The organism is Rhodococcus sp. 5G237, assembly GCF_053764735.1.
On the sequence record NZ_JBSNCD010000003.1, the window covers coordinates 1 to 56,438 of the forward strand.

Sequence of the window (56,438 nt, forward strand, 5' to 3'; positions counted from 1 at the left end):
CCAGCAAGCTGGGCTTCATCGTTCGACTTGCATGTGTTAAGCACGCCGCCAGCGTTCGTCCTGAGCCAGGATCAAACTCTCCGTTGAAGACTCACAATCACCCCGAAGGGGCAATCAGTCAAAGACAAAAGAGTCAAATCACTAGCATAAAAACTCAAACTAGCTGTAAAACACTGACCATCCCAGACGGAAGAATGAGACGATCAGCAAATACCCACCCCATCCAAACTGATGGAGCGGAGTACCAAATAATATTGGCACTGACATTCATCGGCACACTGTTGAGTTCTCAAAGAACACGCACACACCATCGATCCCGAACCTTCCGGTTCGTTCACTCCGGGGTGACTGTTCATCAGGAGGTCTCTTCGACCTCCGGGGCCACCGACCTTACCAGAAGAATCGGGGGCTCGTAACCAAGTTCAGGCGCCTTCGTCCAACCTCGTTGTCCCGTTCCTCTCGGCCCGGGTCGGTGTCCGTGTCGCTCTGACCTGGATTAAGTTACGCGAGGATCAACTGCCTGCCAAATCGCCTGGTCAGAGGGGGTAACCCTCGAGGAAAGCCCAGGTGGATGTCCCCGAAAAGCGCCGACCGGACGGAAATCGCTTCCGGTGACGCCGGACACAGGGCCCGACCAGGGATTCTCCCTAGTGCGACAGGAGTCGGCCTTCCTCGACACCCACCCGCTCGATGGTTCCGCCGAGCTCCTGGAGGATCTCGACGAACCGCGGATAACCACGGTCGATGTGGTAGACGTCGTGCACTTCCGTGACCCCGTCCGCACACAAGCCGGCGAGCACCAGACCTGCGCCGGCACGGATGTCCGATGCCCACACGGGAGCACTCGACAACTGCTCCACTCCCCGCACGACCGCGTGATGACCGTCGGTGCGGGCGTCCGCACCGAGACGCACCATCTCCTCGACGAACCGGAACCGTGCTTCGAAGACGTTCTCGGTGATCATCGACGTCCCGTCGGCGATGGCCGCGAGACCGATGGCCATGGGCTGCAGGTCGGTGGGGAATCCCGGATACGGCAGCGTCGCGAAGTTGACGGCACGGGGCCGCTCCTTCTGCACGACATGGAATCCGTCGGCCAACGGCATGACTTCGGCGCCGGCACTGCGCAACTTGTCCAGCACCAAAGCGAGGTGCTTCGGATTGACGCCGCGGACGGCGATATCGCCCCGCGTCATCACTGCTGCGATCCCCCACGTCGCCGCAACGATCCGGTCGCCGATGCACCGGTGCTCGGTGGGACGGAGGGACGAGACTCCCGAGACCCGCAGCGTCGTACTGCCCGCACCGGTGATTCGCGCCCCCATGCGGACGAGCATGTTGCACAGGTCGACGATCTCGGGTTCGCGGGCCGCGTTGTCGATGGTCGTGTCCCCCTTGGCGAGGACGGCGGCCATGAGGATGTTCTCCGTCGCTCCCACCGAAGGAAACGCCAGACGGATGGTGGCACCGTGCAGATCGTCCGCTTCCGCGACGACGCATCCGTGCTCGATCGACGAGTGGGCGCCGAGCAGTCGCAGACCTGCCTGGTGCATGTCGAGCGGACGGGAGCCGATGGCGTCGCCGCCGGGCAGCGCCACGATCGCCTTGCGGCAGCGTGCAACCAGCGGGCCGAGTACGCAGACCGACGCCCGGAACTGCCGCACTGCCGCGAAGTCGGCGCGGTACTCGGGTTCGGCAGGCGTCGTGATGCGTACGGCGTCGCCTTCGAGTTCGACCTCGCAGCCGAGTCCACGCAGGACATCGGCCATCAGGGGCACGTCGAGGATGTCGGGGCAGTTGGTGATCGTGGTGGTGCCCTCGGCGAGCAGTGCCGCGGCCATCAACTTGAGGACGCTGTTCTTGGCACCCCCGACGACGACGTCGCCGGAAAGGCGGTTCCCACCTGTGACAAGAAAGCGTTCACTCACAACGACACAGCGTAACGGGCGTGTCCGCAGGAAGAGCAGAGCCGGTACCGTGACGCTCATGGCAGTCCACCTGACACGGATCTATACGCGCACCGGAGACGACGGAACGACGGGACTCAGCGACTTCTCGCGCGTCTCGAAGAACGACCCTCGTCTGGTCGCCTACGCCGATTGCGACGAGACCAACGCGGCGATCGGTGTGGCGCTCGCACTGGGAGCGCTCCCGGAACGGCTCGTCCCGGTGCTACGTCAGATCCAGAACGATCTCTTCGATGCCGGCGCCGATCTGTCGACGCCCGTGGTCGAGGACCCGAAGTACCCGCCGCTGCGGATCACACAGCAGTACATCGACCGGCTCGAGGGATGGTGCGACGAGTTCAACGAGGAGCTGGAACCGCTCAACTCGTTCATTCTTCCGGGCGGCACGCCGGGGGCTGCTCTGCTGCACACCGCGAGGACGGTCGCACGACGTGCGGAACGGTCGGCGTGGGCAGCGGTGGACGCGGCTCCGGACGATACGAACGTCCTGCCGGCGAAGTACCTGAACCGGCTCTCGGATCTGCTCTTCATCCTGTGCCGGATCGCGAACCCGGACGGCGACGTGCTGTGGAAGCCGGGGGCGGGCGCGTGAGGAAGTCCCTCTAGAGGGGGCGGCGGCGCTGCGACCGGCCGTCCGGCCTGGATTCGACCCAGGACATGAAGGCCATCAAAGCGCCGCTGTCGAGCGCGATCTCGTAGGAGTCGTCGCGATCGATCACATCGAGGATCACGATGTCCTCGGTCATGATGTCGAATTCACTGCCTTCCGGCTTGCGCCGCGAACGCACATCGATGCCCTGACGGGTCAGGCGTACGTCGGGTCCGGGCCGAAGGCTCGAAAGCTTGAAGAAAGCGAGTGTGTCGTCGCCGTACCGAACGATTCCGTGCCTCCAGCCGGAACCCTCGTTCTGAGGCATCACTCGCAGAATGGCGGCGGTACCCCCGCCGCGCAGGGTGAAGAGGCGGTACAACAAAGCCGCGACGGAGACCGCGAGCAGCACCACAAGGATATTGAGAATCAGAAATCCAGGTGACACTGCTCGTCGGCTCCGTCGCGGCTTCTCGTTGTTCGACGATCAGGCTCGTTCGACAGCCCGCAGGCGGCCGCGGGCCGCTGCGATCTCCGACTCGTCACGATCTGCATCGTTCAGAGTCGACTTGGCTGCCTCGACGTCGATGTCCTCCACGCGGTCGGCGGCTTCGGCGAGCACCGTCACCGTCGTCGCGGTCACCGAGAGGAATCCGCCATGGACGGCCATGACGATCCGCTCACCGTCCGCGGTCCTGACGGACACGACGCCACCCTCGACGAGCTGGCCGAGCACGGGCTCGTGACCGGGCATGATGCCGATCTCGCCCTCGGTGGTCTGGGCGGTGACGAGAGTCGCCGATCCGGACCACACACGCTCCTCGACGGCAACGATGTCCACGCTCATCTCAGCCACGGTGGCCTACTTTCCGGCGATCTTCTTGGCTGCAGCCTCGACGTCGTCGAGTCCACCGCAGCTGTTGAACGCCTGCTCGGGCAGGTGGTCGAACTCGCCCTTGCACACGCGGTCGAAGGCCTCGATGGTGTCGGCGAGCGGCACGACCGAACCCGGCTGACCCGTGAACTTCTCGGCGACGATGAAGTTCTGGCCGAGGAACTTCTGGAGACGACGGGCACGGGCGACCGTGACCTTGTCCTCTTCGGAGAGCTCGTCCATACCGAGGATGGCGATGATGTCCTGCAGTTCCTTGTACTTCTGCAGGATGCGCTTGACCTCGTTGGCCACCCGGAAGTGGTCGGCACCGACGATGCCCGGCTCGAGGATTCGCGAGGTCGACGTCAGCGGGTCCACAGCGGGGTAGATACCCATCTGCGAGATCGGACGCGAGAGCTCGGTGGTCGCATCGAGGTGAGCGAACGTCGTGGCCGGCGCGGGGTCGGTGTAGTCGTCGGCGGGCACGTAGATCGCCTGCAGCGAGGTGATCGAACGGCCACGCGTCGAGGTGATGCGCTCCTGGAGCTCACCCATCTCGTCTGCCAGCGTGGGCTGGTAACCCACGGCCGACGGCATACGGCCGAGGAGGGTCGAAACCTCCGAGCCGGCCTGCGTGAAGCGGAAGATGTTGTCGATGAACAGGAGCACGTCCTGTCCTTGGACGTCGCGGAAGTACTCCGCCATCGTCAGGGCCGACAGAGCGACGCGCATACGCGTGCCCGGCGGCTCGTCCATCTGGCCGAAGACGAGGGCGGTGTCCTGGAGGACGCCCATCTCTTCCATCTCGAGGTGGAGGTCGGTGCCCTCACGGGTGCGCTCACCGACGCCGGCGAACACCGACGTACCGGAGAACTCACGCGCGATACGGGTGATCATCTCCTGGATCAGAACGGTCTTGCCGACACCGGCACCACCGAACAGACCGATCTTGCCGCCCTTCACGTACGGGGTCAGCAGGTCGATGACCTTGATGCCGGTCTCGAGGATCTCGGTCTTGCCCTCGAGCTGGTCGAAGGCCGGGGGCTTGCGGTGGATGCCCCACTGCTCCCCGTCGCGGCCGGTGCCCGGCGCGTCGAGGCAGTCGCCCAGCGCGTTGAACACGTGGCCCTTGACGACGTCGCCGACGGGAACCGAGATCGGCTTGCCGGTGTCGCTGACGGGGGCGCCACGCACCAGGCCGTCGGTGGGCTGCATCGAGATCGTGCGGACCAGGTTGTCACCCAGGTGCTGCGCGACCTCGAGGGTCAGGGTCTTCGCCACGGACGGCAGAGTGACCTCTGCGTGCAGGGCGTTGAACAGCTCGGGCACGGCGCCACGCGGGAATTCCACGTCGACGACGGCGCCGATGACGCGGACGACGCGCCCGGCAAGGGCCGACGCCGCACCGGCGTTGTTGTCGGTTACTGCTGCGGTCATTGTGGTTCAGTCACTTCCTGCACTCGAGGCGAGCGCACCGGCACCGCCGACGATCTCGCTGATTTCCTGGGTGATCTGGGCCTGGCGGGCCTGGTTCGCCTGACGGCTGAGGGTGTTCACCAGTTCCGTCGCGTTGTCCGTCGCGGCCTTCATGGCGGTACGACGGGCTGCCGACTCGGAGGCCGCCGCGTCCAGCAGCGACGCGTAGATGCGCGTGCTGATGTACTTCGGCAGGAGAGCCTCGAGCAGAACTCCGGCCTCCGGCTCGAAGTTGTACACGGCCTGCGGTCCCTCGGTGTCCGTAGCGCGGCGTCCGTCGGTGAGCATGTCCTCGCCGAGGTCGATCTCGTCCTCGGTGATGCTCACCTCGAGCGGAGCCATCCTGCGAACCTGGGGGGTCTGGGTCAGCATCGACACGAAGCGGGTGTAGACGATGTGCAGTTCGTCGACGCCCTCGATGGTGCCCTCGCCGTTCGGGGCGGGCACCTCGGTGCCCGAACCCGCCATGAACAGCTCGACCAGGTGACGGCTCGCCTTCGCGGCGTCCGTGTAACGGGGGTCCTGCGAGAAGCCCGTCCAGGCAGCGGCCACTTCACGCTCACGGAACGTGTAGTAGCCGAGGCCCTTGCCGCCCATCACGTACAGCACAGGCTCCTTGCCCTCGCTGAGGAGCAGCTGACGCAGCTCCTCGGCTTCCTTGAGGACGTTGGAGTTGTAACCGCCGGCCATACCGCGGTCGCTGGTCACGACCAGCACTGCGGCACGCTTGGGGTTCTCGCGCTCGTTGAGCAGGGGGTGATCCAACGAGGCCGACGCACTCGCCAGCTCGGAGAGCACCTTGGTGATCTCCTCGGCGTACGGCTTGGACGCTGCCACTCGGGCCTGGGCCTTCGTGATACGCGACGTCGCGATCAGTTCCTGCGCCTTGGTGATCTTCTTGGTCGAGTTGACCGACTTGATCCGCGAGCGCAGTTCGCGCAAGTTCGCCATTCGTCGATCACACTCCCTTCACTGGACGCTGGGTCATGGACTCCCCGCTCACTTGCGAACGGTGGTGCGCTTGACGGAGACCTGCTCCTGCTGGACCTCGTCGGCACCGAGGGCCTCGGCCTCTGCCTCGTTCACGACACGGCTGCCGTCGGAGGCGATGAAGCCCTCCTTGAACTTGGCGGTCGCGGCGGTGAGAGCCTCGATCGACTCGTCGGACAGGGCCTTGCCACCGGCGATCTGCTCGTAGACGCCTGCGGCGTTGCGGTGCAGATCCTCGAGGAGCTCGGCCTCGAAGCGACGCACGTCCTCGACCGGAACCGAGTCGAAGACACCTTCGCCGGCGAGGTAGATCGACACGATCTGGTCCTCGACCGCGATGGGCGCGTACTGGTCCTGCTTGAGGAGCTCGACGAGACGCTGACCGCGCTCGAGCTGAGCCTTCGATGCGGCGTCGAGGTCGGAGGCGAAGGCGGCGAAGCCTTCGAGCTCACGGAACTGCGCAAGCTCGAGACGCAGCGAACCGGAGACCTTCTTCATGCCCTTGGTCTGGGCGGCGCCACCGACTCGGGAAACCGAGATACCGACGTTGATGGCGGGGCGGACACCCTTGTTGAACAGGTCGGACTCGAGGAAGACCTGGCCGTCGGTGATGGAGATGACGTTGGTCGGGATGTAGGCCGACACGTCGTTCGCCTTGGTCTCGATGATCGGCAGGGCCGTCAGCGAGCCGCCACCGAGCTCGTCGGAGAGCTTGGCGGAGCGCTCCAGCAGACGCGAGTGCAGGTAGAAGACGTCGCCGGGGTATGCCTCGCGGCCCGGCGGACGACGCAGCAGCAGCGAGATGGCGCGGTAGGCCTCGGCCTGCTTGGTCAGGTCGTCGAACACGATCAGGACGTGCTTGCCCTGGTACATCCAGTGCTGGCCGAGGGCCGAACCGGTGTAGGGGGCGAGCCACTTGAAGCCGGCGGAGTCGGAGGCCGGAGCCGCAACGATGGTGGTGTACTCCATCGCGCCGTTCTCCTCGAGTGCCTGCTTGACACCCGCGATGGTCGAGCCCTTCTGGCCGATCGCGACGTAGATGCAGCGGACCTGCTGCTTCGGGTCGCCGGTCTCCCAGTTCGCCTTCTGGTTCAGGATCGCGTCGATGCAGACCGCGGTCTTACCCGTCTTGCGGTCGCCGATCACGAGCTGACGCTGGCCGCGGCCGATCGGGGTCATCGCGTCGATGGCCTTGATGCCCGTCTGCAGCGGCTCCTCGACCGGCTGGCGCTCCAGCACGGTCGCGGCCTGCAGCTCGAGGGCGCGGGTCTCATCGGCTTCGATGTCGCCGAGGCCGTCGATCGGCTGACCGAGCGGGTTCACGACGCGGCCGAGGAAGTTGTCGCTCACCGGCACCGACAGAACGTCGCCGGTCCGCTTGACTTCCTGGCCTTCCTCGATGGTCTGGAAGTCGCCCAGGATAACGGCACCGATCTCGGTGGCCTCGAGGTTGAGGGCCACACCGAGGACGCCGCCGGGGAACTCCAGCAGCTCGTTCGCCATCGCCGACGGCAGACCGCTGATGTGCGCGATGCCGTCACTGGTGTCGACGACCACGCCGACCTCCTCGCGGGAGGCCTCCGGGGAGTAGCTCGCGGTGTAATTGTCAATCGCGCTACGGATCTCGTCGGAGGAGATCGTCAGCTCCGCCATGTTCTTCCTGCTCTCGGTATCTGGTCTTCGAAAAGATCTATGTGTGTGTTCGGTAGTGGACTACGTGAGGCTCTTGCGCACTGCAGCGAGTCGACCCGCGGCACTACCGTCGATGACCTCGTCGCCCACCCGGACGACCAATCCACTGAGAAGCTCGGGATCGACCTCGACGTGCACCGTCACAGGCTTCCCGTAGATGCGGGTCAGGGTCGCGGTGAGCCGCTCCTCCTGCTTCGCATCGAGCGGTGCCGCGCTGCGGACGTGCGCGACGGCACGGTCCCGCTGGGCCGCGGCGAGCGCCGACAACTCGTCGAACGTCTCGGCCGGCGACGTGCTCAGCCGACCGACCGCGTGGACCGCCAGCGCCTCGGTGACCGCGGTGACCTTGCCGTACAGCAGGCGCGTCAGCAGATCACGCTTGGCCGAAGCCGGGGTGCTGCGATCCGAGAGCGTCTGCTCGAGTTCGGGGTCGCCGGCCACGATGCGACCGAGGCGGAACAGTTCGTCCTCGACGGTGTCGAGCTGGTCCTGGTCCGCCGCCGCCTTCAGCAGTGCCTCACGGCCGAGCTGGACGAGCGAGCCGGTCAGGTCGGACTGTGCCGACCAGTCCTGCCCCGCTGCGGCCTTGACGGTCGCGAGGGTCTGGGCCGAAACCTTGCCGCCGAAGACCTGCTCGGCCAGCCGCTCGCGAACGGCAGCCGGGGCCGAGGCGTCGGCCAGCGCGGTCCGGAGGGCCCGCTGGCTGTCGAGCGCCTCGACCACCGAGAAGAGTTCGGAACCGGCCTGAGCCGCAGCGGCAGTCGCGGCACCCGAGCCCAGGGCGGACTGCAACGCGGAACGCGTATGAGCGAGTGCCTCACGGCTTGCTGCGTACATGGTGCTCACTTTCCGGATGCAGAGTCAGCGCTGAGGGAGTCGAGTTCGTCGAGGAACCGATCGATCGAGCCGGCACGCTTCACGTCGTCCGCGAGCGCTTCGCCGAGGATCTTCTCGGCGAGATCCACGGAGCTGCGTCCGAGATCGCTACGCAGCTCGGCCACGATCTGCTGGCGCTGGGCCTGCAGCTGGTTGTGACCGGCGGCGACGATACGGTCGCTCTCCTCCTGGGCCTGCGCCTTCATGTCGGCGATGATCTGCTGGCCCTGGGCACGGGCCTCTTCACGGATCTGCGCCGCCTCGGTGCGGGCCTCGGCGAGCTGGCTACGGTACTGCTCGAGCGCGGCCGCAGCCTCCGCCTGAGCTTCCTCTGCCTTCTTGATGCCGCCTTCGATCAGCTCCGAACGCTCGTCGAGCACCTTCTGGAACATCGGAAGCACGAACTTCCAGAAGACGAATCCGACGAGGATCAGGGCGACCAGCGACCAGACGATGTCGTATGTCGCGGGGAGAAGAGGATTGGGAGTCTCCCCTTCCTCTGCCGCGAGGATCAGGATGCTGTCAGCCATTGTGATCGTCGGATCAGAAGATGAAGCCGGCGACGATGCCGATCAGCGCGAGGGCCTCGGTGAATGCGATACCGAGGAACATCGTGGTGCGCAGCTGGCCGGCCATCTCGGGCTGACGAGCCATGCCCTCGATCGCCTTGCCGACGACGATGCCGATGCCGATGCCGGGGCCGATGGCGGCGAGGCCGTAGCCGATGGCGCCTGCACCCGAGATCGTGGTCTCCTGGGCGAGGACGTCTGCTGCCTGAAGCGCAACGCTCATTGGTGTTCCATTCCCTTTCTTGTGGCTCGGCCCCGGGAGTCGGCAACCGAGTCAGTCTTTGTGTAGATGTGGGTCGTGCCGTTCGTCGAGCTAGTGCTCTTCGGCGTGCAGGGCCAGGTCGATGTACACCGCGGTGAGCAGCGCGAAGATGTAGGCCTGCAGGACGATCACCAGGAGCTCGAAGAAGGTGAACGCGATTCCGCCGATGAGAGAACCGATGCCGAACACCTTCATGAAGCCGTCGGAATCGAAGAAGAAGAACTGCGTGGCACTGAAGAACAGCACGAGCATGATGTGACCGGCCAGCATGTTGGCCATGAGACGAATGGTCAGCGTGAACGGCCGCAGAATGAACGTCGAGACGAACTCGATCGGGATCACCAGCACGTGGAGAGCGGGCGGCAGGTTCGGGATGACGATGCTGCTCTTGACGTAGCGGAAGAATCCGTACTTCTTGATGCCCACATAGTTGAAGACGATGTAGGCGAGTGCCGCGAGCACGATCGGCATGCCGATTCGTGCGTTGGACGAGATGTTGAGGAACGGGATGACCGATGTCAGGTTCAGACCGACCACCAGGAAGAAGATGGTGACGATCACCGGGAGGAACCGGCGTCCCTGTTCCTTACCGAGGATGTCCTCGGCGATATGGATCCGGACGAAGTCGAGCATGATCTCGGCGACGTTCTGCACGCCCCGCGGCACGATCTTCGGACTCCGCAGCGCGAAGAAGAAGAACAGCGCGACGATCAGGGCGACGGCGACGCGGATGAGCATCAGCCGGTCCATCTCGAAGGGGGTGCCTTCGAACAGGACTGCCGGTGGGAAAAAATCAGCTAGTGACGGCGCGTGGAATTCTCCGGCTGCCAAGGTGGTGACGCTCAGCGCTCTCTCCCGTAGTCGGCCGCAGGCATGCCGTCTGCGGTTCGATCGGACATTGACGATCCAGAAGTCGACCAGGTCGGCTCGCGTATTCGCCAGTGGTCCGAACCGCGTGAACGGTCCCGCTTCCTGCCGGTGTCGGCGACTCTCGTCGACTCGGCGGCCATTTGAACATGACCGCCTACGAAGTCACAACTGCGCACCCTCTTCGAACCCGATGCGGGCAGCGTCACTTTCGTAGAACTCACCCTACCAACTGCTCTACGACAGTGCGTAGGTGGGTTCCTACGTGGGGGGTTATGGACAAGCGGTACTACTACCGATCGTCGTTGTCGGATCCGGAGGACGCCTGAGGATCGACGTACAGGGCGCGCTGCGAGAGCACCCCGTAGGTCTCGGCTCCCAGAACGATGACCAGGGCGAACACGATGGTGAGGACGAGCGCGTTGCGGTTGTAGAAGTCGAGCGAGTCGAGCGAACCCATCACGACGATCGCGAGGATCAGCTTCAGCAGCCAGGTGCCGAGAAGTACGGCTCCGGCGGTCATCGCCGGCATCTTCGACGTCAGGAGAACGCCGAGTGCGGTGAAGAGGATGAACCCTCCGCCGACAGCCGCTCCGATGAGTGCACCCCACAGGCCGGGCATCCCGGCGACGAGCACCGAGATCACCGACGCCACGACGGCGAGCGCGAGAAGACCGAGGGCTCCGTACCGCACGGCCGCACGCATCGGCGCGATCGGGTCGGGCAGCGAGGGCAGACCGTGGTCGGGTTCGGGATGATCCGGGTTCGTCACGATATCCGAGCCTAACCGACCTCTCGGGAGTGCTCCGGCGGCGTCTCCCCCGACTCGTCGTGCCGCCGCAGCGACGGCACGGCGGTCACCACGAGGGCGAACACGAGACCACCCGCGAGGATCAATACCACCGCCCGCCGGTCGAGCAGCGAGGAACCGACGGCTCCGAAGGCCAGGATGCCGACCCACAGGTAGAGCAGCAGCACCACGCGACGGTGCGAGTGCCCGATCTGCAGCAGGCGGTGGTGGAGGTGCATCTTGTCGGGGCTGAACGGGCTGACGCCGGCCCGGGTGCGCCGCACGATCGCGAGGAGCAGGTCGAGGATCGGGATGAACATCACGGCACCGACCAGGATCAGCGGTGAGAGCAGACCGAGCAGGTCGCGCGAACCGTAGGCGCTGAGCGGGATGAGGCCCGAGGCGCTCGTGGAGATCGCGGCGAGCATGAGACCGATGAGCATCGACCCGGAGTCGCCCATGAAGATCCTGGCGGGCTGGAAGTTGTGCGGCAGGAAACCGAGGCAGGCGCCGGCGAGGGCCGCGGCCATGAGGGCCGGGGGGTAGGCGGAGACGTCGCCGCCCTGATCGAGCAGCAGCCCCACGGAGAACGCGCAGATCGCGAGTGCGGCGATGAGCCCCAGTCCGGCCGCCAGTCCGTCGAGCCCGTCGACGAAGTTCATCGCGTTGATCGTCACCGCGGCGACGGCGACGGTGATGAGGCCGCCCTGGAGCTGGTCGAGCACGAGTGTCGAGGCACTGAACGGGTCGTAGATGACGATCCAGCTCACGCCCATGACCACGAGCACGCCGGCCGCGGTGACGATCAAGCCGACGAACTTGGTGAGCGCATCGAGTCCCCACCGGTCGTCGACGATGCCGACGACGACGATGATCGAGGCCGCGACGAGCGCCGCCCCCATATCCGGGGTGTACTCGAAACCCCTTGTCAGAGCAGGCAATTGCTGAGCGAAGACAATTCCCGCGACGAGGCCGATGTACATGCCGACCCCACCCATCCGGGGGGTCGGGGTCACGTGCACGTCGCGGTCGCGAGGAACGGCGACCGCTCCGAACTTCAGCGCGAGGATCCGCACCACACCGGTCGCGAGGAAGGTCACCACCGCGGCGGTGAGCAGGACGAGGAGAAGCTCCCGGATGGGAACGCCGGCGCCGCGCCCGGCCTGGGCGAGCAGTACGGCGGTGGTGTCGGCTGCAGTCACGTGCTCCGTTCCTCCGCCGCTACTCCCCGCCGGACCGAAGGCGCTCGGGATCGTCGCCGAGCACCTCCGCGAGTGCTTCGGCCGTCACCGCGCCTTCGCGCAGGATGCGCGGGCGGTCGCCCGTGAGGTCGACGATCGTCGATGCGACTCCGTGCTCCGCCGGGCCACCGTCGAGATAGACACTCGCCGATGCTCCGAGTTGCTCGCGCGCCTCGGTGACGTTCGTGGCAGGGGGCCGGCCGGAGACGTTGGCGCTGGAGACCGCGAGCGGACCGACCTCGCGCAGCAGTTCCAGGATGACGGGGTGCAGCGGCATGCGGAGCATGACGGTGCCGCGGGTGTCGCCGAGGTCCCAGGCCAGGGACGGCGCCTGGTGCACCACGAGGCTGAGCCCGCCCGGCCAGAACGCGCGGATCAACTCCCGCGCCTCGGGACGCACAGAGGCGACGAGACCGTCGATGGTCGTCCAGGAGCCGACGAGGACCGGCACCGGCATGTCGCGGCCGCGGCCCTTCGCGCGCAGGAGCGCCGTCACCGCGTCGGAGTCGAAGGCGTCGGCAGCGATGCCGTACACCGTGTCGGTGGGTACGACGACGAGTCGTCCGGCCTTGAGTGCGCCACGCGCCGCGTTGAGTCCGGCGGCGCGCGAAGCTTCGTTGTTGCAGTCGTACACGGTGCTCACGCGCTCATCCTTCCACTTCGGCCGCACTCGGCACCGGACGGGTCCTGCCCGTCAGCCGTCCGCCGCAGACCGTACCGACTTCATGCGGTCGGCTTCCACCGCCGTGGGAACACGGTGCGCGGTCACGAAGCGGGCCTTCCCGGCGAGGTCGGGGTGCCGCACGACGTCGCCGAACACCCGACGCTGCTCGAACAGTTCAGCGACCAGCAGGCTGTGCGTGTCGTCGTGCTCGACCGCTGCCGCTCCCCCGATCCGCAACCACCGCGCAATGTTGGAGACCATCGGCCGGATGACGGACAGTCCGTCCGCTCCCCCGAAGAGCGCCGAGTGCGGATCGTGTTCGATCACCTCGGGTTCGAGGTCGGCCCCTTCCGGGATGTAGGGCGGGTTGGCGACCACCAGATCGACGCTGCCTTCGAGGTTGGTGAGCAGCATGCGGTCGGTGACATCGCCCTGGTACAGCCGGATCGGGGTGTCCCCTTCCTCCGCGCGCGTCTCGGCGTTCCGACGCGCCCAGGCGAGGGCCTTCGCCTCGAGTTCGACGGCGTGGACCTCGGCGTCGGGACGCGCATGCGCAATCGCCAGGGCCAGCGCGCCGGATCCGGTGCACAGGTCGAGGACGACCGGGTTGCGGCTGCCGTGGCGTTCGAGGAAGGCCAGCGCCCACCCGAGCAGCAGTTCCGTCTCGGGCCGCGGGACGAACACCCCCGGCCCCACTGCCAGGTCGATCTCCCCCATCGGCGAGGTGCCGGTGATGTACTGCAGAGGAATCCGCTTCGCCCGCTGTTCGACCATCGAGCGGTAGGCGTCGATGGTCGTGGCATCGACGAGCGGGACCAGACCGAGTCGCCCGCGCTCGATGCCGAGCAGGTGCGCTGCGAGAAGTTCGGCGTCGACCCGAGGACTCGGGACTCCGGCTTCCTCGAGGACCGATGCCGCTTCGATGATGGCCAGGCGCAGAGGTTGACGGCTCACGCCTTACAGCGTGCCACGACCTCGTACCTGCACTACGCCGAGGTAGCCCTCGCATTGCACGCAGAACACCCGTACCGGACATCGAGGGTGTTTCCGACAACGTGATTGACGGCACGGCGGGGTGGGCACCCGAACGAGGACCGATACCTTCCGGTCGGTTTCATCGACAGAAAGGGATTGCTCCATGAAGACGCGGACTGTGCGTGGAATCACCGTTCTTGCCGCTGCGGGTGCGACCGCATTGGCGGCCCCTGCTCTTGCGAGTGCCGAGCCCATCGACTTCCAGCCGATCCCGATCGGATGCCCGGCGGGTATCGGCGTGGTCGACACGGAGACCGCTCTCGCCGAGGAGGACGCGGCGCCTGCGGGGATCGAGTACGAGATCGAGCAGGAGGGCAGCGGCGGAGGCCAGATCAGCTGGGTGAACCTGAGGACGCTGCAGCTGGGCGGTGGTGTGCTTCCGGAAGCAATCGACGACGATGAGCCCGCGGTCGCTCTCCAGACCGGTGACGGACTCGTCGTCAGCGCAGTCTGGGGCGCCCATCAGAACGCCGACGGCCAGGGTTGCTTCCTGTTGCCGGGCGTCGATCTCACGAACGTTCCGCCGGCGCCAGTACCCGACGACAACGGGGGCGGCGAGACCGGTGAGGGCGACGAGGGCAACGACACTCCTGCCTGATCCTGCCGACGAGCCCGGTTCGCGGTTACTCCGCCGCGAGCCGGGCTTCTCTGTCTGCAGCGCCCAGGGCGTCGAGCAGCGCGTCGAGTTCGCCGTCGAGCACCGCGTCGAGATTGTGGGACTTGAAGCCGATGCGGTGATCGGTGATCCGGTTCTCGGGGAAGTTGTAGGTGCGGATGCGCTCCGACCGGTCGACGGTCCGGACCTGGCTCGCGCGACCCGCCGATGCCTCGGCCTCGGCCGCCTCTTCGGCCGCGGCCTGCAGGCGCGCCGCGAGGACCTGCATCGCGCGGGCCTTGTTCTGCAGCTGGGAACGTTCGTTCTGGCAGGTCACCACGATGCCGGTGGGAAGGTGCGTGATACGCACGGCCGAGTCGGTGGTGTTGACGCCCTGACCGCCCTTGCCGGACGACCGGTAGACGTCGATGCGCAGGTCGCTCTCGTCGATCTGCACCTGCTCGACCTCGTCGGGCTCCGGGTAGACGAAGACGCCGGCCGCGGAGGTGTGCACGCGTCCCTGCGACTCGGTGACGGGCACACGCTGAACGCGGTGCACGCCGCCCTCGAACTTCAGGCGGGACCACACGCCGTCGCGCACGTCGGTCCGCGACTTGATCGACAGCGTGACGTCCTTGTAACCGCCGAGATCGGAGTAGGTGGCACCGAGAACCTCGACGCGCCAACCGGCACGTTCGGCGTAGCGCGTGTACATCCGGGTGAGATCGCCGGCGAACAGGGCGGATTCCTCCCCGCCCTCACCGGACTTCACCTCGAGGACCACGTCGTCGCCGTCGTGCGGGTCGCGCGGAGCGAGCAGGTCGGTGAGCGAGCGGTCGAGCTCGGCGACCTGCCCTTCGAGGTCGTCGACCTCGGACGCGAACGACGAGTCGTCGGCGGCGAGTTCGCGCGCCGCCTCGAGATCCTCGCGGGCCTGCTTCAGAGCGTTGTAGGTCGACATCACGGGGGCGAGTTCGGCGAACCGCTTACCCACCCGACGCGCTGCCGCAGGATCGTCGTGCAGCGACGGGTCGGACAGTTGCTGCTCCAGACCCGCGTGTTCGGCCAGGATGTCGTCGATGGCCGACGGCTTGGTCTGACCCGCCATGAGTGTGCTCCGCTCTGATTTCGATCCTTGCAATGAAAAAGCCGACGCCCGGCCTGCACGAGGGCAGTACCGGGCGTCGGCGTGACAGCTAGCTGTCGGAAGCGGCCTTCTTCGGCGCACGCTTGCCGTAGCGAGCCTCGAAGCGCGCGACGCGTCCACCGGTGTCGAGGATCTTCTGCTTGCCGGTGTAGAACGGGTGGCAGTTGGAGCAGACTTCGACGTTGATACGTCCCGACTCCTTGGTGCTGCGCGTCTCGAACGTGTTACCGCAACCGCAGACGACGGTCGTCGTCACGTAGTTGGGGTGGATTCCTGCCTTCATGGTGTCCCTTTCATGGCCGCCGGGTCGCCTTCGCGGGTCGAAGACGTGAACCGGAGCCGGACTGAGCCTGTCGATTATGCCAAACGTAGGGCCCCGGGAAGAAATTCCCCGGGGCGCCGACGTCAGTCGTCGAGTGCCCCCGGTGCGGTCTTCGCCACATTCATGAGGAACTCGATGTTCGTCTTGGACTTCTTGAGCCGGTCGATGAGCAGATCGATCGCCTGGTGCGAATCGAGGCCCGAAAGCACGCGGCGGAGCTTGTGCACCACGGCGAACTCGTCGGGGCTCATGAGCAGTTCGTCCTTGCGCGTACCGGACGGGTTGACGTCGACCGCCGGGAACACGCGCCGCTCGGCGATCTTCCGGTCGAGCTTGAGCTCGGCGTTACCCGTGCCCTTGAACTCCTCGAAGATCACGGTGTCGCCGGTGGAACCGGTCTCGACCATCGCGGTGGCGATGATCGTGAGCGATCCGCCGTTCTCGATGTTGCGGGCAGCACCGAGGAAACGCTTCGGCGGGTACAGCGCGGTCGAGTCGACACCACCGGAGAGGATGCGTCCGGATGCCGGCGACGAGTTGTTGTACGCGCGGCCGAGACGGGTGATGGAGTCGAGAAGCACCACGACGTCCTGGCCCATCTCCACGAGACGCTTCGCACGCTCGATGGCGAGCTCGGCGACCGAGGTGTGATCCGACGGCGGCCGATCGAAGGTCGAGGCGATGACCTCGCCCTTCACCGAACGCTGCATGTCGGTGACCTCTTCGGGACGCTCGTCGACGAGCACGACCATCAGGTAGCACTCGGGGTTGTTGACGGCGATCGCGTTGGCGATGTCCTGGAGGACGGTGGTCTTACCGGCCTTCGGCGGCGACACGATGAGTGCGCGCTGACCCTTACCGATCGGCATGACCAGGTCGATCACGCGCGTGGTGAGGATGTTCGGCTGGGTCTCGAGGCGCAGTCGCTGGTTGGGGTACAGCGGCGTGAGCTTGTTGAACTCGGGGCGGCGCTTGGCCGAGTCGACCTCGCGGCCGTTGACGGTGTCGAGGCGGACCAGCGGGTTGAACTTCTGACGCTGGTTGCCCTGCTCACCCTCGCGGGGAACCCGCACGGCGCCGGTGATGGCGTCGCCGCGGCGCAGGCCGTTCTTGCGCACCATGTTCATCGACACATACACGTCGTTCGGGCCGGCGAGGTAGCCGGAGGTGCGGACGAACGCGTAGTTGTCGAGGACGTCGAGGATGCCGGCGACCGGCTGCAGGACGTCGTCCTCGCGGATCTCGGGCTCGCGCGAGTCCGAACCGCTCTCGCCACGGTCGCGTCCACGACGACGCTCACGGAAGCGACGACCCCGGCGACCGCGGCCGCCTTCCTCGTCGTCTCCCCCACGGTTGTCCTGGCCCTGGCGCGGACCCTGGTTACCGCCGTCGCGATCGCCGGCGTCCTGGTTGCGATCACCCTGGTTACGGTCGCCCTGGTTGCGATCACCCTGGTTGCGGTCGCGGCGCGAGGAGCCGTCGCCGGAGTTACGGTCCTGGCCACGCTCGCGCTGCGAGTCGCGATCCTGGCTCTTCTCGCGCTGCGAGTCGCGATCCTGACGGCCGTCCTCGGACGCGTCGGCGCCCTCGGCCTGCTGGTTCTGGTCGGCGTTGTCGCCACCGCGGCGTCCGCGACGGCCACGGCCGCGACGGTTACCGTCGGATTCGTTGTCGCCGCTGGGGGTCTGGCCGCCCTGCGGCTTCTCCTGCGAGCCCTCGTCGCCGGACTTCACGTCGGCCTTCTGTTCGGCCGGCTCGGCGTCGGCCTTCTGCTCGGGTGCGGCGGTCTCGTCGGCGGCGGCACGGCCACGGCGACCGCGGGTGCCACGCGAGGGCGCTCCCTCGGGCTTGTCGGCCGTCTCGGTCTTCGCTGCTGCTTCGGTCTTCTCGGGGGCAGCGGTCTTCTCGGCTGCAGGCTGCTCGGCAGGTGCGGCGCCGCCGCCTCCCTGCTTCTCCTTGATCGCAGCGATGAGATCACCCTTGCGCATCCCGGAGGTGCCCTTGATTCCGAGCTCGGCGGCAAGAGTCCGCAACTCGGCAAGCACCATGCCCGAAAGGCCTGCTCCGCGGCGACCGCGCGTGGTCGTCCGGCTACCGGCCTCGGGAATGTCGAGAGCAGGTGTAGTGATCAGGTCCGTATCTGTCACGGAGATCCTTCCTTCCCTCGCTCGCTCCATGCGCAGCAGAGGGTTCGTCCCGCAGATCAGTTCGTCCACTGAGCTGGGATTTGCCGTACGAGTTCAGGGAAAACGAACGGTCGGCACGTCCGCCACCACACCGAAATCCGGTAGGTGCGGTCTGTCCCCCTCCCGGATCCGGGAGCAGGTGAGGATCGATCCAGGCTCGACGCCCCGATGGAGCTGGAGTGATTGCCCTGGAGAATCCGGCGACTGATACGCACGACGTGCGGACACCCCACAGAATAGCGACGATCTGTACGTAGAGCAAGAATCGCCGTGCCGGATGGGACGTGTGTGTTGCACCACCCGTCGACCCCCATCCGGCACCATCCGTCGGTCCCCCAGCACCGCGCGTCGACTCAGTCGACCTGGACGCCCTCGGCGATCTCGAGGTCGAGCACCGTCAGTTCGTCGGCCTCGGCGGCGGCCCGCAGCTCGTCGGGCAACGCGGAGGTCGTGAGCGCGAGCACCGTCGGCCCGGCACCCGAGACAATGGCGGGGATGCCCGCCTCGCGCAGTGCGGCCACCCATTTGGTGGTGAGCGGCAGTGCGGGTGCCCGCTGGGCCTGGTGGAGCAGATCCTGCGTCGCCGGCATCAGCAGCTCGGGTCGCTCGGTGAGCGCGACGACCGCGAGAGCCGCCCGGCTGACGTTGAACGCCGCGTCCCGGTGCGGGACGAGTTCGGGCAGCAGGCCCCGGGTGTGGGCCGTGGACGAACGGACCGACGGGACGAAGGCGTATGCCTTGATGTCCGGGTGCACACGCAGGTTCACCGCGCGGTAGGTCCGTTGCTCGGAGTCGACTTCGGCCTCGGTCCACGACACCACTGCCCCACCGAGGACGCTCGCGGAGGCGTTGTCGGGATGGCCCTCGAACTCGGAGGCGAGCTGCACGAGCTGCTCGTCGTCGAGGACGCGCTCGGGAGCGATCTTGCGGACGAGCCCGTTGGCCGCCGCCAGCCCTCCCACCGCCGCCGAGGCGGAGGATCCCAGGCCACGCGAGTGCGGGATGACGTTGTGGCACACGACGTCCAGTCCGTCCGCCCACACACCGGCGGCCTCGAGCCCGCGCTCGACGGCACGGACCACGAGGTGCGAGGGTCCCCACGGAACCTCCTGGGCGCCTTCCCCCTCCACCTTCACGTCGAGCCCGGAAGCCGTTGTGGTGACGGTGATCTCGTCGTACAGACCGAGGGCGAGACCCAGGCAGTCGAAGCCGGGGCCGAGATTCGCGCTCGAGGCGGGAACCCGTGCCGTCACCGAAAGCCCCACGGGCAACGTCTGCGTCATGTCCTGATTCCCAACGGAGGAAGGCGTGGCGGTCAACTCAGGCCAACTCGAGCGCGGAGGCGACCGCGACCGGGTCGACCGGGATGGGCTCGACCACGGGCACGTCGCGCAGGGCCGTATCGGGGTCCTTGAGACCGTTGCCGGTCACGGTGCACACGACCTTGAGGCCGCGCTCGAGCCAGCCCTCCTTGCTCGCGGCGAGCAGACCTGCGATGGAGGCGGCCGAGGCCGGCTCGACGAAGATCGACTCGGACTTCGCGAGCAGCCGGTACGCCTCGAGGATCTCCTCGTCGGTCGCCGCGCGGAACGCGCCGTTCGACTCCTCCTTGGCGGCCACTGCGCCGTTCCACGATGCGGGGGCACCGATCCGGATGGCGGTCGCGATGGTCTCGGGATCCTTCACGGGATGGCCGAGGACGAGCGGTGCCGCACCGGCCGCCTGGACGCCGAGCATGCGCGGGCGGCGCGTGCTGAGGCCGTCGGCCGCGTACTCGCTGTAGCCCTTCCAGTAGGCCGTGATGTTGCCGGCGTTGCCGACGGGCAGAATGTGCACGTCGGGGGCATCGCCGAGCGCGTCGACGATCTCGAAGGCCGCGGTCTTCTGGCCCTCGATGCGCACCGGGTTCACCGAGTTGACCAGACCGATGGTGGAGAACTCCGCGGTGGTCTTGCGGGCGAGCTCGAGGCAGTCGTCGAAGTTGCCCTCGACCTGGACGATCTTCGCGCCGTGCATGACGGCCTGGGCGAGCTTGCCCATCGCGATCTTGCCCTGCGGCACGAGCACCGCGCAGCCGATACCGGCGCGGGCGGCATAGGCGGCGGCCGATGCGGAGGTGTTGCCGGTGGAGGCGCACAGCACGGCCTGCTTGCCGGTCGCGAGGGCCTCGGTGACCGCCATGGTCATACCGCGGTCCTTGAACGAGCCGGTGGGGTTGAGACCCTCGACCTTGACGTGGACCTCGCAGCCGGTGATCTCCGACAGACGCGGAGCAGGGAGCAGCGGCGTGCCACCCTCGCGCAGCGTGACCGTCTTCCAGTCGTCACCGATCGGCAGGCGCGAACGGTATGCCTCGATCAGGCCCGGCCACGGCGTGTGCACGGGGGTGGTGTTCTTCTCGGCCGCGCTCATTCGGCGGATCCCTCCAGTCTCAGGACGCTGGTCACAGCGATCACGGATTCGAGTTTGTCGAGCGCTGCGACGGTATCCGCCAGCGCACGGTCGGTGGCCTGATGGGTGAGTACCACCAGACGGGCAGCGTCGCCGGCGCCTTCCTGACGGACCGCTGCGATGCTCACGCCCCGCGTGGCGAACTCGGCGGCGACCGCCGAGAGCACGCCGGCACGGTCGGCGACCTTCAGATTGACGTAGTAGCGGGTGAGGATGTCGCTCATGGGCGCGATCTCCAGCTGCGCGTACTTCGACTCACGCGGACCACGACCGCCCTGCACCCGGTTGCGGGCGGCCATCACGAGGTCTCCCATCACGGCGGAGGCGGTGGGGGCGCCACCGGCACCCTGGCCGTAGAACATGAGCCGGCCCGAGGACTCCGCTTCGACGACGACGGCGTTGAACGCGCCGTTGACCGAGGCCAGCGGATGCTCGCGGGGCACGAGCGCCGGGTAGACCCGGGCGGACACGCGGTCCTTGCCGTCGGCGGACGGGACGCGCTCGCACAACGCGAGCAGCTTGATCGTGCAGTTGAGCGCGCGCGCCGAGGTGAGGTCGGCGGCGGTGATCGACGAGATGCCCTCGCGGTAGACGTCGGCTGCCGTCACGCGGGTGTGGAAGGCGATCGACGCGAGGATCGCCGCCTTCGAGGCCGCGTCGAAGCCTTCGACGTCGGCGGTGGGATCGGCCTCGGCGTATCCGAGGCGGCCCGCCTCGGCGAGCGTCTCGCCGTAATCGGCGCCCGTCTCGTCCATGGCCGAAAGGATGTAGTTCGTGGTTCCGTTGACGATGCCGACGACCCGGTTGACCTTGTCGCCCGCGAGCGACTGGGTCAGCGGACGGATCACCGGGATCGCACCGGCCACGGACGCCTCGAAGTAGAGGTCGACGTTGCGGGCCTCGGCCACCTCGGCCAGTTCGCCGGTGTAGGCGGCGAGCAGTGCCTTGTTGGCGGTGACGACGGACTTGCCGGCGTCGAGCGCCGTGCGCACGAGCTTGCGGGGCAGTTCGATGCCACCGATGAGTTCGACGACGATGTCGACGTCGTCGCGGCGGATCAGCGCCTCGGCGTTCGTCGTGACCAGCTCCGCGGGAAGACCCCGGTCGCGGGAGGCGTCGCGCACGGCGACTCCTCGCAGCTCGAGGGGGGCACCGATGCGCGCCTCGAGATCGGCGGCGTCCTCGCGGATGATCCGCGCGACCTCGGCACCGACGGTGCCGTGCCCGAGAACCGCCACACCCACCGGACGCCGGCCCGAAGCATCGGTCGCCGTTGCACTGGTCACTCCGAAACCTCCAAGTTGAGCAGATCTTCGAGGGTCTCGCGGCGCAGCAGAACGCGCGAGACACCGTCCTTGACCGCCACGACGGCGGGGCGAGGCAGCAGGTTGTACCTGCTCGACATCGAGTAGCAGTATGCACCCGTCGCCGCGACCGCCAGTAAATCACCGGCTGCGACGTCGGCGGGCATCCAGGCGTCGCGGATGACGATGTCGCCGCTCTCGCAGTGCTTGCCGACGACACGCGAGACCACGGGGTCGGCGTCGCTCACCCGGGAGACGAGACGCGAGTCGTACTCCGCCTGGTACAGCGACGTGCGGATGTTGTCGCTCATGCCGCCGTCGACACTGATGTAGCGGCGGACGTGCCCGGAACCGACCTCGACGTCCTTGAGGGTTCCCACCTCGTAGAGCGTCACCGTGCCCGGTCCGGCGATGGCACGGCCCGGTTCGACCGCGAGGGTCGGGGTCGGCAGCCCGGCGAGCGCGGACTCGGTGCGGACGATGTCGTTGAGCTTCGCCGCGAGATCGGCGACCGGCGGCGGGTCGTCGCTCGGCACGTACGAGATGCCGAGACCACCGCCGAGATCGACGATGTTCATCTGCGAGGTCTTGTCGACACCGAACTCGGCGACGATGTCGCGCAGCAGGCCGATGACGCGGTGGGCGGCCAGTTCGAAGCCGTCGACGTCGAAGATCTGCGAGCCGATGTGGCTGTGCAGACCGACGAGGCGGAGATTGTCGGCCGCGAAGACGCGGCGCACGGCCTGCATGGCGTTGCCACCGGCGAGCGAGAGCCCGAACTTCTGGTCCTCGTGCGCGGTGGAGATGAACTCGTGGGTGTGGGCCTCGACGCCCACGGTCACCCGGATGAGCACGTCCTGGACGACACCGGCCTCACCCGCGACCGCGTCGAGCCGATCGATCTCGGCGAGCGAGTCGAGCACGATGTGCCCGACCCCGGCGGTCACGGCGGCCTGCAGTTCGCGGACGGACTTGTTGTTGCCGTGCATCGCGATCTTCCCGGCGGGGAAGCCGGCGTGCAGGGCCACGGCGAGCTCACCACCGGACGAAACGTCGAGCGAGAGCCCTTCCTGGTGGACCCACCGCGCGATCTCGCTGCACAGGAACGCCTTCGACGCGTAGTGCACCTTCGCCGACGGACCGAAGGCCTCCACGATCTCCCGGCAGCGGGAACGGAAGTCGTCCTCGTCGACGACGAACAGCGGGGTGCCGTACTTCTCGGCGAGCTCGGTCACCGGGATGCCGGCGATGCGCATGACGCCGTCCTCGCCGCGCGACGCGTTGCGCGGCCACACGTGCGGAGCGAGCGCGTTGAGCGCCGCGGCATCGGTGGGCCGTTCGGGCAGGTTCGGGGCGTGCGGGATCTGTGCGTGGCGCGGTCCCGCCGGATGCGCGTTCACATCCGCTCCGGGGCGCTGACGCCGAGCAGGCCGAGGCCGTTGGCGAGGACCTGACGCGCAGCCGCACACAACGCGAGTCGCGCGGTGTGCAGCGGGCCGGCCTCCTCGTCGCCCTGCGGGAGGATCCGGCAGGCGTCGTAGAAGCGGTGGTAGGTGCCCGCGAGTTCCTCGAGATACCGGGCGACGCGGTGCGGTTCGCGCAGTTCGGCCGCCTTCGCGAGCACCCGGGGGTACTCGCCGAGGGTGCGGATCAGGTCGCCCTCGCGCTCGTGGGTGAGCAGCGCGAAGTCGGCGCCCTCGGTGGTCAGGCCGAGATCGGCGGCGTTGCGCGCGATCGACGACAGCCGCGCGTGGGCGTACTGCACGTAGTAGACCGGGTTCTCGTTCGTGGTGCTGGCCCACAGTTCGAGGTCGATGTCGATGCTCTGGTCCACCGACGACCGCACGAGCGAGTAGCGCGCGGCGTCGACGCCGATCGCCTCGACGAGGTCGTCGAGGGTGATCACGGTGCCGGCCCGCTTGCTCATCTTCACGGCCTCGCCACCGCGGACGAGGTTGACCATCTGGCCGATCATCACCTCGACGGTGTCGGGGTCGTCGCCGAAGGCCGCCGCGGCGGCCTTGAGGCGCGCGATGTAGCCGTGGTGGTCGGCCCCGAGCATGTAGATGCACAGGTCGAAGCCGCGCGAGCGCTTGTCCTGGAAGTAGGCGATGTCGCCGGCGATGTAGGCGGCATTGCCGTCGGACTTGATGACGACGCGGTCCTTGTCGTCGCCGTAGTCGGTGCTCTTGAGCCACCAGGCGCCGTCTTCGAAGTACAGATTGCCCGACGCCTTGAGGGTCTCGACGGCCTTGTCGACCGCTCCGCTCTCGAAGAGGGAGTTCTCGTGGAAGTACACGTCGAAGTCGACGCCGAACTCGTGGAGGGTGCGCTTGATGTGCGCGAACATCAGGTCCACGCCGATCGAGCGGAAGGTCTCGTGCCGCTCGTCCTCGGGGAGTTCGAGGGCGTCGGGGCGCTGCTCGAGCACGGAGGAGGCGATGTCGACGATGTACGCGCCGGCGTAGCCGTCCTCGGGGGCGGGCTGTCCGAGCGCGGAGGCGATGAGCGACCGGGTGAAGCGGTCGATCTGCGCACCGTGGTCGTTGAAGTAGTACTCGCGGGTGACCTCGCCGCCCTGAGCGGTGAGGATGCGGCCGAGCGCGTCGCCGACCGCGGCCCAGCGGGTGCCACCGAGGTGGATCGGGCCGGTGGGGTTGGCGGAGACGAACTCGAGGTTGATCCTCGTGTTCGCGAGGTCGCTGCCGTTGCCGTAGGCGGCGCCCTCGGCGAGCACCTTCGCCACGATCGCTCCCTGGGCGTCGGCGGCGAGCCGGATGTTGAGGAAGCCGGGGCCCGCGACCTCGGCGGAGTCGATGCCGTCGGCGGCGGTCAGGGCTTCGGCGAGCCAGGTGGCGAGTTCGCGGGGATTGACGCCGACCTTCTTCGCGACCTGCATCGCGACGTTGGTCGCGTAGTCGCCGTGCTCCGGATTGCGCGGGCGCTCGACGGTGAGGGTCTCGGGAAGAACGGACGCGTCGAGACCACGGTCGGTGAGGACACCGGCGGCGGTTCCGCGGAGCAGCTGAGCAAGGTCGGAGGGAGTCACAGGTGTCCATCCTATTGGCTGGTCGATCGCGGCGCCGACGCTCCCCCTACCGGCAGCTCCGGGCACCGCGCGAGAGCACGCCCGTAGAGTTGGGGGTGTTTGTGCGCCCGATGGGCGCGCGTCCGCCTGTCCACCCGTCGAAAGAGCACACAGCGATGCCCAGCGGTTCGGTTAGTGGCGGCTCCGGTAACAAGAAGACCGGAGCCAAGTCGTCGAAGGCCATTCAGGCCGCCAAGAAGAAGAGCGGCGGCGCTCGCGGGGTCCCCGCGCAGCGTCAGATCCCGTGGTTGACGATCGGCGGCGTGGCCCTGGTCGTCGTGCTGGTCGCCGTGATCGCTGTGAGCCTGATCCCGAAGTACCAGAACCAGCAGGAGATGTCGGCGTGGACGCCGTCGGAGTCCAACCAGGACCCGTCGGACGACATCGAGGGCGTGCTGAAGATCGAGTATCCGGCGGGCGTGCACGTCGCGCCGGGTCAGCGCGTCGCGTACGACCAGTCGCCGCCGTTCGGTGGCCCCCACGACTCCGTCTGGGCGACCTGCACCGGCACGGTCTACGAGCAGCCGGTCCGGACCGAGAACATGGTCCACTCCCTCGAGCACGGCGCCGTGTGGGTGGCCTACAACCCCGATCTGCTCGACGACGCCGCGGTCGACACGCTGCGCCAGAAGGTCGACGGCCGCACCTACACGCTGATGTCGCCCTACCCGGGCCTCGACGCCCCGATCGCGCTGCAGTCGTGGGGTCACCAGCTCAAGGTCGACAGCGTCGACGACGAACGCATCGACCAGTTCATCAGCGCGCTGCGCCTGAACCAGTACACCTACCCCGAGGTGGGGGCGAGCTGCTCGACGATCCCCGGTTCGTTCGATCCGGCGAACCCGCCGGCCTTCGACGCCTCCGAGCCCGGCCCCGACGCGGTGCCGATGAACGCGGAGACCGCCGGCGACATGCAGCAGGCACCGGCCGGGAGCTGACGATGAGCGAGACCACCTCGGACATCTCCACCTCCGAGCGCGGTGGGCACAACCGGCTGCTGTTGGTGCTGCTCACCGTCGCCGCTGTCGCTGTCGGTTTCCTCGCGGGGTTCCTGTCCCGGATCCCCTTCGAGGACTCCGCGCAGGCGGCGCCGGAGGCCGGCTCGGTGGACGTCGGATTCGCGCAGGACATGATCGTGCACCACGACCAGGGCGTCGAGATGGCCGCCGTGGCGGTCTCCAATTCGGAGGACGATCGGATCCGCACCATCGCGTACGACATCCTCACCACCCAGCAGAACCAGCTCGGTCAGATGCAGGGCTGGTTGTCGCTGTGGGGACAGCCGGCGCTGCCGACGGGCGAGTACATGGAGTGGATGACCGAGACGGAGACGGGTCACAGCCACGGTGCTCACGGCGCGACCGCCGAGTCCGAGAATTCGGACGGCTCGCACCTGATGCCGGGGATGGCGACCTCCGAGGATCTCGCGAATCTCCGGGCCGCGCGCGGCCCCGAACTGGACGTGCTCTTCCTCCAGCTGATGCTGCGCCACCACGAGGGGGGTCTGCCGATGATGGAGTACGGCGAGCAGTACGCGAGCATCTCGGCGGTGCGCAATCTGGCGGGCACGATGGTCGCGACGCAGCAGGGCGAATCGGATCTGATGAGGTCGCTGCTCGCCGAGCGCGGCGCCGAACCGCTGCCCCTCAATTGAGCCTCCGCGCGGGTGAAACCGCGACTCCGGGCCGAAAACCGGCTCTGACCTGGCGATGTGGAGTTGAGCGCTCGATGCGCTAGGCTAACTCCCGCACCTCCGGTCATCCGGTGGTCCGGATGCCCTCGTAGCTCAGGGGATAGAGCGCTTGCCTCCGGAGCAAGAAGTCGCAGGTTCGAATCCTGCCGAGGGCACCACGAAGGCCCCGCTTCTCACGAAGCGGGGCCTTCGGCGTTCCAGGGGCCTTCAAGGTGTTCCAGGGGCCTTCGGTGTCCCAGGGCCGGTCAGGCTCCGGTGGTGAAGGGTGTGGGATCGAAGTAGTCGCGGCAGGCCGCGATCTTCCCGTCGACGATCTCGAAGACGCCCGTGACGGGCAGCTCGATCATCCGGCCGTTCATCGTGAACACATCTGTGCGTTCGTTGAGCACGACGTTGCCGGAGACCGCCTGGTGGTGGATGCGGTAGTCGATGGCCCCGAAGGACGTCACGAAGCCCGCGATGTACTCCTCGATCGCCGCGCGGCCGCGGATCGGTTCCATCGGGATGTTGTGGAAGACCGCATCCTCGGCGAAGAAGGCCGCGAGCTCGGCAGGATCGGGATCGGCCCAGCGACGGCAGAACTCGGTGATCAGCTCGTCGGGGCTCATCGGGTCTGCACGCGCGCGAAGCGGGCGGGTTCCGCACCGGGCACGCGTCGGACCCGTCCCCGCTCGATGAGCTGCCGGACGTGCGCCGAGCCTTCTGCGAGCGCCATCCGCTTGCCGTGCAGGGGGGTCTCGTCCCACGGCCGGTACCAGCGCATGCGGGCGGTGGCCTCCCACAGCGTGAGTTCCTCGTCGCCGAACGCGTCGTAGAGATCGTCGAGGCGCTGGTCGTGGTGGGCGATCAATTCGCCGACGCGGTTCGGCAGGTCGTCGATCTGCCGCCGGTGCGCGGGCAGTGCGCGTCGCACGGGCAGGTCGGCGACCGCGCGCAGCGAGTCGAGGTACTCCCCCAGTGCGTCGCGTTGCGGCAGAGGGAAATCGAACTCGCCGACGTGCGGGGTCGTGGTCGCGAGGACGTGGTCGCCGCTGAACAGCACGCCGTGTTCCTCGAGCAGGAAACACGCGTGGCCGGCGGTGTGGCCGGGGGTCAGCACGGTGCGCAGGGACCGCCCGGTCAGCGGGATCGTCTCGTCGGCACCGAGTTTGCGGTCGGGCAGCGCGTCGGGACGGCCGATCGCCGGTACGAGGGTGGCGAGCGACTCCTCGATCGCGTCCTCGGGTGCCCCTGCGCGGCGCAGCAGTTCGGCTTCCTGGGGACGGCGGTCGTCGTCGGAGAGCATGACCTCGAGGTGGGCGAAGTCGGCCTCGTTCATCGCGACCCAGCACCCGGAGGCCTCCCGGATGCGTCCGGTGAGCCCGACGTGGTCGGGGTGGAAGTGGGTGACCACCACGCCCTCGACGTCGGTGACCGACAGGCCCGCCGTGGCCAGGCCGTCCTGCAGCGCCGCCCACGACCGGTCGTCGTTCCAGCCGACGTCGACGAGGACGACGCCGCGCGGGGATTCCATCACGTAGACCTGGGTGTCGCCGACGGGCAGGTCCGCCACCGGGACGGGAACGACGTGGATGCCGTCCCCAATATCACGCGCTTCGGCCATGGTGATGCCTCTCGATCATGGTGACTTTCGTTCGAAAGCTACAACAATGAATTCAACTATTACCCTGCGCGGGCTCGATGATCGCCACGATCGACCGGATCTCCCCCGCCGGGATGTCGAAGTGCTCGGTCACCGCGACCGACGTCTCGGCGCCCGGACCTGCTGCGATGTCCAGGACGAACCGCGCGACGACACTGTGGTGCCATTCGCGGAACTGCAGGTCGCGGACGCGGCGGATGGGCCGGTATTCCGGGCCGTTCTCGAGGCGGTCGCGGATCTCGATGCCGCTGTCGCCGGTGCGTTCCCCGTTCTCGACCCGCCAGGCGTCCTCGGCGAGCCGGACGTGGGACGCGTCGTGGCTGACCAGGGATCGGATGTATGCGCGTGCCATCGCGGCGCGGGGGCTGTCGGTCGGCCCGGTGGCGTGCGCGGCCAGCGCGGACATCACCTCCGGTGCCCAGTCTGCGCGGCAGATCACGAGGTCGGGCAGATACGGGTGCGGCCGGTTGTATTCAAGTTCGCTGCCGTCGATCCGCGCGCAGTGCAGACCCGCGGCGCGCGCGACCGCGACCGGCGCCGCCGAATCCCACTCCCACTGACCGCCGGCGTGGATGTAGGCGTCGGCCTCCCCGCGGACCACCGCCATGGCCTTGGCACCGGCCGAACCCATCCGGATCAGGTCGGCGCCGAGATCGCGGGCCAGATCGAAGACGAAGGCGGGCGGCCTGCTCCCGCTGATGACGATGCGGGGGCGACGGCGGGCCGGCCGCGGCGCCGGGACCGGATCTGCGGTGCTGTGGACGACGCCGATCGCCGGTTGCGCGACCGCGGCGGCGGTGAGCCCTCGTCCTGCCTCCCAGAGCGCGATGTGGACCGCCCAGTCGACGTGGTCGGGCATCCCGTACTCCTTCGACCCGTCGAGCGGGTCGATGATCCAGACGCGGTCGGCGCCGACCCGGGCCGGATCGTCCGCGGATTCCTCCGAGAGCACCGCGTCGCCGGGCCGCGCGGTCGCCAGCCGTTCGAGGATGTAGGTGTTGGCGGCGTGGTCGCCGCGCCGGCCCAGCTCGCGCCCGGTGAGGGCATCCGATTCGATGGCGCGGACCGTGAGCAGCAGTTCACCTGCGCCGGAAGCCGTCTCGGCCGCGAGCCGGGCGTCGTCGCTCTCGGCCGCGGGTCGAGCGTCGTCGCTGTTGTCGTGCGTCATGGCCTCAACAATTCCACGACGAGGCCCGCCTGCACGGCAGGCGTGCCGTCGTGGGGGCGCACGACCAGCTCGGGATCGGACGGTGGTTCGTAGGGATCGTCGACGCCGGTGAAACCGGTGATCTCACCGGCACGTGCCCGCGCGTACATGCCCTTCGGGTCGCGGGCCTCGCAGTCGGCGAGCGGGGTGTCGACGAAGACCTCGACGAAGCGGATTCCGGCCTCCTCGTGCTGCCGGCGGATGCGGTCGCGGTCCTGACGGTAGGGACTGATGAGCGCGCAGATCGCGACGAGTCCGGCGTCGGCCATCATCTGGGCGACCGCACCGACGCGGCGGACGTTCTCCGCGCGGTCCTCCGGACCGAACCCGAGGTCGGCGTTGAGGCCGTGCCGGAGGTTGTCGCCGTCGAGGCGGTAGGCGGGGATGCCCTCGGCGAGCAGTCGTCGTTCGAGTTCGACGGCGAGGGTGGACTTGCCGGAGGCGGACAGCCCGGTGAGCCACACCGTCGCCCCGGCCCTCCCCCGTTCGGTCCGTGAGACCGCCGCCGAGTGCCAGACCACCGCCGTGTCGGCGAGTGTCGGGCCGGTGATCATCCCGGCCGCGACGGTGTTGCCGGTGCGTTCGTCGACGAGCACGAAGCTTCCGGTGGTGCGGTTGCGCCGGTAGGGGTCGAACAGCAGCGGCTGTTGCGTCCGCAGTTGCACGCGGCCGATCTCGTTGAGACCGAGCGTCGTCGCGGCCTCGTCGCGGTGCAGGGTGTTGACGTCGAGACGGTAGTCCAGCCGCGCGACCCGCGCGGTGGTCGAGCGCGTGGTGTGCAGCAGGGCATAGCAGGCGTCCGGGTCGAGGGCGGAGCGTTCGTCGAACCAGCACACCATGGCGTCGATCTCGTGGCCGACGAGCGGACGGTTGTTGGGGCGGCACAGCATGTCGCCGCGTCCGACGTCGAGGTCGTCCTCGAGTTCGACGCACACCGCCGCACCGGCGAAGGCGTGCTCGAGTTCCGTTCCGCCCGGCCCCCACAGCGTCCGCACCCGCGTTCCGAAACCGGAAGGGAGAACGACCACGTCGTCGCCCGGCGCGAATCCGCCGGCGGCGACCGTTCCGGCGTAGCCGCGGAAGTCGCGGTGCTCGCCCTCGCCCGGGCGGATGACGTACTGCACGGGCAGTCGCGCGTCGATGAGGTTGGTGTCCGACGCGATGTGGACCTGTTCGAGATGGTGCAGCAGCGAAGTGCCCTCGTACCACGGCATGTTCACGGTGCGGGAGACGACGTTGTCGCCGTGCAGCGCGGAGACGGGAACGAAGGCGAGGTCGGGCATGTCGAGTTTCGCCGCGAAGTTCCGGAATTCGTCGCAGATCTCGTCGAACCGGCTCTTCGACCAGTCCACCAGGTCCATCTTGTTGATGCACAGCACCACGTGCCGCACCCCGAGCAGCGACGCGAGGAAGGCGTGCCGGCGGGTCTGCTCGACGATGCCGTTGCGGGCGTCGACGAGGACGAGCGCCAGGTCGGCGGTGGACGCCCCGGTGACCATGTTGCGCGTGTACTGCTCGTGACCGGGAGTGTCGGCGATGACGAATGTTCTGTGCGCCGTGGCGAAATAGCGATAGGCGACGTCGATCGTGATGCCCTGTTCGCGTTCGGCGCGCAGGCCGTCGGTGAGCAGGGCGAGATCGGCGCGGTCGGCACCGCGGTCGAGGCTCGTGCGGGTCACCGCCTCGAGTTGGTCCTCGAAGACGGCCTTCGAGTCGAACAGCAATCGACCGATGAGCGTGGACTTGCCGTCGTCGACGCTGCCGGCGGTGGCGATGCGCAGCAGGTGGGACATCAGAAATACCCTTCCCTCTTGCGGTCTTCCATTCCGGCATCGGAGATCCGGTCGTCCGCCCGCGTGGCGCCGCGTTCGGTGACCCGGCTGGCGGCGACCTCGGTGATCACCTCGTCCGCGGTGGCGGCAGCGGATTCGACGCAGCCGGTGCACGTCGCGTCCCCGACGGTGCGGAACCGGACGAGGCTCTCGCGCGGGGTTTCCCCGGGGAGGAGGGTGAGAAAGCGGGTGTGCGCGAGCAGCATTCCGTCGCGCTCGATCACCGGTCGCCGGTGGGCGTAGTACAGGGACGGCAGGTCGACACCCTCGTCGCGGATGTAGCGCCAGATGTCGAGTTCGGTCCAGTTGGACAGCGGGAAGACCCGCACGTGTTCGCCGCGGCGGTGCCGGCCGTTGTACAGCTGCCACAGTTCGGGTCGTTGCGCCTTCGGGTCCCACTGCCCGAACTCGTCGCGCAGACTGAAGATGCGTTCCTTCGCGCGGGCCTTCTCCTCGTCGCGGCGGGCGCCCCCGAAGACGGCGTCGAATCCTCCTTCCCGCAACGCGCGCAGGAGGGTTCCGGTCTGCAACCGGTTGCGGGTCGCGTGCGGTCCGTCGTCCTCGACGGCGCGCCCGGCCTCGATGTCGTCCTGCACCGAAGCGACGATCGACCGCAGCCCCTGCCGTTCGACGGTGCGGTCGCGGAAGTCGATCACCTCGTCGAAGTTGTGCCCGGTGTCGATGTGCAGCACGGGGAACGGCAGCGGCGCGGGCCAGAACGCCTTGGCCGCGAGATGGAGCATCACCGCGGAGTCCTTGCCGCCCGAGAACAGCAGGACGGGACGGGTGAAGGTCGCGGCGACCTCGCGGAAGATGTGCACGGACTCGGCCTCGAGCGCACCGAGCAGCGGCAGTTCGTAGATCGGTGGTCGTTGCGGTGGCACCGTGGTCACTCGTGCCCCTCTCACCCGGCGCGGTACATATGTGTACCGACGCGGTCGAAGTTTTCTCCGCAACAGTAGAACGAGTTTCAATTCCAGGTCAACGGGCGGTCCCCGCAACCGTCCGTCAACGCGCCGGTCGACGTCCGCCGAGATCGGCGGTGATCGCATCCGCGACCGCCACCAGCGCGGCACCGCACCGCTCGATCCCGGCGGCATCCACCTCCCGCTCGAGGTGCAGCGTGAGCACGAGCGACTGGTGGCCGTCGGGATCGTAGGCCGGGGCGGCCACAAGGTTGACCGCCCGCTTCTCCCCCGCAGCGAAGGCGTCGGGCAGCAGCACGCGCTCACCGGGGCTGGCCACGAGTTCCGCTAGCATCTCCCGCATCTCGGGCGCGAGGTCGTGCGAGACCACCCCCGCCATGAGCGCGTACAGGCGACGGCCGCCGGGCGTGAGGGACTCGCCCAGATAACCCGTCCGGCGACATTCGGTGACGATCCGCCACAGGTCGTCGCGGTCGACGGTCACGGGCAGGGTCGGCTCTCGCCGCAGCCACTGTTCGATACGCTCGTCGGTGTCCCACAGCACGTACATCAGCCCCACCGGGGGCGCGAAGGGATACACCTCCCCCACCCGCGCCGCCGCGGCCGTGCCGTGGCCACCGACGACGTCGAGCACCGCGATCCGGTCGCCGACGACCGCCGACGCGGAGCACATCACGCCGAACTCCTCGGCGAGCGCGGCGAGATGCCGGTGCGCGACCGGCCCGGACGCGAAGCCGCGCTGGGCGGCGCGTCCCGCGACGATCAGCGCCGGACCGAGCCCGTAGGTCTTGTCGACGGGGTCGCGGATCAGATAGCCGGCGTCGGCGAGCACGGTGAGGATGCCCAGGCAGGTGGGCTTGCTCAGGTCGAGTTCGCGCGCCAGCTCCGACAGCCCGAACCGGACACCGGGTCGCGCGACGAGGTGGTCGAGGACCTGCACGACGCGTTCCGTGGGCGGCGACCGGCGGGCGGCTCCCGCCCCGGCGGTCGGCTCCCCGAGCGTCTCGGTCTCGCGACGAGCCATTGACCCTCCCTGGAACACGTTCTACTCTCGGCGCAACGGAAGACTACCGCAGCGGTACATATTTGGACCACAGGAGATCGTAGTGCTCACCGATCCGCTCACCGCGGCGATAGCCGAGGCCGAGAAACTCGTCGCCACCGCCCCGCACATCCGCACCGAACAGGACCTCGTCGAGGGATACGGATATCTGGCGGGCGGGATCTCGGCGTGCGTCCACGCCACCTTCGCGTACAGCCGATCCCATCCGGTCTTCGTCACCGGCACCGGCCCCTACGCGAAGATGGGCCTCGACAATCCCGACACCCTGTACTGGGGCGCGTCGATCCGCGACGACGCCGAATATGTCGTCACCGGGCGCCGCGGCACGACCTGCGACCTCAGTTTCCAGGTGCTGGCCGGCAACTACACCGACGCCGAGGTGCCCGGCAACGTCACGGCCTTCGACGACCGCGCGTTGACCATCGCCGACGACGGCACCTTCGAGGTGCGGTTCGGACCCGGCCCACGAGACCCGGAACGGAACTACTTCCCGCTCGCGCCCGGCTCGTCGCAGCTCGTGGTCCGCGAGGTCTACAGCGACTGGACGCAGCGCCGCGGCATGCTGAGCATCCACCGGCTCGACAGCCTCGGCACCCCCGCACCCGAGCCCACCCACCAGGACGTGGTCACCCGTTACGAACGTGCCGGTCGCGCGCTCGTCTCGCGGGTGAAGACCTGGCTGCAGTTCCCCGAGTGGTTCTACCTGAAGCTGCCGGTGAACACAGTCACCGAGCCGCGCCGCACCCCCGGTGGTCTGGACACGCAGTACTCGTCCGTCGGGCACTACGAACTCGGTGACGACGAGGCGATGGTCCTGACCCTCCCGGCGAGCGACGCGCCCTATCTGGGCTTCCAGATCGGCAGCCTCTGGTACATCTCCCTGGACTACATCCACCACCAGACCTCCCTGAACAACAGTCAGGCGCAGATCGATCCCGACGGGATGGTCCGGATCGTGGTCTCGGCCCGCGATCCGGGGCTGACCAACTGGGTCGAGACCCTCGGCCGCAGCCGCGGGATCCTGCAGTTCCGCTGGCAGCGCCTCGATCGCGAACTGACCGCGGCCGACGGCCCGACGGCCGCGGTGGTGCCGTTCGATCGACTTGGCGAGGTCCTGCCCTTCCACGATTCGAACCGCATCAGCCCCGAGGCCTGGGCGCAGCGCATCGCGGACCGCCAGCGGGGCGTCGCCGATCGGATGCTCGCATGAGCGCGGCAGCCGGACTGCTCCGCGACCGCGTCGTCGTGATCTCCGGTGTCGGTCCGGGACTGGGGCGCACGCTCGCGCTGCGGTGCGCCGAACACGGCGCCGACGTGGTGCTCGCCGCCCGGACCCGGGAGCGGCTCGAGAAGGTTGCAGCGGAAGTCGAGAGCACGGGCCGCCGGGCACTGGTCGTGCCCACCGACATCACCGACGACGAGTCCGCCGCCGCACTCGTCGAGACGGCGGTCTCGGAGTTCGGGCGTGTCGACGTGCTCGTCAACAACGCCTTCTCCGTTCCGTCGATGAAGCCGTTGGCTCGCACCGACTTCCAGCAGATCCGGGACAGCGTGGAACTCACCGTCCTCGGCGCGCTGCGGCTCACACAGTTGTTCACCCCCGCCCTCGCCGAGTCGGCCGGCGCGGTGGTCAACATCAATTCGATGGTGCTGCGGCATTCCCAGGAACGTTATGGCAGTTACAAACTCGCGAAGTCGGCGTTGCTGGCGATGTCGCAGTCCCTGGCGACCGAACTCGGACCGCAGGGAGTCCGCGTGAACTCCGTTGCGCCGGGCTACATCTGGGGTCCGATCCTGCAGGGCTACTTCGAACACCAGGCCGGAAAGTACGGCACCACCGTCGAACAGATCTACGAGCACACGGCCGCCGCCTCCGATCTGAAGCGTCTCCCGACCACCGAGGAGATCGCGGATGCGGTGATCTTCCTGGCCTCGCCGATGGCGTCGGCGATCACCGGCCAGTGCCTCGACGTCAATTGCGGCGAATACCACCACTGAACGGGACAGCACATGAGCGAACGCACCACCGTCGGCACCGTCGAGGATCTGCACGCCTCCGCGACCCGCCTGACGGGCCTGACCGATTTCGGCGACGACGACTACCGTGACGGGCTCGAGGTCCTGCTCGAATCGTATGCACGGGACGAGAAGCTCACCCCGCTCGGCAGCAAGATGTCACGGGTCTTCCTGCGCGGCGCCCTCGTCGCGCGGTTGCTCTCGGAATCGGCCTGGGCCGCCCATCCCGAGCACGCCGATGTCCCGATCACCCGGCCGATCTTCGTCACCGGCCTGCCCCGCACCGGCACGACGGCACTGCACCGCCTGCTCGCCGCGGATCCCGCCCATCAGGGGCTCGAGATGTGGCTGACCGAGATGCCGCAACCGCGACCTCCTCGCGAGACCTGGGCGGAGAACCCCGTCTTCGCCGGGATCGAGGCCGGATTCGCACAGCACCACGTCGAGCATCCCGAATTCATGGGTGTGCACTACATGTCGGCCGCCGAGGTCGAGGAATGCTGGCAGTTGCTGCGCCAGTCGTTCCGCTCGATCTCCTACGAGTGCCTGGCCCACCTGCCCACCTATTCGCAATGGCTCGCGGAGCAGGACTGGACCGCGGCCTATGCCCGGCACCGGAGGAACCTGCAGCTCATCGGACTGCCGGACGCCGACAAGCGGTGGGTGCTCAAGAATCCCAGTCATCTGTTCGCACTGGACGAACTGCTCACGGTGTATCCGGACGCGCTCGTCGTCGTCACCCATCGAGATCCGCGCACCGTGATCCCGTCGGTGTGCAGCCTCGCGGCACAGGCCACCGAGGGATGGTCCGACGCGTTCGTCGGTGAGACGATCGGGCGCAGCCAGCTCGACCTCTGGGCACGGGGTTTCGATCATTTCACCGAGGTGCGCCGCCGGCACGATCCCGCCCGATTCGTCGACGTGGACTACCGGGATTTCGTCGCCGATCCGCTCGGCACCGTCGGCGGCCTGTACGACCGGTTCGGTCTGCCGTTCACCGCGGAGGCCGAACGCGCAATGGCCGACCTGCACGAAGAAAGCCGCAGCGGGGCAAGGAAACCCGCGCACCGGTACACGCTCGAGGAGTTCGGGTTGAGTGTGGGCGAGGTCGACGAGCGTTTCCGCGACTACGCGTACCGCTGAACCCGGCAGGAAAGGCACCGGAAACCGGTGTGCCCTGGCTACCTGCGCGTTCGTCCGTGGGATGATGGAGGCATGCCCGCACCACTCCCCCTCGACCCCATCGCCGAAGCCCACCGCCAGTGGACCGCCCACGGCTGGGGCGAAGTCGCCGACGGCATGGCCGCGGTCACCTCGGTGATGCGGGCGCAGCAGATCATGATGGCGCGGGTCGAGGAGGTGCTCAAGCCCTTCGGCCTGACCTTCGCCCGCTACGAACTGCTCACGCTGCTGCATTTCACCAGGTCAGGGGCGTTGCCGATGGCGAAGGCCAGTGCGCGCCTGCAGGTGCACCCCACCAGCGTCACCAACGCCGTCGACCGCCTCGAGAAGGCCGGACTGGTCCGGCGTACCCCGCATCCGAGCGATCGACGGGCCACTCTCATCGAACTCACCGACGAGGGACGGGCATTGGCGATCCAGGCGACCGAGAAGCTCAACACGGAGGTCTTCGCCCGGCCCGGCATTCCCGAGGAGCATATCGACACACTGCTGCGCATCATCGCGACGATGCGGCACGACGCCGGCGATTTCGACACCGGCGGTGCGCCTTCCAAGTGGTGAGGCGCGAGAGACGGCCGAGAAACGAGGAGGGCCGCCCCGTTCGGGGCGGCCCTTCGTCGTGTACGGGTGGTGCGGATCAGGCGTGCTTGAACTCCGGCGCGCGCTTCTCGACGAAGGCCGCCATGCCTTCCTTCTGGTCGGCGGTGGCGAACGTCGAATGGAACACGCGGCGCTCGAACTTCACGCCCTCGGCCAGCGTCGTCTCGAAGGAGCGGTTGACGGCCTCCTTCGCCATGATCGCGACCGGCAGCGACATCGACGCGATGGTCGTCGCGGTCTCGAGCGCCACGTCGAACAGGTCCGCGGCGGGAACGATGCGCGAGACGAGTCCGGCGCGCTCGGCCTCCTCGGCGTCCATGTTGCGGCCGGTCAGGCACATGTCCATGGCCTTGGCCTTGCCCACGGCGCGGGTGAGGCGCTGCGATCCGCCGATGCCCGGGATGACGCCGAGCTTGATCTCGGGCTGACCGAACTTGGCGGTGTCGGACGCGATGATGAAGTCGCACAACATCGCCAGTTCGCAGCCGCCGCCGAGCGCGTAACCCGACACCGCAGCGACGATCGGCTTGCGGACGGACGAGAGCCGATCCCACTGCGAGAACAGGTCTTCCGCGTAGACCTCGGCGAAGGTCTTCGGAGCCATCTCCTTGATGTCGGCGCCGGCGGCGAACGCCTTCTCCGAGCCGGTGAGCAGGATCGCACCGATCTCGTCGTCCGCGTCGAGTTCCTCGACGGCGGCGACGACCTCACGCATCAACTGGCTGTTGAGGGCGTTGAGCGCCTTCGGCCGGTTGAGGGTGACGATGCCGACGCGGCCCTTGCGGTCGAGCAGGATGGTCTCGAAATCGGTCACTGGCTGTCCTTCGCGGTCGAGCGGTCTCGGATGTCGGTGATGATGGCGGAGAAGTCGAGTCCACCACCACCCTCGGTGTTGAAACGATGGTAGAGCTCGGCTGCACGCAGCCCGAGTTCGGCCTCGACACCGTTGGCCCGCACCGCGTTCGCGGCCAGTCCGAGATCCTTGTCCATGAGCGCGGCCGCGAAGCCCGGCGTGTAGTCGTTGTTCGCGGGGGTGGTCGGGACGGGACCCGGCACCGGACAGTTGCTCGTCAGCGCCCAGCACTGACCGGACGCGTTGGACGCGACGTCGAACAGTGCCTGGTTGTCGAGGCCCAGCTTCTCACCGAGGACGAACGCCTCGCTGATGGCGATCATCGAGATGCCCAGGATCATGTTGTTGCAGATCTTCGCGGCCTGGCCGTTGCCCGACCCGCCGCAGTGGACGATCTTGCGTCCCATGGCCTCGAGCAGCGGCTTCGCGGTGGCGAAGTCGTCCTCGCTGCCGCCGACCATGAACGCGAGGGTGCCTGCGGCGGCACCGGCGACACCTCCGGAGACCGGGGCGTCGACGGCACGGTGACCCGCCTTCTGCGCCTTCTCCGCCGCCGCGCGGGCATCGGCGACGTCGATGGTCGAGCTGTCGACGAACAACGTGTTCGCCTCGGCCGCGGGCAGGATCTCGTCGTACAGGTCGAGGACGAGCTTGCCGTTGGGCAGCATGGTGATCACGACCTGGGCGCCGCGCACCGCGTCGGTCGCGGCCTCGGCGACGGTGATGCCGTTCTTCGTGGCCTCTTCCTGCGCAGCGGGAACGGGGTCGTAACCGTTGACGGTGTACCCGGCGCGGACGAGGTTCGCGGCCATCGGCCCGCCCATGTGTCCGAGGCCGAGGAAGGCGACGGTGGGAAGTTCACTCATCGGTCGTTCTCCTTGGGAGCGGCGAGCCCGAGTTCGAGATCGCCGAGCGGCTGGAAGTAGGCGTCGACGTCGGCCTCGGTGACATCGGCGAGGGTCGCCGGCGACCACTGCGGGTTGCGGTCCTTGTCGACGACCTGTGCGCGGATGCCCTCGACGAGATCGTGCGACTTCAGCGAGGTGGTCGAGACCCGGAACTCCTCGTTCAGCACCTCTTCGAGGCTGCCGAGCTGCCGGGCGTGACGCAGCGAGCGGAGGGTCACCTTCAGCGCGACAGGCGATTTCGCGAGCACCTGGTCGGCGGTCTCCCGTGCCTCCGGAACGTCGGAAGCCCGAAGGCGTTCGACGATCTCCTCGACGGTGTCGGCGGAGTATGCCGCGTCGATCCATTCGCGCTGCGCGAGCAGCGCCGATTCCGGTGCGGGCTGCGAATATTCGGCGAGCGCGTCCTCGACCGAGCCGGATTCGAGTGCGGCGACGAACTTGTCGAGCGACTCGGACGGCAGGTAGTGGTCGGCGAAGCCCAGAGCGACGGCGTCGCCGGCCTTCATCCGTCCGGTGGTCAGCGCGATGTGCGTGCCGATCTCGCCGGGGGTGCGCGAGAGCAGGTAGGTGCCGCCGACGTCGGGAACGAATCCGATTCCGGTCTCGGGCATCGCGATGCTCGAGCGTTCGGTGACGATCCGGACGTTGCCGTGCGCCGAGATCCCGACGCCGCCCCCCATGACGATGCCGTCCATGATCGCGATGTACGGCTTCGGGTAGCGACCGATGGCGGCGTTGAGGATGTACTCGTCGCGCCAGAAGTCCTGCGATCCCGTGCCGCCGTCCTTGGCGTCGTGGTAGATCGAGACGATGTCGCCGCCGGCGCACAGGCCGCGCTCACCGGCACCTCGCACCAGCACGGCACGCACCGAATCGTCGTTCTCCCATGCGCTCAGGGCCTTCGACATCTCGAGGACCATGGCGTGGTTGAGGGCGTTGATGGCCTTGGGCCGATTGAGCGTGATACGGCCGATGCCGTCCTTCACGTCGATGAGGATCTCGGGTTCCTGCCCGGTCATGCCGCTCCGTTCTGCGCTGCGGCCACCACGCTCCGCGCGACGACCACCCGCATGATCTCGTTGGTTCCTTCCAGGATCTGATGCACGCGCAGGTCGCGCACGATCTTCTCGATCCCGTACTCGGCAAGGTAACCGTATCCGCCGTGCAACTGCAGCGCCTCGTTCGCGACCTCGAAACCGGTGTCGGTGGCGAAGCGCTTGGCCATCGCGCACAGCTCCACGACGTCGTCGGCGCCGCGGTCGAGCGCGTCGGCGGCACGCCACAGCATCGTGCGTGCGGCCTCGAGTTCGATCCGCATGTCGGCGAGGCGGAACTGCAGCGCCTGCGAATCGAGCAACCGCTCGCCGAAGGCCTTGCGCTCGGCGAGGTAGGCGACCGCCCGGTCGAGGGCGGTTTGACCGCCGCCCACCGAGCACGCGGCGATGTTGATGCGGCCACCGTTGAGGCCGTGCATGGCGATCCGGAAGCCGCCGCCCTCGGTGCCGAGGAGGTTCTCGGCGGGCACGCGGGCGCCGTCGAGGATGACCTGGCGGGTGGGCTGCGCGTTCCAGCCCATCTTCTTCTCGTTGGCACCGAAGGACAGCCCGGGGGTGTCCTTCGGGACGATGAACGCCGAGATGCCGCGCGCGCCGGTGTCGCCGGTGCGGGCCATGACCACGTAGACGTCGGACGTGCCGGCCCCGGAGATGAACTGCTTGACCCCGGTGAGCACGTACTCGTCGCCGTCACGAACGGCCTTGGTACTCAGGGCCGCTGCGTCGGATCCGGCGCCCGGCTCGGTGAGGCAGTAGCTCGCGAGATGCTCCATCGTGCAGAGCTTCGGGATCCACTGCTTGCGCTGGTCGTCGTTGCCGAACTTGTCGATCATCCACGTGACCATGTTGTGGATGGAGATGTAGGCGGCGATGGACGGGCAGCCCTTCGCGAGTTCCTCGAAGATGCGGACGGAGTCGAGGCGTCGCAGCCCCGATCCGCCCACGTCCTCGCGGACGTAGATCCCGCCCATGCCCAGTTCGGCGGCCTTGCGCAGCACGTCCACGGGGAAGTGCTTGCTCTGGTCCCATTCGACCGCGTTCGGGGCCAGATATTCGGTGGCGAAGTCCCGGGCGGTGTCGCGGATCGCCCGGTCGTCGTCGGTGAGAACGAACATCGATGGACCGCCTAGTTCATCGTCGGGATGACGAAGTGGTCGGTGTCGGCCACGTGCGCACCCTCGATGTCGCCTTCCTTGACACCGGACGGCCAGCGCTGCGTGACCGTCTTGGTCTTGGTGTAGAAGCGGAAGGCATCGGGGCCGTGCTGGTTGAGGTCGCCGAAGCCGGAGGCCTTCCAGCCGCCGAAGGTGTAGTACGCGATCGGGACGGGGATCGGAACGTTGATGCCGACCATGCCGACCTCGACGCGGGCCGCGAAGTCGCGGGCGGTGTCGCCGTCGCGGGTGAAGATCGCGACGCCGTTGCCGTATTCGTGCTCGGTGGGCAGGCGCAGGGCGTCCTCGTAGTCGCGCGCACGCACCACGGTGAGCACGGGGCCGAAGATCTCCTCCTTGTAGATGGACATTTCGGGAGTGACCTTGTCGAACAGGGTTGCGCCCGAGAAGAAGCCGTTCTCGTGACCTTCGAGGACGAAGTCGCGGCCGTCGACGACCAGCTCGGCGCCTTCCTCGACGCCCTGGGCGATGTAGCCGTGCACGCGGTCGCGGGCGGCAGCGGTCACGAGCGGACCGAAGTCGGCCTTCTCGTCGAAGCTGGTGCCGATACGCAGTTCGGCGATGCGCTCGGTGAGCTTGGCGACGAGGCGATCCGCGGTCTCCTCGCCCACGGGGACGGCCACGGACAGCGCCATGCAGCGCTCACCGGCCGAGCCGTAGGCGGCGCCGACGAGTGCGTCCGCGACCTGGTCGAGGTCGGCGTCGGGCATGACGATCGCGTGGTTCTTCGCACCACCGAAGCACTGTGCGCGCTTGCCGTTCTTCGCGGCCGTCTCGTAGATGTACTGCGCGATGGGGGTCGAACCGACGAAGCCGATCGCCTTGATGCGCGGGTCGTCGAGCAGGTAGTCGACGGCGCTCTTGTCGCCGTTGACGACGTTGAACACACCGGCGGGCAGGCCGGCCTCGAGGAACAGCTCGGCCAGGCGGAGCGGCACGGAGGGGTCGCGCTCGGAAGGCTTGAGTACGAACGCGTTTCCGGCGGCGAGTGCCGGGCCGGCCTTCCACAGCGGGATCATGGCCGGGAAGTTGAAGGGGGTGATCCCGGCGACGACGCCGAGGGGCTGACGCATCGAGTACACGTCGATTCCGCCGCCTGCGGACTCGGTGTACTCACCCTTGAGGAGATGCGGGGCTCCGATGGCGACCTCGATCACCTCGAGGCCGCGCTGGATGTCGCCCTTCGCGTCGGGGACGGTCTTGCCGTGCTCGCTCGACAGCAGGTGGGCGAGCTCGTCCATGTTCTCCTGCACCAGGTACACGAACTTCATGAGCACGCGCACGCGCTTCTGAGGATTCCAGGACGCCCACACCTTCTGCGCCTCGGCGGCGTTGGCGATGACGGCGTCGACCTCGGAGTCGGCCGCGAGCGGCACGCGGGCCTGGACCTCTCCGGTGTTGGGGGCGAAGACGTCGGCGAAGCGGCCGGAGGTGCCGGCGACGTGCTGTCCGCCGACGAAGTGGGTCAATTCTCGAACGCTCATGTCCGATCCCGTCCTTTACTGGTGTGCGATGACGTGGGATGTGCGATTTTCGGCGCGAACGGGCGCAGGCCCGAAGTCTTCGCTCATCCTATAGTTGGAAGTCCATGTATGTCTACCGTCACACCGGACCGGATCGGCCGGCACCCCTCACGCACGGTCGATGCGCGAGGGGTCGATGCTCGAGGGATCGAGATCAGCCCTCGGCGATCTGCTGCGCCTTCGCGTACGCCAGGTGCAGGAAGTCGGCTCCGGTCAGCGCCGCGAACGAACCCGCCACCAGACGCGTGAGATTCGGAGCGTAGACGCGGCCGAAGACCATCGCCGTCACCGTCCACAGGTCGAGGCAGAAGGGGCAGGCCAGCAGTTCCCCGACGGCGTGACGGACCCGCGACGACTTGCGGGGCTGCTCCATCACCTCGGCCGGACCACCGGGGCCGTCGAACTTCGTGAACGGTGCGCGGACGGGGCTGGTCACCGCCGCCTTGCTCACGATCCGGGAGATCTTGTGGCTCGCGAGCGCGGTCACCACGAGATCGCCGGCATCGGGCCTCGGCATCGGCCGCCCGCGCTTGGCCGCGACGACGCCGAGCGTGCCGACGGTGGTGAGGTACACGGACATGAGCACCGCATATCCACCCAGGGGTCGATCCTCCCCGTTCCGATAGGTGTCGGCCTCGTCCTGGACCGCCTCGACCGCACGCTCGGCGTTCTCCCGCGCTGTCGACGATGCTTCCGGTGTCCGCATGAATCCTCCACTCGTGGCATGTGCTGTCGGTGGCGCGACCGGAGCCGTCACCTTCACGGGCGGCATACCCCGGGGACGGACGGCACAACCACCGACGACCGATCGAGGTCAGCGCATGCGGCGGTAGAGATCCTCGAGGTCGGTGATCCCCCGGATCACCACGGCTTCGTCGGTTCCGCCGGCCCGCAACGCGCGGCGCAGCAGCATCGGATCGAGGTCCTCGAGCGCGGGACGGAACCGTTCCGTGGGCAGCTCGGGCAACTCGGTGTCGTCGCCGTAGAAGTCCTGCGCCGCGGCCGCGTCGTCGTCGGCGTCCGCATCGTCGACGCCGCCGATCAGCGTCGCGAGGTCCACCCCGCGCAGGGTCAGGACCGCGAGCGGTTGGTCGTCGACGTGTTCTGCGAGCAGGTAGGCGACGGCCGCGGCGTGCTTGCAGGGCCACCCGTCGTCGGGGCAGGTGCAGTCGAAGTCGAGTTCACCCGCGCGTCGCGGGAGGAGGGCCGATCCGAGTTCCTCGGGAAGGATGCCCGCCGCGAGCCGCGCCAGCATGCCCGGCGACGAGCGGACGAGCGAGACGAGTTCTCCCACCGCCTCCTGGTCGAGCGTGCGCACCCGCACCGCCGAGGTGAACGGGGTGAGCTGACTGCCCTGCACGTCGCCGACGGCCGCGCCGGGTTCGAGCCGCATGGAGATCACCTGGCCGGCGCGCGCGTAGGCCCGGCCCCGCGTCAGTCGCCCCTTCTCGGCGACCTCCTCCATCGCCGAGATCAGTTCCTTCGACCACCAGCTGCGGCCGATCGAGCCCCGCTTGGTGCGCGCCTCGATGCCGCCGTCGATCCGGCGGGCCGTGCCGTAGCGGCGTACGTTGCCCCGTGCCATCTAGTCCCCCACCGCGTCGTCGCCGAGGGTGAGCAGGGAGTGCAGCTGATCGGTGGACAGCTCGGTGATCCAGTTCTCCCCTGCCCCGACCACGATCTCGGCCAGTTCCTGCTTGCCGGTGAGCATCTCGTCGATACGCTCCTCCACCGTTCCCACACAGACGAGCTTGCGGACCTGGACGTCTCGGCGCTGCCCGATCCGGAACGCACGGTCGGTGGCCTGGTTCTCCACCGCCGGATTCCACCACCGGTCGAGATGCACGACGTGGTTGGCGGCGGTGAGGTTCAGTCCGGTACCGCCCGCCTTGAGCGAGAGCACCATGATCGGCGGTCCGCCCTCACCCTGGAAGCCGTCGACCATCGCGTCGCGCCGGCCCTTGGACACTCCCCCGTGCAGGAAGGGCACCGTCGTGGCGAACCGCTCCTCGAGATAGGGGACGACGAGCTCACCGAACTCGCGGAACTGCGTGAACAGCAACACCTTCTCGCCGTCGGCCAGCACCGACTCGACGATGTCCTCGACCAGGCCGAGCTTGCCGGAGCGGTGCCGTCCGCGACGCAGGACGGGCGAGCCGTCGCCCAGATAGTGCGCCGGATGGTTGCACACCTGCTTGAGCCGGGTCAGCGCCGCGAGCACCGCGCCCTTGCGGGCCATGCCCTCCTTGTCGCGGATCCGGCGCATCATGTCGTCCACGACGGCCCGGTACAGGGCGGCCTGCTCGGCCGTGAGGTTGGCGCGCACGGTCTGCTCGAACTTCTCGGGCAGATCGGAGATCACGTCGGGGTCGGTCTTGACGCGGCGCATCACGAACGGTGCGGACAGCGCCCGCAACCGCGCCGCGGCGACGGCGTCGTGGTCGCGCTCGATCGGCACCGCGAACCGGGCACGGAAGGACGCCGCGCTGCCGAGCAGGGACGGATTCGCGAAGTCCAGGATCGCGCGCAGTTCCTCGAGCCGGTTCTCCACCGGTGTGCCGGTGAGCGCGATCCGGTGCGCCGCGGGCACGGCGCGCGTGGCGCGGGACTGTGCCGTTGCGGTGTTCTTCACGTGCTGGGCCTCGTCGAGGACCACGCGTTGCCAGGTCAGCGTTGCGAGCTGCGCGACGTCGCGGGCGGCGATGGCGTAGGTCGTCACCACGAGATCGTGGTCGGCGGCAGCGGCGGCGAGTGCCGGTCCGCTCAGCCGCTGGGCGCCGTGGTGGACGTGCACCCGCAGGTCGGGCACGAACCGTTCGGCCTCACGCTGCCAGTTGCCCACCACCGACATCGGACAGACGAGCAGGGTCGGAGCGTTCCGCAGGCCCGACTCGCGTTCGTGGGCGAGCAGCGCGAGGACCTGGATGGTCTTGCCCAGGCCCATGTCGTCGGCGAGCACGGCGCCGAGACCGAGCCGGCTCATGAACGCGAGCCAGTCGAGGCCGCGCTGCTGGTAGGGACGCAGTTCGGCGTTCAGTCCCGCCGGCACGGGGACGGACTCGGGGTGGGCCTGCCCGTCGAGCAGCATCTCGACCCAGCCGGACGCGGAGATCTCGGTGACCTCCGCGGGCGGCGCATCGTCGCCGGTGAACTGGGCGAACAACGACCCGAGGGTCGCATCCTCGGCGGAATGCGCCGTGACGTACCGGGCCGCGCGGGCCAGCGCCTCGGCGTCGGCCCGGACCCACTTGCCGCGCAGCTTGACCAGGTCGCTGTTGGCCGCGACGAGCTCTTCCATCTCCGACTGGGTGAGCAGCATGTCGCCGACGGCGAGCTGCCATTCGTACGAGACGATCGCGCTCATCCCGACGACGCTGTCGTCGGCGCTCACGGGGGCGACGGACGAGTCGACCTGCAGACGCAGGGACGGATCGACCCGGGTCCAGGCACGCGGCAGCAGCACCGCGATGCCCGCGGCGTCGAGCTCTCGGGCGCCGTGCTCGACGAGATCGACGACGACCGGGGTGGGCAGCAGCAGGTCGAGACTGTCGGGATCGCGGGGCACGTCCTGCAGACGGGGATAGGCCTGGAGCGCGATCCCGAGCTTGCGCACGCCGATCTGGAGCAGGTGCGGGTCGGTGTCCTCTACGGGCAGCGGCGTCGGGGACTGTCCCTCCGGACGCAGGCACACCTCGAGCCGCCAGATGGAGTCGGCTCCGACCCCGTCGTCGGCGTCGTCCGGTTCGACGAGGCGCAGCACGAGGTCGGGTTCGTATCCGGCGAGGCTGGCACGCCATTCCTCGAGCGCATCGGCCATGCGCTGGGTGCCACGGGGATGGGGACTGCCCTCGGCCAGCGCGGCGACGAGGGGGTGCAGCGAGGTCGACGAGCCGTGGAGGGTGCGCACGATGGGGTCGGTCAGTTCGCGGCACAGATCGTCGAGGAGATCGACGGGCCGCCCGAGTTGCCGCTGCGCGGGAGACATCGCGGCCGCAAGTTCGGCGGACCAGGCCCGCGTCTTCTCGCCGCCGAGCAGGCGCCACCGTGCCCACCACTGCTTCTCGACACGCACGAGCTCCGGTGCGACGCGGCCGGCCTGCGCCCATCTCTCGATGCCGCGGGCGACGTGCGCGAGATAGCGCAGGTCGCCACCGACACCCCCGGGACGCCGCGGCATGTCCAGCAGGAGCTCGGCTGCGTCCGACGGTGCGACCGCGACGGCGTGCAGCGTGCTCGGCTCGGTCTCCGTGGGGAAGGTGATGGTGACGCGATGGCGGAACGGGCGGTCGATCCACCGGCGCAGCGCAGACGGCAGCGCGTCGGGATCGGGGTCTGCGGCGGGGTCCCACCACAGCATCAGGCCGGATCCCGGTGACCACAGCCCGTGCAACATGCCCACTATCGTGCCAGCCGCACCCCACCCCGATGGCAGGCTGGGTCCCATGGCACGCGCATACGGCTTCGTGGAGTACGGCGGTCCGGAGACACAGCAGCTGTTCGACACCCCCGTCCCCTCGCCCGGTCCGGGGCAGCTCCTCGTGGCGGTCCGGGCCGCGGGCGTGAATCCCGCCGACTGGAAGGTGCGGTCCGGACGGCGCACAGGCAGCGTCACGGTGCACCTCCCGGCGGTCCTCGGCCGGGAGGTCGCGGGTGTGGTGGAGGCCGACGGTCCGGACACCGGCTTCCGGCCGGGCGACGCCGTCTTCGGGGCCACCGCGGAGGGCTACGGCGGCTACGCCGAGTACACCCTGGTCGACGCGCGGGCTGCCGCGCTCGTGCCCGAGTCGGTGCCGTTCGAGGTGGCGGCGACCCTCCCGGTCGCGGCCGGCACGGCCTTCGACATCGTCGAGCACCTCGAGATCGTCGACGCGGACACCGTCCTCGTCCTGGGTGCCGGTGGTGGCGTCGGGTCGGCGACGACGCAGCTCGCGCACGCCGCAGGTGCCGCCGTGCTCGGCGTGGCGAGCGCGGGGAAACGGGATCTCGTCGAATCGTGCGGCGGACTGTGGATCGAGTCCGGCGACGGGTTCGACGCGCGAGTCGCGGCCACCGCGGAACGGTGCGGGGCGGTGACCGCGGTCGTCGACCTCGTCGGTGGCAACGTGCTCGAGCGGGCGGTCGCGCTGACGCGGGCGCCGGAACGGGTCGTGAGTGTCGCCGACCCTGTACGCGCGGAGAATCTGGGCGGTTCGGGAATCACGCGGTGCCGGACCCGGGAGGTGTTCGAGCAGGTCGTGGCGCTCGTCGAGCGTGGTGTCCTCATGCCGCGCATCGCGCGGACCTTCCCGCTCGCCGAGGCCGGGGCTGCGCTGGAACTCGTCGAGTCCGGGCACGCCGGCGGGAAGATCGTCGTCACATTCCCCTGAATCACTCCGCTCCGTATCGCTCTGTCCCGAGGATCCTGTCGGCAGGGCATGCCAGGATCGCCGCGTGCGTGGGGGGAACGCGACGTGGTGGGTGGCGGCAGTGGTGGTCGCGGTGGCGGTGTCCTGGTTGTGGGACCGCACCGCACCGGGGTCCGGGACGGTACCGGGCAGCCCCACCCGAGCCGAGGTGCACGTCCTGCTCGAGCAGGTGACGGTGGTCGAGGAGCGCCGGAAGGTGCCCGGCTATCAGCGGGGCTGCGACCCGGGCGAGCGATGCGTGTTCGGTCCGGCCTGGTCCGACGACCACCCCGGTGCCGGCGGGCACGACGGTTGCGACACCCGCAACAACGTCCTCGCGCGCGACCTCGCCTCTCCCACCTTCCGCGCCGGTAGCGACGACTGTGTCGTGACGAGTGGGGTCCTGAACGATCCGTATACCGGGGCGCGCGTGGAGTTCCGGCGTGCCGAGGCGAACGCCGTGCACATCGATCACATCTATCCGCTCGCCGCGGCCTGGGATCTCGGTGCCGCCGCATGGCCCGCCGAACGTCGGCGCCGGTTCGCGAACGACATCACCTACAACCTCGTCGCCGTCGACGGGCAGGCCAACCTCGACAAGCGCGACGGCACACCGGCGCAGTGGCTGCCACCGGCTCCCGGTTACCGCTGCTGGTTCGCCGGCCGGTACCTGACCGTCGCGGTGCGCTATGCGTTGCCGATCACGGTCGACGACCACCGCGCCTTGGTGGGCGCGGCGGAGTCGTGCCCGTGACATCGGCGCGACGGAGTCGTGCCAGTGACACCGGCGCGACGGAGTCGTGCCCGTGACACCGCTCAGGCGGGGAGGTTGCGCGGGATCCAGTCGGGTTCGCGCTTCTCCATGAACGCCCGCATCCCTTCGCGGGGTTCGGGTGAGGTCTCGAGTGCCCCGAACATCGTCTGGTAGTCGAACTGTCCGTAGCGCTCGTTGAGCATGCGCTTGACCTGGGCGCGCGCGATGGGTGCGGTGCGCAGAACTTGCCGGGCGGCCTCGAGTGCGGCCTCGCGCAGGTGTTCGTGCGGGACGACGCGGGAGATGACACCCAGGCGCTGCGCCTCGTGGGCGTCGAAGACCCGCGCCGACAACAGCAGGTCGCGGGCGGCGGCGAGACCGACGTGCGCGGGCAGCGCGGCGGCGAAGGTCGCGTCGGGGATGCCCCGGAGGAGTTCGGGGACACGGAAGGTCGCGCGTTCGCTGGCGACCGCGATGTCGGACATCATCGCGACCAGCAGTCCCCCGGCCTGGCAGATGCCGTTGACGGCGGAGATGACGGGGGCGCGACTGTCGCGGATGGTGAGGAACGGGACGACGTCCACTCCCGAGAGGCCCTCGGGCAGATCGTCGCCGGGTTCGGCGCGACCGCCGAGATCACCGCCGGGCGCGAAGACGTCGTCGACACCGGTGATGACGAGGGCTGCGAGGTCGGGGTCGGAATTGACCAGTCGCACCGCACGTTTGAGCCCGTAGTACATCGCCGGGGTGAACGCGTTGCGTGCTGCGGGCCGGTCGATGATGCACCAGCCGATCGCGCCTTCCCGTTCGAATCTCAGTCCACCTGCACCCAGATCGTCTCCCATGCATCGGACAGTATCTCATTCTTCATTGCGAGAACAGCATGCTCGTCCGAGAACATCGATGTTTCCGTGTGTGTCGGGACTACGGTGAGGAAATGCTCGAGCGCATCTCCAAGGACACCCGGCTGTGCATCTCGATGTCCGGCCGCCCCAGCAACATCGGCACCCGGTTCCACAACCATCTCTACGAGGAACTCGGTCTCGACTTCGTCTACAAGGCGTTCGCGCCCGCGAACATCGAGGACGCCGTGGCGGGGATACGCGGCCTGGGCATCCGCGGCGCGGGAGTGTCGATGCCGTTCAAGGAAGCCGTGCTGCCCCTCGTCGACGTGCTGCACGATTCGGCGCGGGCCATCGAGTCCGTGAACACGATCGTCAACGACGACGGCGTCCTGCACGCCTACAACACCGACTATCAGGCGGTGAGCGACCTGCTTGTCGAGCACGGCGTCGACTCCGCCCTGCCGGTCACGGTGGTGGGCAGCGGCGGCATGGCGAAGGCGGTGACAGCGGCGCTGCGCCACAACGGATTCACCGACGGGACGATCGTCGCGCGCAACGGGGACACCGGACGACCGCTCGCACGCAAGTACGGCTACGAATGGCGCGCCGACACGAGCGACGTCGCGCCCGGGCTGATCGTCAACGCCACTCCGATCGGGATGGCGGGCGGCGCCGAATCGGACGACCTGCCACTCCCCCACGACTTCGTGGCCGCAGCGTCGACGGTCTTCGACGTCGTGGCCGTCCCGCCGGACACCCCGCTCGTCCGGTTCGCCCGCGAACACGACATCCCGGTGATCACGGGCGACGAGGTCATCGCGCTGCAGGCAGCGCTGCAGTTCGAGCTCTACACGGGGGTGACCCCGACGCGCGAGCAGGTGCGCCGCGCCTCGGAGTACTCCCGTTCCTGAACGGTCGGGACCGAGGAGGACTCGGCCGTCAGACGATCCCGCCCTGTTCGAGGCCGTCGAGCACCACGGTGGCGGCATCGACCGCGACGTTCATCTCGACGCGGGTGATGTCGTGCGTGGCGGGGTTCTGCAGACCGAAGTTGTTGACCCACGCGGCCGTTCGCGCCGACTGGAACATGAACGTGGTGGTCTCGGTATCGCCCACCAGGTCGCCGACGAACCAGCCGGTGAAGAACGGGCCGAGGTCGACGCCGTAGACCGCCTCGAACTCGTCGGCGATCACGGGTGCAGCCTCGACGAGCGCTTCACCGAAGGTGTAGAAGTCGCGCGTGTGCTCGGGCATCGATCCGATGGTCACGAGCGCTTCCGGGAAATCGATCACCAGGTGGGCGACGATCGCGCCGAGCAGCACGCGACCGGGACTGCGGTCGCACTGTTCGGTGAGCGCGAGCGCGTCCGCCCAGTGCGGCGCCGGGGACCCGCCGGTCACGTACTCGTGCAGATTCGCCAGGTAGAGACGCACCACTTCGACGGCGAGCGCGGACGCCCATTCCGGATCGTCGTAGATCCCGGAGTCGAGCGTCGGGCCGGTGAGTTCGAGGATCTCGTCGAAGGCCAGCACGAACGTGCCGCGGTAGTCGTCGCTGCGGGTGAGGAGGTCGCGCAGCTCGGCGATCCGGGTGCGGGCGTCGTCGAAGGTGTCGATTCCCGCGGGATCGGTCAGCGCAGCGATCTCAGCCTGGGGAGCGGCGGATACGCAGCGGGACGGTACCGGATCGGCCGGCACCGGCGCGGCCGATCCGGTCGGTGCGGCGAGCAGAGTCGCCAGGACTGCGGCACCTACCGTGATCGCCGTACGGCCTCGGGCGAAATGTTTCATTTGCGTTAATTTACCGGGCGTTTCTCCGGGATACTCCGGGGTGTCCCATTCACGGCCGGCTCCGGCGTGCAGTTCTCGTCGGCGATCTCGCGCATCGTCGACGAGAACTGCGCATCGGCCGGCGGATCGCCGCTCAGCTGCCGGTGGCGATCTCCCGCTTCGGGTCCGCCGACCACTGCGACCACGAGCCCGGGTACAGGGCGGCGTCGATGCCCGCGATCTCGAGCGCAGCGATCTCGTGTGCGGCGTTGATTCCCGATCCGCAGTACACGGCGACGTCGGTGCGCTTCACGCCCAGCTTCGAGAAGCGGTACGCGATCTGATCCGCGGGCAGGAACGACCCGTCCTGACGGAGGTTCTCGGTGGTCGGCGCGCTGACCGCCCCGGGGATGTGGCCCGCCCGGCGGTCCACCGGCTCCTCGTCGCCGCGGTACCGCGCGTGGGCGCGCGCATCGAGCAGAACTCCGTGGGTCGCGTAGGTCGCGGCCTCGTCGGGACCGATCGTGGGCATGTGGCCGGGGCTCAACGTCACGTTGCCGGGCTTCTTCTCACCACCCGGTCCTGCGGCGAGAGGGTGCCCGCCGGCGATCCACGCCTGCAGTCCGCCGTCGAGCAGCCGCACCTCGGAGTGCCCGGCCCAGCGCAACAGCCACCACGCGCGGGCCGCGGCGAGATCGCCGCTGTCGTCGTATGCGACGACGAGAGCACCGTCGTCGATCCCCCACCGGCGTGCGATGGCCTGGAAACGGTCGATGTCGGGCAGCGGATGACGACCGAGCTCGGGCGCGGGCGGATCGGCGAGATCCTCGTCCAGGTCGACGTAGACCGCGCCGCTGATGTGCCCTTCGTGGAATCGGTCCCGTCCGTGCCTGTCGCCGAGTGCCCAGCGGACGTCGAGTATCACCGGCGATCTGCCCTGCTCGATCATCTCGGCGAGTTCGACGGTGGAGAGAAGAACGGGGGTATCGGACATGACCCGATCCTGACACGAACGGCACACGCCGTTCCGGCTTTGGGGCGACACGCCGTGCGTGCCGGGACGACCCCGGCAGGCGGACACGCCCTGTGCACGTCCGATTCGAGGGTTTTGCGTCTCGGTTCGGAATTGGCGTGGGGGTTGGTCTGATTTGCCGTGCGGAGAGCACTATCGTCGAGACGTGAGCAACCGCCAACCGACGAGCCCAGCCGCCCCGCCTGAGCCGGAGCAGTTCCCGGTGTTGTGGCCCATGCAGACGCGTTGGGCCGACAACGACCATTACGGCCACGTCAACAACGTCACGTACTACTCGTACTTCGACTCGGCGGTCAACGGGTGGCTCATCTCCACCACTGGTGTCGACATCCGCGAACTCGACGCGATCGGGGTCGTGGCCGAGACCTCCTGCCGCTATCTCGCCGAACTGTCCTTCCCCGACCGCCTGCAGGTCGGGCTGGCGGTCGAACGCCTGGGCACACAGTCGATCACCTATTCGCTCGCAATCTTCCGGGAAGCCGACGACACCCTGATCCCCGCGGCGACCGGCCGGTTCGTCCACGTCTACGTCGATCCGCAGACGCGCCGCCCCGTCCCGATCCCCGATCAGATCCGCAAGGCCGCCGCCCAGTTGGCCACCCCGAACGCGGGCCGCTAGTGCTCTAGGCCTCGTCTCCGCTGCGCCCGGCCGCCCGGGCCAGCAGCGGAGCCGTGCGCTGCGGGACGAGGTCCTGCATGACCAGCGACATGTCCGTGCGTTCGACACCGCGGATCTTCAGGATCCGGCCCGCGAGCCGATAGAGGTCGTCGGCGTCGCGGGCGACCACCTTCACCGACAGGTCGATCTGCCCCGTCAACCCGTAGACCTCGGTGACCTCGGGGATCTGTGCGAGTTCGTCGACGACCTCGTCGAGACGGTGCTGATCGACGCGGGTGGCCACGTAGGCGGCGAGCGGATAGCCCAGGTTGACCGGATCCACCCGCCGGTCGAACGAGGCGAGCACGCCCTCGGCCTCCCAGCGGGCAAGGCGCGCCTGGACGGTGTTGCGGGACAACCCGAGCCGCTGCGCCAGCTCGACTCCCGTGGCCCGCGGTGTGCGCGTGAGTTCGAGCAGCAGACGCGCATCGGTGGCATCCAGACTGGTCATTCTTCGCAGTCTGCCAGCTCGGAGCACCCCGGAACCGTGCTTTCTGCACGGTTGCAAGCTGATCGATTGCGCACGCGCGATTTGCCCGGATGATGTGATGTACGGCACACATCATCCGGTCGGGCCTCACGAGGGCACGCCGGATCCGCACCGACGAGGTGATCCGATGGTTGTACCGACCGCCTATCCGGTCCAGTTGATCCAACCCGACGGGCGACGCGTCCTCAACACCGAGTACGGCCCACTCGTCGCCGACGTCGGCCCCGACGAACTGCGCGGGCTCTACCGCGACATGGTCGTCGCGCGACGCGTCGACGCTGAGGCGACGGCTCTCCAACGGCAGGGTGAGCTCGGCCTCTGGGCGCCGCTCCAGGGTCAGGAGGCCGCGCAGGTCGGCTCCGCCCGGGCACTCGCGTCCGACGACTACGTCTTCACCAGCTACCGCGAGCACGCCGTCGCGTTGTGCCGCGGCGTCGACCCCGCCGACATGACCCGCCTGTGGCGTGGATGCGGCCTGTCCGGGTGGGATCCGCAGACGGTCGCCACCACCAACCCGGCGATCGTCGTCGGAGCCCAGGGCCTACACGCCACCGGTTACGCGATGGGCGCGAAGCTCGACGGAGCCGAGATCGCCACCGTCGTGTACTTCGGCGACGGCGCCACGAGCCAGGGCGACATCTCGGAGGCCATGGTCTTCTCCGTCAGCTGGGGTGTCGGCGTGGTGTTCATCTGCCAGAACAACCACTGGGCCATCAGCGTGCCCACCCACGTGCAGAGCCCGGTGCCCCTCGCCCGGCGCGCCGCCGGATTCGGGATGCCGGCCGTGCAGGTCGACGGCAATGACGTCCTCGCAGTCCTGGCGGTGACCCGGCGTGCCGTCCGGCACGCCCGCGAGGGTGCCGGTCCGTTCTTCATCGAGGCACTCACCTACCGCATGGGCCCGCACACGACCTCCGACGACCCCACCCGCTACCGCACACCCGCCGATCTCGAGGAGTGGAAGGCACGCGACCCCATCGATCGGCTGCGACGACTGCTCGAACGCGAAGGGCACGCCGACGACGACTTCCTCGACGAGGTCCGGACGGCCGCCGACGACACCGCGATGCGGCTCCGGCGTGGCACACTCGGGATGCCCGACCCCGAACCCGCTGCCCTGTTCGACCACGTCTACGCCACCGAGCATCCGCTCGTCGAACAGGAACGTGCGGACTACGCCGAGTATCTGGCGAGTTTCGGCCCCACGGAGGAGGCGCGACGATGACCACCACGACGATGACCCTCGGCAGTGCCCTCAACGCCGGACTCCGCCGCGCACTCGAACGCGACCCCAAGGTCGTCATCATGGGTGAGGACGTCGGCACGCTCGGCGGCGTCTTCCGCATCACCGACACCCTGCAGAAGGATTTCGGTGAGGGTCGCGTGATCGACACTCCCCTCGCCGAATCCGGGATCGTGGGAACGGCCTTCGGGATGGCGCTGCGCGGCTACCGGCCCGTGTGCGAGATCCAGTTCGACGGCTTCGTCTATCCGGCCTTCGACCAGATCGTCTCGCAGGTCGCGAAGATCCACTACCGCACGGCCGGTGCCGTGGTGGCCCCGCTGACCGTCCGGATCCCCTACGGCGGCGGCATCGGTGCGGTCGAACATCATTCGGAATCACCGGAGGTGTACTTCACCCACACCGCGGGTCTGCGTGTCGTGAGCCCGAGTACCCCGTCCGATGCGTACTGGATGATCCAGCAGGCCGTCGCGCTCGACGACCCGGTGATCTTCCTCGAACCGAAGCACCGCTACTGGGAACGCGGTGAGATCGACACGGAGACCGCACCCGACCTGCCGCTCACGTCCGCGCGGGTCGTCCGGTCCGGTTCGGACGCAACGATCGTGACCTTCGGTGCGCTGGTCGCCACCGCGCTACGCGCAGCCGAGATCGCCGAGACGGAAGGACATTCGCTCGAGGTCGTCGATCTGAGGTCGCTGTCCCCCCTCGACTTCGACACGATCGAGGCGTCGGTGAGACGGACCGGCCGGCTCGTCGTCGTGCAGGAGGCGCCGGTCTTCTGCGGCATCGGCGCGGAGATCGCCGCCCGCACGACCGAGCGGTGCTTCTACCAACTCGAGGCACCGGTCCTGCGGGTCGGCGGATTCGACATCCCCTATCCCCCGGCCAAACTCGAATCCCACCACCGTCCCGACCCGGATCGCATCCTCGACGCGGTCGACCGCGCACTCGCGGCGTGAGGCGTACCGATGACGAATCCCGCACGCGCAGTACAGGAATTCCGTCTCCCCGATCTCGGTGAGGGACTCACCGAAGCGGACTGGGTGCACTGGGCCGTCGCGGTCGGCGATCGTGTCGAACTCAACCAGGTCATCGGGGAGGTCGAAACCGCCAAGGCCACGGTGGAACTGCCGTCGCCCTATGGCGGCACGGTCGAGGAACTGCTGGTCGAGCCGGGACAGACGGTGCCGGTCGGGGCGCCCCTGCTGCGGATCGCCACCGAGGACGGACCCGCCGAGCCGACCGGTGACAGCGGCGGCCCGTCCCGACCGTCGGTGCTCGTCGGCTACGGACCCGGCGACGCCCCGCAGAGCAGACGCGCGACCCGCCGTGCCTCGGCGGACGCCGGTCGTGCCCGCGACGGCGATCCCCCTCCCGCACGACCCGACGCGAAGCCCGGCGCACGCAAACTCGCCGCCCTCCTCGAGGTCGATCTGGAGACGGTGACGGGCACCGGCCGCGGCGGTGTGATCACCCGCGACGACGTGCGGCGCACCGTCGGACACGGCGACGAACCCACCGCCGAACGACCACACTCACCCGCCCCTGAACCCTCCCCCGAACGGACTACGCGGATACCCGTCGGAGGGGTGCGCAAG

At 68.4% G+C, this 56,438-nt stretch carries 55 protein-coding genes, 1 tRNA gene and 1 rRNA gene (1 of these 57 running past the window's edge); 16 read left to right on the forward strand and 41 right to left on the reverse strand.

What is annotated here, in order from left to right; genetic code table 11:
- Positions 1–87 (reverse strand): 16S ribosomal RNA (locus tag ACWPOC_RS06755); the annotation flags it as partial.
- Between the two features lie 560 nt (positions 88–647).
- Positions 648–1,928 carry a UDP-N-acetylglucosamine 1-carboxyvinyltransferase gene (murA, locus tag ACWPOC_RS06760; RefSeq protein ID WP_019288974.1) on the reverse strand — a complete coding sequence of 427 codons (1,281 nt, stop codon included), beginning with the start codon at positions 1,926–1,928 and terminating at the stop codon, positions 648–650.
- A 58-nt stretch (positions 1,929–1,986) separates the two neighbouring features.
- Between murA and ACWPOC_RS06765 the strand changes: the two genes are divergently transcribed.
- A complete protein-coding gene (locus ACWPOC_RS06765; protein WP_120284135.1) occupies positions 1,987–2,559 on the forward strand; it encodes a cob(I)yrinic acid a,c-diamide adenosyltransferase in 573 nt (190 codons plus the stop codon).
- Positions 2,560–2,569: 10 nt separating this feature from the next.
- Here ACWPOC_RS06765 and ACWPOC_RS06770 read toward each other — a convergent pair whose 3' ends face one another.
- From ACWPOC_RS06770 to prmC, 13 genes are all read right to left on the reverse strand, one after another.
- Positions 2,570–2,968: a DUF2550 domain-containing protein gene (locus ACWPOC_RS06770; RefSeq protein ID WP_414706446.1), complete on the reverse strand. Its 399-nt coding sequence runs from the start codon at positions 2,966–2,968 to the stop codon at positions 2,570–2,572.
- A gap of 75 nt (positions 2,969–3,043) precedes the next feature.
- Entirely contained in the window at positions 3,044–3,412 is a 369-nt protein-coding gene (locus ACWPOC_RS06775; protein WP_006552597.1) for a F0F1 ATP synthase subunit epsilon, read from the reverse strand.
- A gap of 6 nt (positions 3,413–3,418) precedes the next feature.
- Positions 3,419–4,867: a F0F1 ATP synthase subunit beta gene (gene atpD / locus ACWPOC_RS06780; protein ID WP_016692470.1), complete on the reverse strand. Its 1,449-nt coding sequence runs from the start codon at positions 4,865–4,867 to the stop codon at positions 3,419–3,421.
- A gap of 6 nt (positions 4,868–4,873) precedes the next feature.
- Positions 4,874–5,857 (reverse strand): F0F1 ATP synthase subunit gamma, encoded by a 984-nt coding sequence (locus tag ACWPOC_RS06785; RefSeq protein WP_059383709.1) that lies wholly within the window; start codon positions 5,855–5,857, stop codon positions 4,874–4,876.
- 48 nt (positions 5,858–5,905) lie between these two features.
- Positions 5,906–7,549, reverse strand: coding sequence for a F0F1 ATP synthase subunit alpha (atpA, locus tag ACWPOC_RS06790; protein WP_120282113.1), 1,644 nt, complete (start codon positions 7,547–7,549; stop codon positions 5,906–5,908).
- Positions 7,550–7,609: 60 nt separating this feature from the next.
- Positions 7,610–8,425, reverse strand: coding sequence for a F0F1 ATP synthase subunit delta (locus ACWPOC_RS06795; RefSeq protein WP_059383730.1), 816 nt, complete (start codon positions 8,423–8,425; stop codon positions 7,610–7,612).
- A 5-nt stretch (positions 8,426–8,430) separates the two neighbouring features.
- Complete coding sequence (locus ACWPOC_RS06800; RefSeq protein ID WP_006552592.1) at positions 8,431–8,994, reverse strand: F0F1 ATP synthase subunit B; 564 nt, start codon at positions 8,992–8,994, stop codon at positions 8,431–8,433.
- Between the two features lie 13 nt (positions 8,995–9,007).
- Entirely contained in the window at positions 9,008–9,256 is a 249-nt protein-coding gene (locus ACWPOC_RS06805; protein WP_006552591.1) for an ATP synthase F0 subunit C, read from the reverse strand.
- Positions 9,257–9,346: 90 nt separating this feature from the next.
- Positions 9,347–10,045: a F0F1 ATP synthase subunit A gene (gene atpB, locus ACWPOC_RS06810; RefSeq protein WP_006552590.1), complete on the reverse strand. Its 699-nt coding sequence runs from the start codon at positions 10,043–10,045 to the stop codon at positions 9,347–9,349.
- Between the two features lie 409 nt (positions 10,046–10,454).
- Positions 10,455–10,934 carry a hypothetical protein gene (locus tag ACWPOC_RS06815; RefSeq protein ID WP_006552589.1) on the reverse strand — a complete coding sequence of 160 codons (480 nt, stop codon included), beginning with the start codon at positions 10,932–10,934 and terminating at the stop codon, positions 10,455–10,457.
- 11 nt (positions 10,935–10,945) lie between these two features.
- Positions 10,946–12,154: an MraY family glycosyltransferase gene (locus ACWPOC_RS06820; RefSeq protein ID WP_455408250.1), complete on the reverse strand. Its 1,209-nt coding sequence runs from the start codon at positions 12,152–12,154 to the stop codon at positions 10,946–10,948.
- 19 nt (positions 12,155–12,173) lie between these two features.
- Positions 12,174–12,836 (reverse strand): L-threonylcarbamoyladenylate synthase, encoded by a 663-nt coding sequence (locus ACWPOC_RS06825; RefSeq protein WP_024103704.1) that lies wholly within the window; start codon positions 12,834–12,836, stop codon positions 12,174–12,176.
- 51 nt (positions 12,837–12,887) lie between these two features.
- Positions 12,888–13,811 carry a peptide chain release factor N(5)-glutamine methyltransferase gene (gene prmC / locus ACWPOC_RS06830; RefSeq protein ID WP_120282111.1) on the reverse strand — a complete coding sequence of 308 codons (924 nt, stop codon included), beginning with the start codon at positions 13,809–13,811 and terminating at the stop codon, positions 12,888–12,890.
- A gap of 184 nt (positions 13,812–13,995) precedes the next feature.
- Here prmC and ACWPOC_RS06835 point away from each other — a divergent pair, with 184 nt between their 5' ends.
- A complete protein-coding gene (locus ACWPOC_RS06835) occupies positions 13,996–14,490 on the forward strand; it encodes a hypothetical protein (protein ID WP_120282110.1) in 495 nt (164 codons plus the stop codon).
- A gap of 25 nt (positions 14,491–14,515) precedes the next feature.
- Here the strand turns inward: ACWPOC_RS06835 and prfA are convergent, their stop codons facing one another.
- From prfA to argS, 8 genes are all read right to left on the reverse strand, one after another.
- The gene (gene prfA, locus ACWPOC_RS06840; RefSeq protein ID WP_120282109.1) at positions 14,516–15,595 is read right to left on the reverse strand and encodes a peptide chain release factor 1; all 1,080 of its coding nucleotides are present in this window, start codon (positions 15,593–15,595) and stop codon (positions 14,516–14,518) included.
- Positions 15,596–15,683: 88 nt separating this feature from the next.
- On the reverse strand, positions 15,684–15,917 hold the full coding sequence (gene rpmE, locus ACWPOC_RS06845) for a 50S ribosomal protein L31 (RefSeq protein WP_006552583.1): 234 nt from the start codon (positions 15,915–15,917) through the stop codon (positions 15,684–15,686).
- Between the two features lie 122 nt (positions 15,918–16,039).
- On the reverse strand, positions 16,040–18,103 hold the full coding sequence (gene rho / locus ACWPOC_RS06850) for a transcription termination factor Rho (RefSeq protein ID WP_120282108.1): 2,064 nt from the start codon (positions 18,101–18,103) through the stop codon (positions 16,040–16,042).
- A 392-nt stretch (positions 18,104–18,495) separates the two neighbouring features.
- Positions 18,496–19,425: a homoserine kinase gene (gene thrB / locus ACWPOC_RS06855; RefSeq protein WP_064851647.1), complete on the reverse strand. Its 930-nt coding sequence runs from the start codon at positions 19,423–19,425 to the stop codon at positions 18,496–18,498.
- A gap of 37 nt (positions 19,426–19,462) precedes the next feature.
- Positions 19,463–20,554 carry a threonine synthase gene (gene thrC, locus ACWPOC_RS06860; protein ID WP_016693795.1) on the reverse strand — a complete coding sequence of 364 codons (1,092 nt, stop codon included), beginning with the start codon at positions 20,552–20,554 and terminating at the stop codon, positions 19,463–19,465.
- A complete protein-coding gene (locus ACWPOC_RS06865; protein WP_120282107.1) occupies positions 20,551–21,837 on the reverse strand; it encodes a homoserine dehydrogenase in 1,287 nt (428 codons plus the stop codon). Before ACWPOC_RS06865 ends, thrC begins: the two co-directional genes overlap by 4 nt.
- 38 nt (positions 21,838–21,875) lie before the next feature.
- Complete coding sequence (gene lysA / locus ACWPOC_RS06870) at positions 21,876–23,297, reverse strand: diaminopimelate decarboxylase (RefSeq protein ID WP_120282106.1); 1,422 nt, start codon at positions 23,295–23,297, stop codon at positions 21,876–21,878.
- The gene (gene argS, locus ACWPOC_RS06875; protein ID WP_120282105.1) at positions 23,294–24,946 is read right to left on the reverse strand and encodes an arginine--tRNA ligase; all 1,653 of its coding nucleotides are present in this window, start codon (positions 24,944–24,946) and stop codon (positions 23,294–23,296) included. The genes lysA and argS overlap by 4 nt, the downstream gene beginning before the upstream one ends.
- 155 nt (positions 24,947–25,101) lie before the next feature.
- Between argS and ACWPOC_RS06880 the strand changes: the two genes are divergently transcribed.
- From ACWPOC_RS06880 to ACWPOC_RS06890, 3 genes are all read left to right on the forward strand, one after another.
- Complete coding sequence (locus ACWPOC_RS06880) at positions 25,102–25,923, forward strand: DUF3105 domain-containing protein (protein WP_120282104.1); 822 nt, start codon at positions 25,102–25,104, stop codon at positions 25,921–25,923.
- Between the two features lie 2 nt (positions 25,924–25,925).
- Positions 25,926–26,639, forward strand: a complete 714-nt coding sequence (locus ACWPOC_RS06885) for a DUF305 domain-containing protein (protein ID WP_120282103.1) — start codon at positions 25,926–25,928, stop codon at positions 26,637–26,639.
- A 121-nt stretch (positions 26,640–26,760) separates the two neighbouring features.
- Positions 26,761–26,836 (forward strand) — tRNA-Arg (locus tag ACWPOC_RS06890).
- Between the two features lie 87 nt (positions 26,837–26,923).
- Here the strand turns inward: ACWPOC_RS06890 and ACWPOC_RS06895 are convergent.
- The 6 genes from ACWPOC_RS06895 to ACWPOC_RS06920 form a co-directional block, all read right to left on the reverse strand.
- A complete protein-coding gene (locus tag ACWPOC_RS06895; RefSeq protein ID WP_455408251.1) occupies positions 26,924–27,286 on the reverse strand; it encodes a nuclear transport factor 2 family protein in 363 nt (120 codons plus the stop codon).
- Entirely contained in the window at positions 27,283–28,281 is a 999-nt protein-coding gene (locus tag ACWPOC_RS06900; protein ID WP_455408252.1) for an MBL fold metallo-hydrolase, read from the reverse strand. The genes ACWPOC_RS06895 and ACWPOC_RS06900 overlap by 4 nt, the downstream gene beginning before the upstream one ends.
- A 52-nt stretch (positions 28,282–28,333) precedes the next feature.
- Complete coding sequence (locus tag ACWPOC_RS06905; RefSeq protein WP_455408253.1) at positions 28,334–29,488, reverse strand: 3'(2'),5'-bisphosphate nucleotidase CysQ; 1,155 nt, start codon at positions 29,486–29,488, stop codon at positions 28,334–28,336.
- Positions 29,485–31,320 (reverse strand): adenylyl-sulfate kinase, encoded by a 1,836-nt coding sequence (gene cysC, locus ACWPOC_RS06910; protein ID WP_455408254.1) that lies wholly within the window; start codon positions 31,318–31,320, stop codon positions 29,485–29,487. The genes ACWPOC_RS06905 and cysC overlap by 4 nt, the downstream gene beginning before the upstream one ends.
- Complete coding sequence (cysD, locus tag ACWPOC_RS06915; protein ID WP_120282098.1) at positions 31,320–32,252, reverse strand: sulfate adenylyltransferase subunit CysD; 933 nt, start codon at positions 32,250–32,252, stop codon at positions 31,320–31,322. Before cysD ends, cysC begins: the two co-directional genes overlap by 1 nt.
- Positions 32,253–32,367: 115 nt before the next feature.
- Entirely contained in the window at positions 32,368–33,309 is a 942-nt protein-coding gene (locus tag ACWPOC_RS06920; protein ID WP_455408255.1) for an IclR family transcriptional regulator, read from the reverse strand.
- Positions 33,310–33,391: 82 nt separating this feature from the next.
- Between ACWPOC_RS06920 and ACWPOC_RS06925 the strand changes: the two genes are divergently transcribed.
- The 4 genes from ACWPOC_RS06925 (at position 33,392) to ACWPOC_RS06940 (ending at position 37,107) form a co-directional block, all read left to right on the forward strand.
- Complete coding sequence (locus ACWPOC_RS06925) at positions 33,392–34,558, forward strand: hypothetical protein (RefSeq protein WP_120282096.1); 1,167 nt, start codon at positions 33,392–33,394, stop codon at positions 34,556–34,558.
- A complete protein-coding gene (locus ACWPOC_RS06930) occupies positions 34,555–35,346 on the forward strand; it encodes an SDR family oxidoreductase (protein ID WP_120282095.1) in 792 nt (263 codons plus the stop codon). The genes ACWPOC_RS06925 and ACWPOC_RS06930 overlap by 4 nt, the downstream gene beginning before the upstream one ends.
- Positions 35,347–35,358: 12 nt before the next feature.
- On the forward strand, positions 35,359–36,507 hold the full coding sequence (locus ACWPOC_RS06935; RefSeq protein ID WP_059383688.1) for a sulfotransferase family protein: 1,149 nt from the start codon (positions 35,359–35,361) through the stop codon (positions 36,505–36,507).
- A 72-nt stretch (positions 36,508–36,579) separates the two neighbouring features.
- Positions 36,580–37,107, forward strand: a complete 528-nt coding sequence (locus tag ACWPOC_RS06940; protein ID WP_006552564.1) for a MarR family winged helix-turn-helix transcriptional regulator — start codon at positions 36,580–36,582, stop codon at positions 37,105–37,107.
- A 76-nt stretch (positions 37,108–37,183) separates the two neighbouring features.
- Here ACWPOC_RS06940 and ACWPOC_RS06945 read toward each other — a convergent pair whose 3' ends face one another.
- From ACWPOC_RS06945 to ACWPOC_RS06980, 8 genes are all read right to left on the reverse strand, one after another.
- Positions 37,184–37,960, reverse strand: coding sequence for an enoyl-CoA hydratase (locus ACWPOC_RS06945; protein WP_060654796.1), 777 nt, complete (start codon positions 37,958–37,960; stop codon positions 37,184–37,186).
- Positions 37,957–38,865, reverse strand: a complete 909-nt coding sequence (gene mmsB / locus ACWPOC_RS06950; protein ID WP_213931615.1) for a 3-hydroxyisobutyrate dehydrogenase — start codon at positions 38,863–38,865, stop codon at positions 37,957–37,959. The genes ACWPOC_RS06945 and mmsB overlap by 4 nt, the downstream gene beginning before the upstream one ends.
- Positions 38,862–39,926 (reverse strand): enoyl-CoA hydratase/isomerase family protein, encoded by a 1,065-nt coding sequence (locus tag ACWPOC_RS06955; protein WP_455408256.1) that lies wholly within the window; start codon positions 39,924–39,926, stop codon positions 38,862–38,864. The genes mmsB and ACWPOC_RS06955 overlap by 4 nt, the downstream gene beginning before the upstream one ends.
- Positions 39,923–41,077 (reverse strand): isobutyryl-CoA dehydrogenase, encoded by a 1,155-nt coding sequence (locus ACWPOC_RS06960; RefSeq protein ID WP_088899327.1) that lies wholly within the window; start codon positions 41,075–41,077, stop codon positions 39,923–39,925. Before ACWPOC_RS06960 ends, ACWPOC_RS06955 begins: the two co-directional genes overlap by 4 nt.
- Before the next feature lie 11 nt (positions 41,078–41,088).
- A complete protein-coding gene (locus ACWPOC_RS06965) occupies positions 41,089–42,621 on the reverse strand; it encodes a CoA-acylating methylmalonate-semialdehyde dehydrogenase (RefSeq protein ID WP_006552559.1) in 1,533 nt (510 codons plus the stop codon).
- A 193-nt stretch (positions 42,622–42,814) separates the two neighbouring features.
- Positions 42,815–43,366, reverse strand: coding sequence for a DUF1360 domain-containing protein (locus tag ACWPOC_RS06970; protein WP_455408257.1), 552 nt, complete (start codon positions 43,364–43,366; stop codon positions 42,815–42,817).
- A gap of 108 nt (positions 43,367–43,474) precedes the next feature.
- Complete coding sequence (locus tag ACWPOC_RS06975; protein ID WP_455408258.1) at positions 43,475–44,245, reverse strand: SWIM zinc finger family protein; 771 nt, start codon at positions 44,243–44,245, stop codon at positions 43,475–43,477.
- On the reverse strand, positions 44,246–47,053 hold the full coding sequence (locus ACWPOC_RS06980) for a DEAD/DEAH box helicase (protein WP_455408259.1): 2,808 nt from the start codon (positions 47,051–47,053) through the stop codon (positions 44,246–44,248). It lies immediately after the preceding gene.
- Positions 47,054–47,102: 49 nt separating this feature from the next.
- Between ACWPOC_RS06980 and ACWPOC_RS06985 the strand changes: the two genes are divergently transcribed.
- Positions 47,103–48,026, forward strand: a complete 924-nt coding sequence (locus ACWPOC_RS06985) for an NADP-dependent oxidoreductase (RefSeq protein WP_455408260.1) — start codon at positions 47,103–47,105, stop codon at positions 48,024–48,026.
- 100 nt (positions 48,027–48,126) lie between these two features.
- On the forward strand, positions 48,127–48,798 hold the full coding sequence (locus tag ACWPOC_RS06990; RefSeq protein WP_120284131.1) for an HNH endonuclease family protein: 672 nt from the start codon (positions 48,127–48,129) through the stop codon (positions 48,796–48,798).
- Positions 48,799–48,860: 62 nt separating this feature from the next.
- Here the strand turns inward: ACWPOC_RS06990 and ACWPOC_RS06995 are convergent, their stop codons facing one another.
- Positions 48,861–49,643 (reverse strand): enoyl-CoA hydratase/isomerase family protein, encoded by a 783-nt coding sequence (locus ACWPOC_RS06995; RefSeq protein WP_120282087.1) that lies wholly within the window; start codon positions 49,641–49,643, stop codon positions 48,861–48,863.
- Between the two features lie 92 nt (positions 49,644–49,735).
- On the opposite strand from ACWPOC_RS06995, the gene ACWPOC_RS07000 reads away from it, so the two are divergent.
- The gene (locus ACWPOC_RS07000; protein WP_120282086.1) at positions 49,736–50,554 is read left to right on the forward strand and encodes a shikimate 5-dehydrogenase; all 819 of its coding nucleotides are present in this window, start codon (positions 49,736–49,738) and stop codon (positions 50,552–50,554) included.
- A 28-nt stretch (positions 50,555–50,582) separates the two neighbouring features.
- On the opposite strand, the gene ACWPOC_RS07005 is transcribed toward ACWPOC_RS07000, so the two are convergent.
- Both ACWPOC_RS07005 and ACWPOC_RS07010 read right to left on the reverse strand, forming a co-directional pair.
- The gene (locus ACWPOC_RS07005) at positions 50,583–51,434 is read right to left on the reverse strand and encodes a DUF5995 family protein (RefSeq protein ID WP_455408261.1); all 852 of its coding nucleotides are present in this window, start codon (positions 51,432–51,434) and stop codon (positions 50,583–50,585) included.
- 133 nt (positions 51,435–51,567) lie between these two features.
- The gene (locus ACWPOC_RS07010; RefSeq protein ID WP_455408262.1) at positions 51,568–52,407 is read right to left on the reverse strand and encodes a sulfurtransferase; all 840 of its coding nucleotides are present in this window, start codon (positions 52,405–52,407) and stop codon (positions 51,568–51,570) included.
- 184 nt (positions 52,408–52,591) lie between these two features.
- On the opposite strand from ACWPOC_RS07010, the gene ACWPOC_RS07015 reads away from it, so the two are divergent.
- Positions 52,592–53,065, forward strand: a complete 474-nt coding sequence (locus ACWPOC_RS07015; protein ID WP_024103679.1) for an acyl-CoA thioesterase — start codon at positions 52,592–52,594, stop codon at positions 53,063–53,065.
- A 4-nt stretch (positions 53,066–53,069) separates the two neighbouring features.
- On the opposite strand, the gene ACWPOC_RS07020 is transcribed toward ACWPOC_RS07015, so the two are convergent.
- Positions 53,070–53,555 carry an Lrp/AsnC family transcriptional regulator gene (locus ACWPOC_RS07020; protein ID WP_455408263.1) on the reverse strand — a complete coding sequence of 162 codons (486 nt, stop codon included), beginning with the start codon at positions 53,553–53,555 and terminating at the stop codon, positions 53,070–53,072.
- Between the two features lie 166 nt (positions 53,556–53,721).
- Between ACWPOC_RS07020 and pdhA the strand changes: the two genes are divergently transcribed.
- The 3 genes in view from pdhA to ACWPOC_RS07035 are tightly spaced (at most 9 nt apart) and all read left to right on the forward strand, a layout consistent with a single transcriptional unit that may run on beyond the window.
- Entirely contained in the window at positions 53,722–54,819 is a 1,098-nt protein-coding gene (gene pdhA / locus ACWPOC_RS07025) for a pyruvate dehydrogenase (acetyl-transferring) E1 component subunit alpha (protein WP_455408264.1), read from the forward strand.
- The gene (locus tag ACWPOC_RS07030; RefSeq protein ID WP_455408265.1) at positions 54,816–55,799 is read left to right on the forward strand and encodes an alpha-ketoacid dehydrogenase subunit beta; all 984 of its coding nucleotides are present in this window, start codon (positions 54,816–54,818) and stop codon (positions 55,797–55,799) included. The genes pdhA and ACWPOC_RS07030 overlap by 4 nt, the downstream gene beginning before the upstream one ends.
- 9 nt (positions 55,800–55,808) lie before the next feature.
- Positions 55,809–56,438: the beginning of a dihydrolipoamide acetyltransferase family protein gene (locus ACWPOC_RS07035; protein WP_455408266.1), read on the forward strand. It continues 666 nt past the right edge of the window; only the first 630 of its 1,296 coding nucleotides appear in the window; the start codon lies at positions 55,809–55,811; its stop codon lies beyond the right edge, outside the window.

Excerpts from the sequence above, each read along its gene's own strand:
- ACWPOC_RS06765 (WP_120284135.1), top strand. The coding sequence starts at position 1,987 with ATGGCAGTCCACCTGACACGGATCTATACGCGCACCGGAGACGACGGA.
- atpD (WP_016692470.1), bottom strand. The coding sequence starts at position 4,867 with ATGACCGCAGCAGTAACCGACAACAACGCCGGTGCGGCGTCGGCCCTT.
- ACWPOC_RS06785 (WP_059383709.1), bottom strand. The coding sequence starts at position 5,857 with ATGGCGAACTTGCGCGAACTGCGCTCGCGGATCAAGTCGGTCAACTCG.
- atpA (WP_120282113.1), bottom strand. The coding sequence starts at position 7,549 with ATGGCGGAGCTGACGATCTCCTCCGACGAGATCCGTAGCGCGATTGAC.
- ACWPOC_RS06795 (WP_059383730.1), bottom strand. The coding sequence starts at position 8,425 with ATGTACGCAGCAAGCCGTGAGGCACTCGCTCATACGCGTTCCGCGTTG.
- ACWPOC_RS06800 (WP_006552592.1), bottom strand. The coding sequence starts at position 8,994 with ATGGCTGACAGCATCCTGATCCTCGCGGCAGAGGAAGGGGAGACTCCC.
- ACWPOC_RS06805 (WP_006552591.1), bottom strand. The coding sequence starts at position 9,256 with ATGAGCGTTGCGCTTCAGGCAGCAGACGTCCTCGCCCAGGAGACCACG.
- atpB (WP_006552590.1), bottom strand. The coding sequence starts at position 10,045 with ATGGACCGGCTGATGCTCATCCGCGTCGCCGTCGCCCTGATCGTCGCG.
- ACWPOC_RS06835 (WP_120282110.1), top strand. The coding sequence starts at position 13,996 with ATGAAGACGCGGACTGTGCGTGGAATCACCGTTCTTGCCGCTGCGGGT.
- prfA (WP_120282109.1), bottom strand. The coding sequence starts at position 15,595 with ATGGCGGGTCAGACCAAGCCGTCGGCCATCGACGACATCCTGGCCGAA.
- rpmE (WP_006552583.1), bottom strand. The coding sequence starts at position 15,917 with ATGAAGGCAGGAATCCACCCCAACTACGTGACGACGACCGTCGTCTGC.
- thrB (WP_064851647.1), bottom strand. The coding sequence starts at position 19,425 with ATGACGCAGACGTTGCCCGTGGGGCTTTCGGTGACGGCACGGGTTCCC.
- thrC (WP_016693795.1), bottom strand. The coding sequence starts at position 20,554 with ATGAGCGCGGCCGAGAAGAACACCACCCCCGTGCACACGCCGTGGCCG.
- ACWPOC_RS06880 (WP_120282104.1), top strand. The coding sequence starts at position 25,102 with ATGCCCAGCGGTTCGGTTAGTGGCGGCTCCGGTAACAAGAAGACCGGA.
- ACWPOC_RS06885 (WP_120282103.1), top strand. The coding sequence starts at position 25,926 with ATGAGCGAGACCACCTCGGACATCTCCACCTCCGAGCGCGGTGGGCAC.
- ACWPOC_RS06895 (WP_455408251.1), bottom strand. The coding sequence starts at position 27,286 with ATGAGCCCCGACGAGCTGATCACCGAGTTCTGCCGTCGCTGGGCCGAT.
- ACWPOC_RS06900 (WP_455408252.1), bottom strand. The coding sequence starts at position 28,281 with ATGGCCGAAGCGCGTGATATTGGGGACGGCATCCACGTCGTTCCCGTC.
- ACWPOC_RS06905 (WP_455408253.1), bottom strand. The coding sequence starts at position 29,488 with ATGACGCACGACAACAGCGACGACGCTCGACCCGCGGCCGAGAGCGAC.
- cysC (WP_455408254.1), bottom strand. The coding sequence starts at position 31,320 with ATGTCCCACCTGCTGCGCATCGCCACCGCCGGCAGCGTCGACGACGGC.
- ACWPOC_RS06920 (WP_455408255.1), bottom strand. The coding sequence starts at position 33,309 with ATGGCTCGTCGCGAGACCGAGACGCTCGGGGAGCCGACCGCCGGGGCG.
- ACWPOC_RS06930 (WP_120282095.1), top strand. The coding sequence starts at position 34,555 with ATGAGCGCGGCAGCCGGACTGCTCCGCGACCGCGTCGTCGTGATCTCC.
- ACWPOC_RS06935 (WP_059383688.1), top strand. The coding sequence starts at position 35,359 with ATGAGCGAACGCACCACCGTCGGCACCGTCGAGGATCTGCACGCCTCC.
- ACWPOC_RS06940 (WP_006552564.1), top strand. The coding sequence starts at position 36,580 with ATGCCCGCACCACTCCCCCTCGACCCCATCGCCGAAGCCCACCGCCAG.
- mmsB (WP_213931615.1), bottom strand. The coding sequence starts at position 38,865 with ATGAGTGAACTTCCCACCGTCGCCTTCCTCGGCCTCGGACACATGGGC.
- ACWPOC_RS06955 (WP_455408256.1), bottom strand. The coding sequence starts at position 39,926 with ATGACCGGGCAGGAACCCGAGATCCTCATCGACGTGAAGGACGGCATC.
- ACWPOC_RS06960 (WP_088899327.1), bottom strand. The coding sequence starts at position 41,077 with ATGTTCGTTCTCACCGACGACGACCGGGCGATCCGCGACACCGCCCGG.
- ACWPOC_RS06965 (WP_006552559.1), bottom strand. The coding sequence starts at position 42,621 with ATGAGCGTTCGAGAATTGACCCACTTCGTCGGCGGACAGCACGTCGCC.
- ACWPOC_RS06970 (WP_455408257.1), bottom strand. The coding sequence starts at position 43,366 with ATGCGGACACCGGAAGCATCGTCGACAGCGCGGGAGAACGCCGAGCGT.
- ACWPOC_RS06975 (WP_455408258.1), bottom strand. The coding sequence starts at position 44,245 with ATGGCACGGGGCAACGTACGCCGCTACGGCACGGCCCGCCGGATCGAC.
- ACWPOC_RS06980 (WP_455408259.1), bottom strand. The coding sequence starts at position 47,053 with ATGTTGCACGGGCTGTGGTCACCGGGATCCGGCCTGATGCTGTGGTGG.
- ACWPOC_RS06985 (WP_455408260.1), top strand. The coding sequence starts at position 47,103 with ATGGCACGCGCATACGGCTTCGTGGAGTACGGCGGTCCGGAGACACAG.
- ACWPOC_RS06995 (WP_120282087.1), bottom strand. The coding sequence starts at position 49,643 with ATGGGAGACGATCTGGGTGCAGGTGGACTGAGATTCGAACGGGAAGGC.
- ACWPOC_RS07000 (WP_120282086.1), top strand. The coding sequence starts at position 49,736 with ATGCTCGAGCGCATCTCCAAGGACACCCGGCTGTGCATCTCGATGTCC.
- ACWPOC_RS07005 (WP_455408261.1), bottom strand. The coding sequence starts at position 51,434 with ATGAAACATTTCGCCCGAGGCCGTACGGCGATCACGGTAGGTGCCGCA.
- ACWPOC_RS07010 (WP_455408262.1), bottom strand. The coding sequence starts at position 52,407 with ATGTCCGATACCCCCGTTCTTCTCTCCACCGTCGAACTCGCCGAGATG.
- ACWPOC_RS07020 (WP_455408263.1), bottom strand. The coding sequence starts at position 53,555 with ATGACCAGTCTGGATGCCACCGATGCGCGTCTGCTGCTCGAACTCACG.
- pdhA (WP_455408264.1), top strand. The coding sequence starts at position 53,722 with ATGGTTGTACCGACCGCCTATCCGGTCCAGTTGATCCAACCCGACGGG.
- ACWPOC_RS07030 (WP_455408265.1), top strand. The coding sequence starts at position 54,816 with ATGACCACCACGACGATGACCCTCGGCAGTGCCCTCAACGCCGGACTC.